The organism is Gordonia sp. AC31 (genome assembly GCF_031844505.1).
In the GTDB taxonomy this organism is placed as follows: domain Bacteria; phylum Actinomycetota; class Actinomycetes; order Mycobacteriales; family Mycobacteriaceae; genus Gordonia; species Gordonia hongkongensis.
In genome coordinates this window covers 1-50,119 of sequence record NZ_JAUZVK010000025.1, presented here as the reverse complement: position 1 = coordinate 50,119, position 50,119 = coordinate 1, and the positions used below count along the sequence as shown (strand labels likewise).

Here is a 50,119-nt window from a genome sequence, read left to right as displayed (position 1 = left end):
TGTTTAGGGGTATGCTGACGGTGCGGTTCCTGTCAAGGCCAGCCCAATAACCGCAGGTGACTGAGTTTTTCGCATTAATGTCTAGACAGGGGATAGACTCAGCTAAACGTAAGTACAAACGTAAGTGGGAGCTATGGCAGAGTTCAGCGTCGGAGATCGGGTACGTGTACTGCCCGGCAACATCTTTCGCCTCGGCGAAGACGGTGCCGCGGGGAAGGTCATGGAGTGGTCCCCCGAACGCAACGAGGGGACCGTGAAACTCACCCACGGCCCGGTGGTTGGTGTGTGGTGGGGATTCTGCGCCGAGGAGCTGGAGCACCTGGACTGATGCCCCCAAAGAAGCGCCGCAGGGCCAAAGGTGAAGGCGGACTGTACCAACGGGCCGACGGCATGTGGATGGCCCAAGTTCTGCTGCCCGACGGCACCTACTACCAACGTGGCCGGAAGAAATACGCCGACGCCGTCACCGAGCTCGCGAACATGCGCAAAGACCTCGCCAACGGCATCCTCCCCAACGCCGGCCAGATCACCGTCGAGAAGTGGCTCGCCTACTGGCTCGACACGATCGCCGCCCCACGGCTGAAACCCCGCACCCTGGCGACCTACCGCTCCACCATCAAGCACCAACTGATCCCGCACCTCGGGTCGAAGAAACTCGGCAAGCTCACCCCCACCGACATCCGTCGCATGGTCACTCAGGTGACCGACAAGCATTCGACCCGCACCGCCCAAGCCGCCTACTCGGTGCTGGCAAAAGCGTTGGGGGATGCGGTGAAAGACGGGAAGATCAGCACCAATCCATGTGACCGCATGGACCGACCACAAGCCCGCTCGGAGGAACGCCAACCCCTCACCGTCGACCAGGCCCGCGCCCTACTCCTCCACGTCGCCGGCCAGGATGCGCACGCCGCCGCACGCTGGTCCCTCGCACTCCTCACCGGGGCACGCCAGGCCGAAGCGTTGGGTCTCACCTGGGACCGCGTCGACCTCCAGCTCGGCGTCATCGACATCTCCTGGCAGCTCGCCCGCCTCAAGCTGAAGAAGGGTCCACGCCCCGACACCGACGTGTACCCGCGGGAAGCGTTCGACGTACCCGCCACGTTCACCTTCGTCCCGGTGCATTGGACCGCCTGCCTCGTCCCCACCAAGACAGCCGGGTCCCGCCGGCTCGTCCCCCTGTTGCCGCCTGTGGTCGCGGCCCTCACAGCACTCTGGGAGCAACGAGGGCGCCCCGCGACCGGGTTGGTGTTCACCCGCACCGATGGTGCCGCTGTCCTACCTCGCGACGACACCGACGCCTGGAAACACGTGTGCGTGGCTGCGGGGGTCGTGGCGACCGCGCAGGACGCCCCGGATCAACACGCCGCCCGCCACACCGTCGCCACCCTGCTCCAGGAGGCTGGTGTGGAGGAGGCCACCCGCATGGCCATCCTGGGCCACACCACCACTACGTCACACCGGCAGTACGCGCACACATCCACCGACCTCACCAGGGCCGCGCTCGGGCGGCTCGAGAAACTACTCGCTCTTCCCGTAGACGCCGCAACCGATTCACCGTGACCGGCGCGTAGGCCAAGCCCTCCTCAGTGTCACACAACTGACCGACCAGCTGCCAAAAACGGGTGGGGCTGATGCCGAACTCGTCCCGCACCGTCTGCTCGAGGTTGCCGGCATAGTTCCAGCGCTCGCCCGCGACGTCGAGCATGCGTCTTTCCTCTTCGGTCATGCGATCCGCCAATCCTCGGGACATAGATGTGTAATCTGCGCGCGCTCCTCATCGGTAACGTGCGCCAGCCGCAGACGGAACGTGTAGTCGTCCACCCACAGCTTGTGCGCCATGCAGTGATAGTCCGGCTCCGAGATCACCGCGTCGGCGAGATCTTCGATCGTGATGAGCCGGCGCGCGGCCACCAGGTGCACCTGTCGCTCGAGCTTCTGCAAATGCCACCGCGAACAGGCCACACCCTCATCTCCGCGCTCGTAGTGCACGATCTCGTGCGCCAACGTGGCCCTACGTTCACGCTGGGAGAGTCCCTGCCGGATCTGCACGAGACCGGCCGAGTACGTGCCTCGAGCCCGCAGATTCGGCACGAGCTCGATGGTCAGGTCAAGGTCTCGGGCGTGACGCCAAGGGTGGTACCGCATGCAAGTGAAGCTAGGTCACACCACCGACAACCCTTGTGGCAGCGATGAATTACGCTGGTGTGAGTTCCCCGTCGGCGGTGGGCTGAAGGGTGATCTTCTCCCAGCCTGGCGTTGGCCCCCCTGACGCATGAACTGCCGTACGGGCTGCAGCCAAGCCGCGGGCGAAAGCCTTCTCGTCCGACTCGTCCTCTAGCGACAGATGGATCGTCATCGTCCGTAGAGCGAAGTTCAAGCTGACGTCGCCGTCGATGCCGTCTTGAATGTCGGCAGTAGCTTCGGCGAGGGCGTCCAGCAGGGTGTCCAGAGTCTCGAACGTGGTGTCCTCAGGGAACACGAGGTCCAGTTCGATCATGTAGTGACTCAACTACGACTCCTCCTTCCAGCACGGTTGCCGCTCGAACCACTTTCGAGTGTTCGTCAGGTACATACTGCCCGACGGACTTAAGTGGATGGTCTTTAGGTGTTGATCGGCACACGGGCAATACGCCTTGAAGTACTGCTTCCCCTTCATTATGCGCCAACTATGGGCCTCGACGTCGCAAAGCAGTGCTTCCAGCTCCTTGTCCGGGTGTTTTGGCCGCACCTCGGGAACCTTCTTCTCCCCTGGTTTCTTCCCGGCTTCCCCCCTATCAGCGGAGGCTTTCGACTTACTCGACTTGCTCACGCCCCACCCTCCGGGCCTTCAGGATCGGGCTGGTCCGGTTCATCGAACTGCTCGTAGTCAGTCGGGGCGTCATCGGCCTCAAACGCCGCAGCATCACGTTCGACGATGGGGTTGGTAGTGAAGTCGCGGCCACGCCTGCGCCGCCGATCAAGCTCGTCGTCTTGATCTGTCTCGATCAAGCCTTCGACGTTGTTATCCCCGTTGCGGGCGCCACCCGCGCGAGAGTTCTCGTGCGGGTCCGCTTCGCCCTCGCTGCCCGTAGTCGACGGTTCCTGCGTGAGGTCATCAGGTTCTCCTTGAGTTCGTGCCGCAAGGGCGGGTTGGATACGAAGTTCGTTGCTGGGGGATAGGACGAGGTTGGCCGTCACCTGATCACCGACTCTGGAGATGGACACCCCAGGGCTGTGGGGCGCTTCCCCGATCCAGACGGCTGCACCGTGGGTGAGTGCGTCGATGAACGCAGACTGCGCTTCGGCCGTGGCGATCCGCCGGCGCATCTCCTCTATGAGGTCATCGACAGCAAGGTCACCCGTGCTCATCGCCACCTCAACGACCTCGCCCACCTCTTGGGAGTCGAGGTAGCCGGCGGCGATTAGTGCTTCAACTGGCGGCCGGTTGTAAGCCCTCGCAAATCGGACCAAAGCGTCCGCGTCTGGACGATTCTTCCCAGACTTCCACCGCGATACCTGAGGTTCGGAGACCTCAGCCGCTTCCGCGATGATCCGCCCGGTTTCGGTGCCAGCTATGCGCTTGAAGTAGCTCCACCAAGTCGGCTCTGTCATGCGGGGAACTGTACTGCGCTGACGCAAGCCCTAGCGGCCCAGGAATGAGGTTGCGGTCGCGCAAACAGCGAGTTCAGCGAATTACACGCTGCGCATTTCGCAGCTCAGACGGCAAAAGCGGTTGCGCAAGAGCCCTGTTATCAAATCGTTACAAGTCATACTTGCGCTCACGTAACTACGTACGTACAGTTCAGTACGTTCCCGCAAGACATCAGGTCAGGCGGCAGAATTAGAGAGGAGGGGAGATGGATTACTCAGGTGCTCTCGTCCCGATTCAGTTCCACGGAGACACGATCTACGCCATCGCGGTCAACGATCGGCCGCACGTGATCCTCAAGCCCGCATTCGAAGCCATCGGGGTCGACGCCAAGACTCAGATCGACAAGCTCCAGGCGCAGCCCTGGGCAACTACGGCCGTAACGCCCGTAGTTGCCGCCGACGGCAAAGTGCGCAACATGATCACCGCGGATCTGCGGTCGTTCCTCATGGCACTCGCCACCATCCCCGCGAGCCGCGTCGCCGAACACGTCCGACCCAAGCTGATCGACTACCAGCGCGAAGTGGCCGACGTCATCGAAGCCCACTTCACCGGAGCACGACACCACCAGACCGTCCCCAACACCGTCACCTGGGACGAACTCGCTGCACTCATGCGGCAGCGCTACGGCATCGACCTCGACGTCCCCGACATCACCCGCGCACTCCGCGACGGCGGGGTCCTCAAGCAGACCAACGCGCCTCGCAAAGCATTCCGAAGCTGGTTCTGGTTCACCGGGTCCTCGTGGACCATCCACCCCCACCTGCTCCCCGAGATCACCCGCAAGGTCGTTGAGACCCGCAAGGTACTTGGCGACGCAGCTGCCATCCAGATGGAACTGGCGATGGACAACGACATCTACCGCGACACGATTCAGGGGCGGTGAGCGGTGTTGGCCACTCTGAAACTCAACCCCACTGGTCTTGCCAAGATCCGACGTCTGACCGGCACCAGCCTGGACCGAGAGTTCGCCGAGAAGATTCACGTCGACCCCGGCACCGTCTCCCGCGTCCTCACCGGCAAGGCAGCACCCGGCCCCAAGTTCATCGCAGGATGCATCGAAGCCTTCGGCGGCGACTGCTTCACCGACCTGTTCGACGTTGTGCCCACCGACGAGGACACGGCCGCATGACCTCGGCGGTGTGGCGTCCGAACCGTCGCGAGTCGTACCCAGTGTTGGGCATCGAACGCTACTGCGGTGAGTACGCAGACGCGGTGGTTGATCTGCCCGCCACTGGCCCGCAACTGATCACGGTCCCTGTCGAGGACATTCGGGTCAGCCCCACCCGGTCGATCGTCCGTTCGTTGACGTCGACCTTCCATGACCACTCGCGCATCGATCGCTGTCGGTGTGCGGGTTCGCGCGGCAGGGGTTTCTCACAGGCCCAGGCGGTCGCGCAGACCGGGGTGGAGAGCGCCGCCCCGGTCACCAACTTCCCGCACGAGTGAAAACGGCCACCTCGGTGCGCGAACACCGGGTGGCCCAGAACATCTAACAAAGGAGAAGTTCGTGCCCCACAATATCACCCCGCACGACGGCGACGGTTCGCCGTTCGATGCCATCAGAAGAGTCACCCCGGAGGGCCGCGAGTACTGGTCCGCCCGCGACCTCATGCCCATGCTCGGCTACGACGAGTGGCGCAAGTTCGACGGCGCCATCGACCGCGCCCGCATCTCCGCCAGCAACGCCGGCTACATCGTCTCCGACCACTTTGTCGGCGCCGCCAAAGTTGCAGCTAGTGGACCCGCCGCCAAGGACCACCATCTGTCGCGGTACGCCTGCTACCTCATCGCCCTCAACGGCGACCCCCGCAAACCCGAGATCGCCTCCGCGCAAAACTACTTCGTCATCAAGACCCGCGAAGCCGAGACCGCAACTCACACACTGGGCGACCCGCTCGACGAGTTGGAGCTCGCCAACAATCGCGTCGCGAAGGCTGTCGAGATCGCCCGCGGGGAACGCATCCGCGCAGAGAAGGCCGAACGGAAACTCGCTGTCGAAGAGAAGCACCGCAAAGCCATCGAGGGCGGCGACGGGATCGACCCCACCACGTTCGGCAAGAAGTACTTCTCCGACGTCCGCAAGACCGACTTCGACGCCCACCTGTACGACCACGGCTACCTCATCAACCAACGCAACACCCGCGTCCGCCCGGATGGGGAGGTGCGCGACGGCTACGACCACCGCAAGCCGACAGCGAAGGGCCGCAGGTACTTCTACCCGCACGACAACGGCAACCACGGCGGCAGAAGACGGTTCACCCCGCGTGTGAGACCGCAGATGGAGATCGCACTGCGTGACGCTCTCGCCGCTGAGGGGTTGCCGGTCAACGAGCACAGCACGGGTTTGGTGCTGCTCACATCCGACGACATGAAGGAGCTGGGCGCATGACTGACGAGGATTTGAGACCGGCCGGGCATCCGCTGCAATACCCGTTGAAAGAGGCGGCGGCAATGTTGCGGGTGTCTGAGAAGACGTTGCGCCGCGAGTACAAGGCGGGTCGTATCTTGTTCCGCCAGTACGGGGGCCGCTACTTCGTTGATCACGAAGAACTGTTGCGGTGGCGGAATGAGTTGCCGCAGCCGGCTCCGGGCGAGTTGGCGTCATGACCTATTTCGATGTGGTGTTGACGGCTGGCGGCCTGGGTGGTTTGGCGGTGCTGTGTCTGATCGCGTTTCTGTTGCCGGGTGATTCGGGCGAGTTGGACGACCAGGATGTGGAGTTCACGCGGATCGTGCGGGGTGAGATCCGGTGAGTCACATGTTGTTGTGTGAGGCGCCGGCCATTCAGGTCGACACCTGCCACGGACCCACCTACCTGTCGATTGGCACCAACACCCACGGCCATCTGCGGGTGGTTGTGGTTGGGCCGGGGGATGAACGCACCGATCTGCATTTGACCGCCGACCAGGCACGCATGCTGGCGATGGGGTTGGACGACCAAGCACGCCGCATCGAAAAACACCACCGCCCAGCACTGTTCGAGAACAAGGCGGCGTCATGAGCAGGGCTAGCTACCGGGCATCCCGAATCGAAGAGGGCATGTGGGAGGTCTCCACGCCACACGGCCGGTGGTGGACCGTCGCCAAGATCGAGTCCAAATCCATGCAGGGGTGGTACATCACCAACGAGTCGGGGCGGACGGTCAAGTCCGATGGCGCGCTGGGCCGGCTGCTCATCGCTGCCGTGGAACGCAAGATCGGCGGACAGTCATGAGCGGGTCGTTTCATGCCGTGTACGCCGGCCGATGCGCCCGCTGCACTCACCTGTGGGATGTGGACGACGAGATCGCCTACGTCCGTGAATGCCTGCTACATCCGCCCGAGTCGCGTCGGTCGATGACGTCGACCCAGTTGGGTCGGACTGTGACGGTGTGTGTTCGGTGCGCTCGGGAGGTGTCGCGGTGACTGCCATCCATCCGGACGCCCTCCTCGCCGCGATGCCCAACCTCGACGCCCAGGTGGCATGCGAATACGACGACGACTGCGAGCACCCGGCGACTTGGCGTGTACGAGCACACGGTCGACGCCGGGAAACCGACCCGTTGTGCGGCGACCACCTACTGCTGATCTGCGACCCGCACCTCGCTGAGATGCGCGCGGAAGCCGAGGACGGATTGCCCTACGAGTGCGCCGACTGCGGTCTCGTCGCCGTCCACGTCTCTGACGTCGTCCAGTCGGTGGTGGCGCTATGACCAGCCACCCCAACCACATTCCCCCGAAAGGTTCATTGATGACTAGTGAAAAATGGCTCCCCATCGGTGGATATGAGGGTCTATACGAAGTGAGCGACACAGGACGAGTCCGCAGTCTCGACCGGACCATCGTTCGCTGTGACGGAATCACAATGCGACTCCGCGGCCAGGTTCTCGCCTGCTACAAGTCGCGGCACTATCTGAAGGTTGAGCTCTGCAAACGCGGAGTGCAGCGGACTGGCCTTATCCACCAACTGGTCTGCGCTGCATTTCATGGACCACGGCCAGAGGGCAACGTCGTCCGCCACTTGAACGGCGACTATCTGGACAATCGCGCCGAGAACCTCGCATGGGGAACGTACGCCGAGAACACCCAGGACATGATCGCCCATGGGAACGCGTACTGGTCGAATCAAACCCACTGCATCCGAGGCCACGAGTTCACGCCAGAGAACACACGAACTGGCGGCGGGCGGCGAACATGCCGAGCCTGCGAGCGGATACGAAGTGTCGCTAAGAACAGACAGCGCGACGAGTTGCGAAGAAGCTCCCAGCCCAGCAAGTCATGCCGGGTGTGTTCAGCACAGTTCAAGAGCCACCCGAGGTCGGTCTATTGCTCGCCTGACTGCAAACGCGTCTCGCGCACCGTCGCCTTCAAGGCGGGTGTTCCCGCATGAGCAACAACCAGTTCAAGACGTGGATCAGAGACAACACCGAACCATGGCACTGGAACGCTCTGTGCGCCAGCGTAGGTGGTGACTTCTGGCATCCCGAGAAGGGTGAATCGGCGGAGCCGGCGCGCCTGATCTGCAACCGATGCCCAGTGAAGGACCAGTGCTTGCAGTGGGCGTTGGACAACTACGAGAAAGACGGCATCTACGGCGGAGTTACCGCGAAGGAACGCCACCGCATGGTCAAGGAGCGTGCGGCATGAACATCGACGACTACAACGCCGAGTGGGAACGCCTCACCGCCAAAGGGCTCACCCCTGAGGAGATCACTCTTCGCCTCCACCAAGAGAAGGCAGTTTGCGACGCGGCCAAGAAGGCCCGCGAATCCTCGCATCCCACAGCACAACCCGGCACCATCATCCCCCTCCCGAAGCAATCCCACCAAGCCGTCGGGCAAGCAATGCGGGACGTCATGACACTCGCCTGCGACATCCGCGACGCAGACCCCGCCGAATCCTGGGCGCTCATCGAAACCTGGACCCCGACTCGAATCGTGTCCGCGCTCGTCGTCGCAGCCGCCGGCATCAACCCCGACACCCACACAGAAGAAGACCTGTGGGGATGGGCGAGAGGACTCGCATCATGATCGGCCACCTGGAAACCGACAGCGAACGCTACTGGCGCACACCGACCGCAACCCCCGACCCTGACCCGCTCGTGCAGGTGTACGTCACCACGCCGACCGCCGAGGACCCGTGGGGGACCGTCGAAACTGTTCCCCTCTCGCAGTCCATCAACCGCATCCGAGTCGGACAGGAGCTCGACCGATGACCCTCACCATCCACGAGAAGATTGAGCAGCGTTCGGAGGAGTGGTTTGAGCAGCGCCGCGGGATTGTGACCGCGAGTGTTGTCGGCCAACTCGTCACCTGCCGCAGATTGTCGGCGATCGACTTCGACTGTCCGAAGTGTGAGGCGCCGGCGGGCGACCAGTGCTGGAACGTGAAACGCACCGGCACCATCAAGACGATGCACCCCGAGCGTGCAGAAGCAGCACGCCGCAACAGTTCGGCACCCATCCTCGAGGTGGCGAGCAACGACGATTCTCGCAGCCTCACAGCGCTGTTGGTGTCGGAGCGCATCACTGGCTGGTCGTACCCGACGTACGTGTCCGACGACATGTACCGGGGCATCGAGATGGAGCCGATCGCCCGCAGCCTGTACGCCGCCGAGAACAAGGTCGCGGTGTCTGAGGTGGGGTTCATGGTCCGCACCCTCGGTGGCGCGAAGCTTGGGTACAGCCCCGATGGGCTGGTCGGGGAAGAGGGACTTTTGGAAGTGAAGTGTCCACGCCCGAAGTCGCACATGAACACCATCATCGCGAACGCGGTGCCGCCGGAGCACATGCCGCAGTTGCAGGCCGGGCTACTCGTGTCCGGGCGCAAGTGGATCGATTTTGTCAGCTTCTGCGCCGGCATGCCGCTGTTCATCCGCCGCGTGCATCCGAGCGTCGAATGGCAGCGCGTGATTGTTGAGGCGGTCCGCAGATTCGAGGACAACGCAATGGAATTGGCGCGCATTTACCACGAGAACGCCGCCGAACTGGCGGCCACCGAACGCATCATCGAGCAGGAGATCATCGTATGAGTCTCCCACTCGGACAGCCGAAGCGGCCAGCAATTGATCGGTGGAGCGAGAAGGTCGCAGCGGGCGAGAACGGCTGCATCGTCTGGACTGGCGGACTCAACGGTGCCGGCTACGGACAGTTCTACATCGGACGGACATCGCTCGACCAGACCGGCAAGGGGTACGCGCACCGGTGGGCGTATATGCACTTCATCGGACCGATACCCGAGGGTATGCACCTCGACCACCTTTGCCGGAATCGTCGGTGCGTCAATCCGTACCACCTGGAGCCCGTCACGCCTCGCGAGAACATTCTGCGCGGCCTCAGCCCATCTGCAGACCACTCCGTGAAGACCGAATGCCCGGCCGGCCATGAGTATGTCGGCGACAACCTCTACATCCACCCTCGGAAGGGCTACCGAGTGTGCCGAACCTGTGGACGCAACCGCGCCCGCGAACGATACCGCCGGATCGCCAACGCGAAAAAGGGAGCGTAACAATGGACCTCACCGACACAATTGTCCCTCGCAGTGACCAAATCAACAGTGAAGACCTCCTGACCGGCCCGCGCGTGGTCACCGTCACGGACGTTCGCCGCGGCACCGCAGAGCAGCCCGTCGAGATTGTGACCGCCGAGTTCGGTCCGGGCCGACCGTTCAAGCCGTCGAAGACTGTTCGTCGAATCCTGGTTGCGGCGTGGGGGAAGGAGGCGTCGGCGTACACGGGTCGGCGGATGATGTTGTACCGCGATCCGGAGGTGCGGTTCGGAGGCTCAGCTGTCGGGGGGATACGCGTCAGTGCTCTGTCGGATATCGACAAGCCGCTGTCGATCTCGCTCACCGTCACCCGCGGCAAGAGAGCCCCGTACGTGGTGGAGCCGCTGAAGGTGTCGTTTAAGCCGATCCCGGAGTCGTTTGTGGCGAAGGTGAAGGCGGGTGGGTTGAGTTCGGAGGATCAAGCGAAAGCCGTTGAGTGGCTGGATGAGAAGTCGGCGGGCTGTGATCCGGCTGAGGTTGCGGAGTTGCGGGCACTGCTCGAGGACGGGGGCGAGTCGTGATTGATCTCAACTCCACGCCGGCCCGGTATCGCGGCACCATCGAGGTGTACGACGTGCGAAGTCTTGGTTGGCCGTACGACCCCGAGACCCCCGAGTGGCGTTGGCGGTGTAAGTCCCGCAACGGTCAGATCCTCGCCAGCGGTGAAAAGTATCGGCGGAAGGGTGGGGCTCTCAACGCCATCGACGCCACGTTCGGATCGAAGTTGACCGGCCATGGCATCGACTGGGATCGAATGACCGCTGGCCCGCCACCGCGTCGTCAGTTCGTCGTTCCGTGGAGGTTGGTCATCGTCGACCGCCACCATGACACCACCACCGGGGCGGTGTACTGATGGCCTCCTGCGCAAACTGTGGACGGCACCTCTCAGAGACCCAGTCGTCACTGAATTGCCCGTGCAGGAGGCGACTCCGCACCGGATCACTCTTCAGCGGCTACGGCGGCCTAGATCTGGCTGTGAACGCCTTCTACGGCGCCGACACCGCTTGGCACGTCGAATACGAGGCCGCACCGTCGAAGATCCTCGCCCACCACTGGCCGGACGTGCCGAACCACGGCGACGTCACCCAAATCGACTGGAACGCTGTCGAACCCGTCGACATCCTCACCGGCGGCTACCCCTGCCAACCCTTCTCCGCTGCCGGCAGAAGACAAGGAACCAACGATGAACGCCACCTCTGGCCATACGTCCGCGACGCAATTCGCCACCTACGACCACGACTCACAGTCCTGGAAAACGTGGCCGGACATCGGTCTCTGGGGTTCGATCGAGTACTCGGCGACCTGGCCGAAGACGGGCTTGATGCGCAGTGGGTCAGCGTACGAGCTTCCGACATTGGCGCCTGTCACCGCAGAGAAAGGCTCTTCATCCTCGTCGCTCCTGCCGACTCCGGTCGTGACGGATGCGAAGGGTGCCCGGAATGCGACTGCGTGCCGTTCTGGCCACACCGGTACGGCACACCACTCGGGAACCACACTGACAGACGCGATCACGCTGCTGCCTACGCCCAGGGCTTCGGATGGGACGAAGGGTGGGCCGAATCAGCGGGGCTCGTCGGGGGACATGATGCTGCCCTCGGCGGTGTGTCACCTGACGGACTGAATCTCCTCCCGACTCCTGTTGCTTCTGATTGGAAGCGCAACGCCGAACCGTCCGAGCTGGAACGCAAGTCGCCGAGCCTCGGCGCGATCAAGGCGCTACTCCCCACACCGAAGGCATCAGACGGCGAGTTCGGCACACCGCGGACGAGTGGACGGCCACCCGAGAAGGCAACTCATCTCGGCACCCGCGTGGCCCTACTCCCGACCCCACGCGCAACAGACGGAGGCGGTCCGGGTCGAACCGCTGTGACGAACTGGGGACCCTACGACGCTGCAATTCACGCAGCCGAGTTAGCTTGCGGCCGTCCCGCACCTATTCCGACGGAGCCGAACACGAAAGGCAATCCACGTCTCTCGGCCGCGTTCGCGGAGTGGATGATGATGCTCCCCGCCGGCTGGGTCACCGACCCCGCAACCGGCCTATCTCGGAACGACCAACTCAAGGCCATTGGCAACGGCGTGTGCCCACCCCAGGCATACCGTGCTCTGGAGCTGTTGCACCACATCGCATTCCTGGCGGCGTCGTGACCCGCCTCTACGTGTGGTGGCTCGACAACAACATGTGGCGGCACACCGTATGCCACAACCCGACTACCGCCAACCTGCTGGACCGCATGTTGCAGGCAGCGGGCCACGAAACCCAAATCATCGAAGGAACACCATGAGCGACAAACACATTCTGCCTGAGCAATGGTCCGACCAGCGTGTCCACATCCTCGACGGCCACTCCTGCTGGTGTGGGCCGTGGGTGCGGACCGACGTTGACGAAGGCGTCCGGACTGTCCGCCATGTGGCCGAGGATGACGATGCGCTTCGGGGTGGTGGTCGGGGTGAGTAGCGATCCCGCCGAGGAAGCCGCCAAACGAGCATGTGAACCTCACGGAGTATCCCCCTACGTCGGCCCAGGGCGATACGCGATGCGTGGTGCCCGTGAAGCCCTCGAACCTCTGAAGCAGCTGCACCGGAAAGTCACCAAAGATGTGTGGTGGCACCGAGACCCCGGTTCTCCTACGACGTACGCAGCTTGCTCAGGATGTCCGGTCGACGTTCATTGGCCCTGCGCCACCGCCAAACTCGTTTACCCCGCCGAGGAGCTGACATGACGACAGTCGAACAACTCGCACAGTGGAGCGAACGGAGTCGGGCCAAGTTCTGGTCGCGTGTCGAGAAGTCGGATGGCTGCTGGCTGTGGCGTGGGAGTTCAACGATCTGGGGGTACGGGCAGTTCAATCACAGTCATCCAGGGCTAACGAAGCGCGCGCACAAGTTGTCCTGGGAGTCTTCCAACGGTCCAGTTCCCGATGGGCTAGTGCTTGACCATCTATGCCGCAACCGAATGTGCGTCCGCCCGGACCACCTAGAGCCCGTCACCAACCGTGAGAACGTCCTCCGGGGCGTCGGCATTACAGCACAGAATGCGCGCAGGGAGTTATGCGTGAACGGGCACCAACTTGACGATCGGCGGCTCTGCTCAACCTGCCAGAAGCGCAAGTACGACAGGCAGTTGGCGCGGAACAAAGAGCTTCGGGCTGCCACCCTCTGTGGGCACCTCACCCGAGCGGGCCACCCCTGCACGCGTCGTGTGTCGCTGGGAAAGCGGTGCCCGCTACATGATTCATGGAACACGAAGGGAACGCTTCGATGACCGCCCTCAACCTCGAACAGATCATCGCCGAGTTCATCGCCAGCCAAGCGGGCATCTCGGTCGAGGAAGCCATGCCGCAAGCCCGCGACCTGGTTGCCGCTATCCGTGACAGCGGCTACACCGTCATCGCACTACCCGAACCCCATGGGCGTTGGGCAGAAGGCCCCGAATGGGTACAGGGCGCAAACCTTGCCGATCGAAGCGGATGGGTGGCATGGACCGCCGAGGACGCTGGGATGGTGATGCTGCAACGCGTCGAACCCGGAGAACTCACACCCGCCGATGCCGCCGATCTCGGTGCCGCTCTCATCGCCGCCGCACAACACGCCACAGGAGACACGCAATGACCCGCTGCGACCAAGAAGAGTGCCCGATGTGGGATGGCGACGGATGCCCCTGCGCCACCTTCGGTCTCGACCGAGACAACCTGCCCACCGATGGGACCTTTCATGTGGAGGTGCCCGAATGACTGACGATGTGCGGGCCGACGCCCGCCGACTCCTGCAAGGCATCACCGAAGGTCCGTGGGCATGGCACCAGTACGGCGACCAGTACGAAGTGTTCACCCAGGACCCGAACACCGAACCCGGCGATGTAGCCGACAACGTGCAAATCCTCGCCGACGCCGAGTTCATCGCTGCATCACCGACTCTCGTCGCAGGACTCCTCGCCGAACTCGACCGGATGAAGGGTTACCTCGACACCGAGATCGTGATGCGCGACGAGGCAGAAGACGCTCTCCGTCACTACGAGGTCCAGCGTGACGCCGCCAATGCCACCCTCGCCCGCATTCAGGCTGTCGCCGCCGACGTCGACCAGGACGGCGGACACAGCGGACCATCCCTCGCCCGCCACATCCTCAACATCATCGGCGGTGACGCATGAGCGACTTCAGCATCACATCCGAAGATGCCCGCCACATCGCCACTGCACTCGACCACATCGTCAAGGCGCAAGAAGCGTTGGCCGAGATCGAATCAGGGTTCCAGTTCCCGATCCGCGTGTGGTCCGAGATCGTCGGCATGGATGGGCACATCGAGTACCTCGACAGTGGTGCGATCGTCTTCCGGCCGGGGGAGGCGAAGTCGTGATTGCCGCCGTCATCCTCTGCACCCTCCTCACCCTCGCCGGCGTGTGCGTCTGGCGATGGCAGGCACGCATGAACGCCCGCGAATGTGAGCACAACGCCCACACGGGAAAGGGGTACCCGACATGACTGATCTGATGCAGATCGTCGAGTTCGGCCACCAGACCGGGACTGACCCCATCCGCTGGGACGGCCACACCAGCCAATACCTCGTGCCCGCCACAAACCGGCGACGCATCCTCGACCGCGAACACGGCAACGGTGTCACACCCGGCAAGGATGGCTGGCTCACCTTCGGCCGCGACCTCGGACTGCTCTACAACATCCGCATCTGGCACTGGACCCGCATCCGCTGGGAGACGGTGCCGCATTTGGAAACCCAGGAGTTGACGTGACCACATGCTTACTCCGGGTGGCGCTCACCCCAACCATGTGGGTGGTCGGGCGGCTACTCCGACACTGGACACCGCTGCCGTACCCGTACCCGGAACCCGTTGCGGCACAACCAGAAAACAGCAGCACAAGGGGTAGAATGAGGGCGACCCCGACGGGTGCTGACACACCCAGCCGGGGCCTAACCACCCACCTTGAATAGGAAGGGGATGGCTTTGAGTCATTCTAACGCTCGAACAACTGTTCAGATCATGGACGAGTACGCCGCGCTGCGTCGTCTGGCCTACGAGAACCACGAGACGACCGGGTGCGCAAACCTGCTCGCCGAGGTGCTGGCCCTCGCAGTGGAAGCGCCAGACAACCCGCTCGCGCAGAGCATCATCGCCCTCATTGTCCCCGACGAAACATCCAATGGGTGACGGGGGATTCGTGCGCCTGCCATACGAACTCATCGACAGCGGTCGCCTCACCAACTCGGAGATGTGCGTGTACATCTCCTTGCTTCGGCATCGCGACCACCACACGGGGCGGTGTTGGCCGTCGTACGCCACCATCGCGCAGGAGGCGAGAGTGACCAGACGCACCGCGATCAGCGTCATCAAGAGACTCGAAGAGGTTGGGATCATCCGCATTTTCGCCGAGCACAACAAGCCGAATGTGTACGAAGTTGCCTTGTTCGATGGGTTCCCGACCGACCCTGAGGGTGGTGAAACTATTGCACCAGGTAGTGAAATGGTTTCACCCCGTAGTGAAATGATTTCACCAGAGGGGTGCAATGGTTTCACCTCAGGTGGTGAAAAAGAGCACCACGAACAAGAACCACTAAACAAGAACCAAGAACTAGCTCCATCGAACGAGAAACACGAACGAGCTCTAAGGTCCGACGACACGTCGGACGAGCACAATTTCTCATTCGACACCGAACCCGAGAAACCGATCAGCCCCAAGCAGTTCACCTACATGACGGATCTCTACATCCACATCATGGGTTCCACCCCGCCAGCCGCTCAGGCAGCGCAGTGGCGGGAATTCACCCAGGCGCAGGCAGACGCTCATATCAAGGCATGGAACCAGCGGGTTCCTCGCGGCGACGAATACGCCGGCCCGGAGTACGGCGAGGACGCCTACAACCGACTGTCCGCGAACGGCCAAGACGCAGCCGACAGAGGACTTATCCCGGACTGGAGGTCAGCATGACCATCGTCATCGAGCTTCCGTATCAGCGCCCACCACTCACCCCGAACCAGCGACTGCACTGGTCGGTCAGAGCCCGCCTGACACGTGAAATCAGGGAAACGGCGGGCATGTGTGCGAGAAGCGCAAAACTGCCCTCCCTGGGCCGCTCAGAGGTCACCACGGTGTGGTTCGTGCCCGACAGGCGACGCCGAGACGCCGGTTCGCTCTCCCTCACCACCAAAGCAGCTCTAGACGGGTTGGTGGATGCGGGGGTGTGGCCAGACGACAACACCACCTGGGTCGCTCAAGAGTCGTATCGCATCGAGATGGATAAATCCCGGCCCCGCATTGAGATCCACATCCAGGAGGCCCAGTGAGTGAGTTAGAGCAGATGCAGCAGCAGATCGATCGGCAGTCCGTTGCGCTGCGCCGGATCGGACGCCTCGTCGGGGTTTGTGACACCGAGGGTGTCGGAACGATCGTCGCCGCTGTAGAGCGGCTAGTTGCTGATCGGGGGGAGGCTCTGTGACCGGCCAGCTCGTGTTTCCGACCTCCCCACCCACCTACTGCTGGATTTGCCGACGCGCGCGTGAGATCAACCCGGCCGGTTGTGGACCCGAATGCGAGGAGGAACAGTGACCGAACTAGACCTAGCCGCCATCGAAACCCGAGCCACCGCGGGGGTTCGTCAGACGACAGCAGACACCGATGTTCTCGCTCTGGTGGCTCGTGTGCGCGAACTAGAGCAAAAGATCACCAGGGTTCGTGAAGTCCTGGCCGCCGAAGAAGCGGCCGTGACCGCAGCAGCCATCGACTACGGGGCGATGCTCCCACGCACCGTGGAGATCGACGACATCCTCACCGCCCTTGAGGACCCGTCGTGACCGACCCGTATGCGGCTGCCCGCGAATACCAGCACCACGCCGACCGACACCACACCGCGCTCGCGGGCCGCAACCACGCCGGCATGGTCGCTATCCGCTGCCAGTGCGGCACCACCTTCGACGTCGGCTACGAACGACTCCGCACCCCAGCCTTCACCCAACGCCCCTACTGCCACCCCTGCACCACCAAGGAAACCCCATGCGAATGATGTGCTTCATCAACCCTGACGGCTCCAAGCGGTACGTCAACCCGCTGCAGGTGTCAGTCATCGAGAAGACCGACGACGGCGGCGTGAGGATGATCTACCCCGGCGGCTACGTCCTGTTCCCCGACGGCGACATCGACCAACTGGCGAACCAGTGGTTCCACTCAGCCAACGCTGTGATCGACCCCAGCGAGCTGGAGAACCCATGAGCTCGGGACAGTTGCCCCGCTGGCCCGCCTTCTACCCGCACATGAAAGTCCGGGGGAAGTATCGGCGCCGCAAGGCCCGCGTCCTCGTGTACACGTCCAACTGGGAACCCGTCTGGCCGCCCACCATTGGAGGCCAAGACATCCGCCACGCCACCATCACCTTCACCACCGACGAAGGCACACGCAGCTTCAACGGCCGGGTTTGGACAGAGGAGACGCCCGCATGTCCCGCATTGTGAACCGGGTACCCACACTCCGGAAACCCCGCATCGACGGAACAGGCCGGCTCCTCGCCGACATCAAAGCCTGCGGCGGCTTCGACCAATGGCTCAACATCATGCTGCGCATCTACGGCGACACACTGCTCGACCACACCGCCCAGACGTACGGCAGCCCCGCAGCCGACCACATCATCAGGCCACTCCTGGAGCCCTTCAACCCATTCGACGCCACATCTTGGCTCACATCCGTCCACGGCGAGGAGACCTGGCAGTGACCGACCCACTAGCCCGAACCTGGAAACCGAGTGAACCGCCGAGGACGAACAGGAATCAAGGTATGAACGACGCACTCCACATCGCCCGCGACGGTGACCTACCCACCGCCCGCAAACACCTCGCCGACGCCATCCACACACTCGCCGGCAGAACCAGAACCAACATCGAACGAGACCCCAACCCCGAACTACTCGCCGAAATCGAAGAACGCTACAACCAGGATCGAGCCCGGATCAACGACCGCCACGACCTCGCGATCGAACGAGCCGACAGAGCTGGAGCAGCTGGGATCGCAACCCGCTCCATCAACCTCGAACGCGAACAACAACTCGACAACCTGCAACGCCGCCACGAAGAACGCCTCGTCGCCCTCACCGCCCAAGTCGACTGGAACGACTCACTCTACGAACAACTCGCAGCCATGATCGCCGGAGCCCAAGGCACCCAGCTGGGCGGCACAGCACGCTCCATGCCACCCCTCTGGGTCGACGCCGCCGACCTCATCACCACCATCGACCGCGACATCGCCGCCCTCGAACCAGAACCCGGCACCACCATCGAACGCCTACACCGCATCGCTGACCGAGGCTGGCGACCACAAGACGTCGACCACATCGACAACCTCACCGCCCAGATCACCCGCTGGGCACAGTCCATCCAAGACCTACTCGACCCACCCAAACGCAAAGCGCTCCCAAATCCGTGCCCGCACTGCAACACAGCCATCGTGTACCGCAAAGACTCGGCCGGGGAAGTGGTGCGGCAACCCGCCCTGCAGATCGGCCCTCACGGCTGCGAATGCCAGAACTGCTACACCAACTGGGGGCCTGGCTACTTCAGGCATCTAGCCGCGGTCTTGGGGTATCCACTACCCGAAGGTGTGCTCGAGTGACACACCGGTGGTGAGTATGTCACCCGTGAGACCGCAACAGCTGGTATTGTCGGCCCCACGGGTGACGTGTCTCCGAAACCCGAAACATCCCCGCCGTCCACATCTCGTGCACTGGCGGGGTTTTCGTACCCAGACTTCCCGCTACCGGGATGGTGCGGAGCGTGACCGCGCCGGCTCACAACGCCAGTGACACTCAAGCCGAAAACAAAACGCGTTAACCCACTGGTCTGTCGGGGGCCAACCTCGGATCGAGGACAGTCATGGCTGTACTGGAGATCGTCGCAACCCGGGTGATCATGATCGTCGTCATCCCCGCCACCTGGTGGCAGACCAAACAGATGCGGAAAGCCAACGCTCTGACCGCCGCCCAGGTAGCCCGACACGAATGCAGGTGCGGCATCTGCTCCGTCATGGACGTACTGTCCGCGCCCCTACCTCGAGGCGGCCATGACCACCCGCGAGCCCAGGAGAGGTAGCAATGGTCGACGCCAACCCCGCAGACGACGCACAAGCAGCCAGCCTCAAGCGCTGTGTCCTTCACCTCGGCAAGTACGTGCGAGACCCTGAAGGACTTTGCAACACCTACCAAGCAGCAGTCGGCGCACCACCCGGCAAGGGCCACTGAGTCATGGACGTTAACGACATCACAGCAAGGGCCGCACAGTACGTATCCACAGCAACCGGGGAATGCCGAACCGTTCAGGCACGCGATGTCTTAGTCCTGGCGCGAGTTCATCGTGAACACGAAGAGCTGATTGCCAAGCTGCTCGCAATGCGAGGGGCGGTCATGAAGGTAGATGACCTACTCGCCATTGTCGGTCTGGATCACTGATGGCCTGGTCGAACGCCAACCGAGCACGCACCAGCACAGCCGCCCACAAATCCCGAAGACTTCGAGTCTTCGCCCGCGACAAGCACCGATGCCAGATCCGCGGCCCAAGATGCAACGGACGAGCCGAACACCTCGACCACATCGACAACACCCGCGGACCCAACTACGAAACCGACGCCAACACCCAAGCATCCTGCGCCCCATGCAACCAATGGAAAGCCGCACACGAAGGCAACTCGGCGGCAGCAGCCAGGCGAGCACAGCTCGTGCTCCCTGAGGAACCCCACCCCGGTGGTTTCCAGAGATAACTAAAGACGGCCCAGGGCGGTGCTACCAACACCGCAACCCCCGGGCCTAACCGCTAACTAGGAGCGGCTAATGGCAAATCGTACCCTGAAGCACGGCAGGTCTGGATACCACCGCGGCTGTCGCTGTGACGAATGTCGGGCCGGCCATCGGGACTACATGAGGGACTACTCCCGCAGGCGGTACGCAGAGGGCAGGCCACCTGGCGCCGACGGTGAGTTCCGATGCCAGATGTGCGGCAGTGCGTTCGTAGGGAAGATCAGTCGCCAACCTAAGTACTGCACCAAGAGGTGCTCGGCACTCATCGCCAGCAGGGCATCTGCAGCGAGGGCAGAGAGCCTCCGGGATAGACTCCTCATTCAAAGGGAAGCGGCGCAGCGCAGGACGGCAGTCACTCGGCGTGCCGCCCTAGCCGCAGCGGGGTCCACGAGCACGACCGTCAAGGCCGACATCAAGTGCCTTGTATGTGGACGACGCTTTATCGCCACATGGTGGGGCCGATCGACCAACAGAGCGTGCGGCGACACATGCGCCTCGCTACTGAGGGCAACGAGGAAGCGTGAGGCGAAGCACAGGCGAAGAGCAAGGCAACGAGGCGCTTACGTCGAATCCGTATATCGCCACGAGATCTATGCCAGGGATAAATGGACTTGTGGAGTATGCGGGAGGAAAGTCCACAGGAATCGCGTAACCCCTCATCCGATGGCGCCCACAATCGACCACATCATCCCACTCTCACAGGGCGGCACACACGAACCCGCCAACGTGCGAACCGCACACTTCCTCTGCAACGCCATACGAGGCGATCGCGGCGGACCTGAACAACTAGCGCTCATCGGTTGAGCGGCCCCGGGTAGGGGGTGAACCCGGTTAAGCCCCCAATTACCGCCGGGGTACTTAGCAACTCTGGTCCTGCGTGCTCGATCCTGCCCGTTTCGGACCCTGGCGGTTCGTTGAAAGATGAATGACCCTGGAGGTCTGATGTCGAAGAAGCCTGTGGATGTGCCGGCGTCGTTGGGTGATGCTGGGGCGCGGTTGTATCGGGGGATTGCGGAGAAGTGGGATCTGCGGCCGGATGAGGATCGTGTGTTGTTGGATGCGTGTGCTGAGGCTGATCTGGTGGATGATTTGGCTGAGGCGATGCGGGGTCAGTCGCGGTTGGTGACGGGTTCGCAGGGTCAGTTGGTGATCAACCCGTTGATTTCGGAGCAGCGGCAGCATCGGATGGCGTTGGCGTCGTTGCTGAAGCAGTTGCGGTTGCCGGATGAGGCGGATTCTGCGGAGGCTCGGTCGACGAAGGCTCGGGCTGCGGCGAATGCGCGTTGGAGTAAGCGGGCCGGTTGATGGCGACCGCCCGTTCGGCGGTTGTGCATGACTTCGAGGCTGATTATCGGGAGATTGAGTCCTGGTATCGGTTGGAGTTGGCGCGGACGCCGCCTCCGACTGGTCTTGTGTGGGAGCCGATCCGGATTGGTCCGACGTGGCAGTGGGACGATGGCGGGTGGATTCTGCCGGAGGCATCTCTGGGCTGGCGGTTCCTCGCTTGGTGCGGAGTGTGGCTGAAGGATAAGAACGGCCAGGACTGGCAGTTCACGATGGAACAAGCCCGGTTCCTGCTGTGGTACTACGCGGTCACCGATTCGGGAAGGCATCCGTTCGAGTCGGCTGTGCTGCAACGGTTGAAGGGCCACGGTAAGGACCCGATCGGGGCGACGGTCTCTGCGGGTGCGTGCTTCGCACCGATCAAGTTCGACCACTGGGACGGAGATGTTCCGGTGGGGGTGGAGGACCCGGCGGCGTGGGTGCAGCTGATCGCGGTGTCGCAGCAGCAAACCCAGAACACGATGAAGCTGTTTCCGTCACTGTTCAAGCCGGAAACGATTGACCGGTACGGCATCCAGATCGGCCGGCTCAATGTGTGGGGTTTGGGCGACACGGTCCAGATCGAGGCGATCACGTCGAACTACCTGTCTGTTGAGGGTGGCCGGCCGACGCAGATCATCCGCAACGAGACGCAGAACTGGAACTCGAGTAACCAGGGCCATGAGATGGCTGGGGCGCTCGAGGGTAATGCGGCGAAGTCGGAGCGCGGTTCGGCGCGGATCTTGGATTTGTGCAACGCGTACCGGCCTGGTGAGGATTCGGTGGGGCAGCGGGCGCGTGAGGCGTGGGAGACCGCGAACTCGAACGGCATCGACATCGGTGTGCTGTACGACAGTCTCGAGGCGCCGCCGGATGCGCCGCTGACCCTGGAGGCGGCCCCGGATGTGGTGAAGTCCATTGCGGGGGACTCGTACTGGCTGGATACCGAGCCGGATGGTCGGATCGTGAAGTCGATCGCGAACCTGTCGAACCCTCCGAGTGAGTCTCGACGTAAGTGGTACAACCAGATCACGGCGACCGCGGATGCGTGGGTGTCGCCGCTGAAGTTTGACGCCCAGGCTGTGGAGGAAGACCCGGCCGAGGGTGAGCGGGTGGTGTTGTTCTTCGATGGCTCGAAGTCCGATGATGCGACCGGGCTGGTGGGGTGCAGGCTGTCGGACGGGTTCGTGTTCACCGTCGATGTGTGGGAACGTCCCCCACGCGCCGATAGGTGGGTGGTCGACCGCACCGAGGTGGATCGGGTGATGTCGGAAGCTCACGACTACTGGGATGTTCGAGGTTTGTGGGCGGACCCGTCGGGGGATGCCCGCGACGATGAGACCGGTGAACGGTTCTGGGACAACTTGATCGACACGTGGGCGTCCCGGTGGGGCAGTTCGTACGATCTGCCGGCGGTGAAGACCGGGGATAATGCGCACGCTGTGAAGTGGGAGATGCGCACCCCGTCGCATCAGAAGCTGTTTGTGGAGCACGCCGAACGGTATGTCACCGACGTCGCTGAAGGTCATCTGCCGCATGACAAAGATCGGCGCCTACAGCAGCATCACGCGAATGCACGTCGGGTGCCGTCGAAGTTTGGTGTGACGTTGGCGAAGGAGCATCGCGAGTCGCGCCGCAAGATCGACCTCGCGGTGTGCGCGGTGGGCGCCCGAATGATGTGGCGCATCTACACCGCAACGGTGAAGGTCAAGGAACGTACCGGTGAGGCCCAATTCTTTTCGATCTGATGGAGGTGGTGTGTGAGTAAAGCAGCGGCTGCTGTCGCCACCGTCCAGGAGTTGTTGCAGGTGCGGTCGTTTGAGGCTCAGCGTCTCGATGTGCTGGCTGGGGTTGTGCGTCCGTCGGTGCCGTTCACTGGTGGTGAGCCGGCGATGGCGGTGCAGGGGCCGTTCCAGTCGAATGTGACTGCGGTGCCGATCCCGCAGGACGCGACCGAGACGATGAAGCGTATCGCGGTGCGGTCTGAGACGAACATGCTGCCGCTGGTGTTGGACACGTTCTCGCAGGTGATGAAGGTCGACAACTATCTGTCCTCGATCGGTGAGGGTAGCGAGATTGACCGGGAGTCGGCGTCGGCGTGGAAGTGGTGGCAGCGCAATCAGATGAATGCCCGCCAGACCGGGTTGCATCGCGCGGCCCTGTTGTACGGGGTGGCGTATTCGGCGGTGCTGCCGGCGATGTCTCCCGGCGCGGACGGGTCGACGGTGTTCTGGCATCCGTCGTCGCCGCGGAACATGACCGCGGTGTACGGGGAACGCATGGTGTGGAACCCGCGCCATGGTGGGCCGATCGACGACGACTGGCCGATCCACGCTCTGGAGATTAACGGCAACATCATCCGTCTGTACGACGAGAAGGACGTCCACTTCATCGGTGTGAAGTCCCAGCCCCATTCGTCTCTCGGGTGGCGCGACCAAACGTATCTGCAGGCCGGGAATTTCGACTACATCGAGTCCCGCGCGCACGGAGTCGGGGTATGCCCGATCGTGCGGTACCGCGACAAGGTGATGCTCGACGGCGAGGAGCAACTGGGCATCATCGAACCGCTGCTGGTGTTGCAGTCCCGCATTAACGAGACGACGTGGGGGATGCTGGTCGCCCAGTACTTCGCGGCGTTCAAGCAGCGGTACATCATCGGGTGGGTTCCCAAATCCGAGCAGGACGCACTGAAGATGTCGGTCAACAACACGTGGACGTTCGCCGACGACACCGTGAAGGTCGGGGAGCTCAACGAGACCGACCTGACCCGCTACATCGATTCGAAGAAGTCCGCAGTGATGGACATGTCGGCGCTGTCGCAGCTGCCGCCGCACGCCATGGGGATGGATGGGATCTCGAACATCTCCGAATCCACGCTGGCGGCGTTGGAGACGGCGAAGGAACGCAAGTCCGGGGAGATCACCACTTCTCTGGGTGAGGCTCACGAGCAGGCGTTCCGGTTGGCGGCGCACATTTCGGGTGATGCCGAGGGTGCTGCGGACTTCGGTTCCGAGGTGAAGTGGCGTGAGATGTCCGCCAAAGCCTTCGCCGCCACGGTCGACGGTCTGGGGAAGCTCGGCGAAATGCTGGGTGTGCCGGATGAGTTGCTGTGGGAGGACATCCCAGGCAAGACGCGGACATGGGTGGAGCGGGCGAAGAAGCTTCGCGAGGAGACTGATCCGCTGAACCAGATGCCACCGGAGCTCCGCCCACGGATGAGCCCGGGCGATGACGAGCCCAACACCTGACCTGTCCCTCGCCGGCTACCTGTACGCGCAGGGGTTGATTACGCGACAGATGGCTCAGCTTGCCGCTCAAGTGATCCGCCGGATGGGTGTTCCGGCAACCCCGGCGGAGCGGAAAGCGGTGGCGCGGGTCATGTATCCGCGGCTTGACCGGGCACGGCGCCAGTCGTATGTGCTGGCGGCGCGGTCGATGCGGACGCAGCTACCCGATGTGGTGCCGGCCCCGTTGCGGCCGTACCCGATCGAAGCGCTCGAGCAGGCCATCGCCGACGTGATCGATGACGTACCCGACAGTGACGACCTGTTCGGAGATGACGACGTCCTCGACACTGTGGATCTCAGCGATCTGGATGAGCAGATCGACGAGGTTTCTGACGCGGTCGATGACCTGCCTGACGAGATCCCTGAGCCGGTGCGCGAGAAACCTCGGGTGAGGATCGTCGAAGGCGGCGCCCGGAAGACCCCGCGCGTGCGGGTGGTCGACACCATGGGTGCCCGGTTGGCGCGTCACGCGCATGCGGCCGGCCGGGACGCGGTCGTCGACACCGCCGAGAAGGAAGGCGCGGAGGTCGGGTGGGCGCGGGTGCTGTCCGGCGCCGAGAACTGCGCCTGGTGCACCATGCTGGCGTCGCGAGGCCCGGACTACCGCAGCGAGAACAGCGCCCTGTTCGCCTCAGGTAAACGAGGCAAGCGGCGGGCCGGTGAAACCTACCACGATCACTGCGACTGCAAAGCCGTTCTCGTCCGCAAGGGTGAGGACTGGCCGGGCCGCGAACAACACGAACTCCTCGAAGACCTGTGGCGTGAAGCCACGAAAGGCCACTCAGGTCGCCACGCCGTGAACGCCTTGCGCCGGCAACTGTATCGGGCAGACCGAGACGGCCTGACCCATCAAGAACTTCTCGACGCACTCCGCGAAGAGAACAAGTCTCGCCCTGGTGGCGGGAAACCCAAGCCCCGGAGGCGAAAGAAACGATGACTGCACCTGATCCTGTCGAGCAGCAGCCGGAACCCGCCGTGGAACCGGAACCGACCGAGGTCGATCCGCAGCAGCAGCAGCCCGAACCGGAGCCGTCCCCGGAGGACGAACTCCCCGAATGGGCTCGCAAGAAACTCGACAAGGCGAACCGCGAAGCGAAGAACCTGCGCGAACGACTCAAGGCCCAGGAGCCGAAAGTCCAGGCCGCAGACCAGGCGGCGCGGGAGAAGATGTCGGAGCTCGAACGTGAGCGCGCCGACAGGGAAGCTCTCGCACAGCAACTCGCTGTCCGGGACACCGAGCTACTTCAAGCCCGATACGGCATCACCGAGGACTATCTCGAGTTCATCGGCGACGGCACGTTCGAGGAGAAGGAAGCTCGCGCCGCGAAGATCGGGCTGATGGTGCAGTCAGCCAAGCATGAAGACCCCACCAAACCGCCGTCGCAGCGGCCGGTGGAGTCCCTGAGGCCCGGCGCCTCCCCAACACCGCCCCCCGTGGCGGATACCTCATATCCCGCGTCCTGGGGCTTCCAGCCCCCGACGCAGTAACCGAAAGGGAACATCATGGCGAATGAAGCCAAGCCGCTGTTCCGCCCGGGGGCAGACGTCACCGTCCTGACCACGGCTGCGGTCACCGGCAAGACCTTCGTCGGCGTCTCCGCGACCGTGGACGCGTCGACTGGAATGATCAAGGTGGCCACCGCCACCGGTGCCGCCAAGGCATTCGGCGTCGCATCGCGAGACATCGCATCCGGCGACATCGGCCACATCCTCCGCGGCGGCATCGTCAACGTCACCGCCGGCGGTGCGATCACCGCCGGAGCGCAGGTCGAGGTCGGGTCCGGCGGCAAGGCCGTCACACTCGCCTCCGGCGTGCCCGTCGGGACCGCCCTGTCGACCGGGTCCAACAACAACGACGTGCTCGTCGCACTGGATCTCTGAAAGAGGGCTGAACAATGGCAACCTACTACTCGCAGGAGTACCCGCTCGGCGCCCCTCAGGTGTCGGGCAACAACCTGACCGTCGACCTCATGCTCAAAGAGCCGACGCGCATCAATAACTACCTGTCGAACGTCGCGCTCAAGGGCTACTTCGCCGAGCGGATCTTCTCCAACGGTGGTGGCGTCTCCGGTGGTGCGCTGGTCTACACGCAGCTCACCGCCAACGACCTGTTTCCCGTTCGAGGTGGGCAGAAGGTCGCGCCGGGTGCTGAGTTCCCCGAGGTGACGTTCGATCGTCCCGAGCCGAAGACCGCTCAGGTTGAGAAGTTTGGTGGCAAGTTCCGTGTCACCGACGAGGCCCGCGACCGCAACGACATGTCCCTCATCCAGTCCGAGGGTGTCAAGCTGGGCAACGACATCCAGCGGTGGCTGCACGCCCGTGCGCTCACCGAACTCGAGGCCAGCATCACCGCCGTCGGTTCTGACGTGCAGATCACCGGCACCTCGTGGGCTGATGCAACCGCGCTCACGATCTCGACGGAGAACAAGGCGGCGCTGCCGGCGGCCGACCTCGCGACGATCCGCAAGCGCGGGCAGAAGCAGGAACTCGGCGCCGAGTACACGCTGCTGATCCTGAACCCCGACGAGTACGCGAATCTGTCGATCATCTACGGCGACGCCGATGCGTGGTTGCGGGCGCAGGGATTCAGCGTCGCGGTGTCGAACATCGTCACCCCGGGCACCGCCTATGCGGTCGCGGAGGGCCAGGTCGGACAGGTCCGCTACGAACAGGGCCTCAAGACGGTCACCTACCGGGACGACTCGACTGAGTCGACCGTGGTGCAGTCGTCCATCCGCCCGGTGTTCGCGGTCACCAACCCGTACAACGTGCTGAAGCTGACGGGTCTGGCGGCCTGATGGCTGCCACCCGCACCGTCCGTCTCGGGTCGATGGCTTACGTCGACCCGGACGGGCGGGTTCGTCGCGCCGATTGCGGGGCCGAGGTGCAGATCCACCCCGACCATGTGGAGCGGTTCGACCGACTCAACGTGCTGCAGGAGCCAGCAACTCCGGCGCCGCGCGAGGAGCCGGCCGAGCCTGTCGAAGACAAGCCGGTCGAGACGAAACGCCGTCCCGGTAGGCCCAGGAAGACGGAAACGGAGTCCTGATGTCTGCGTATGCCACCAGTACTGATCTCACTGCTCGTTGGCGAGTTCTGTCCAATGAGGAGGCATCCCAGGCGGATACCCTCCTCGGTGACGCTGCTGTGTGGCTACGAGTGTGGTTCCCCGACCTCGATGCACGCATTGAATCAGGGGACGTCGATGCACAGGCCGCGGTCATGCTGTCGTGCGCGATGGTGAAGCGGGCGATGCTTGCTTCCGGCCACGAAGGACAGTCGTCGGGGATGAGTGTGATGGGTCCGTTCACCACACAGGTCGCGTTCCGCAATCCGGAAGGCAATCTGTACATCACTGAGCAGGAGATGATCCTGCTGGACGGCCGCTCTGATGCGGTGTCGATGGAGTGCACGGGCCTGTGAACCTGCCATTCGGCCAGACGGTGACGATCATCCGGGTTCCCGCTCGGAACCGTCACGGAGATCCCATCGGGGACGACGCATCTCACACGATCGAGTCGTGCGGTGTCGACTGGAATGCCACAGCTTCCAACACCCAGTTCCAGGACGTGCAGACCACGGACGTGGACCTGTACGTCCCTCGCGGGGCTGATGTGGTGGCGTCGGACAAGGTCGAGTTGCCGGACGGGTCAACGTTTCGTGTGGTGGGCCGGCCGATGTGGGATCAAGTTCATCCGATGACCGGTGAGGATTTCGGGTACAAGCTGGTTCGTTTGCGGGAGGTGTCTGGTGCGTGATGTGAAGGTGGGTCGCGCGCACGGCTTCCGGGGGCTTGGTGAGGTGCTGGTCTCTCCGGAGATGCGGCGTCTCGTGGAGTCCCGAGCCAACACTGCTGCCTTGTTGTATCAGGCGTTGGTGGCGAAGCAGACGGGCGAGCTTGCCCGGGATGTGCAGGTTCGCACCAGGATCGGTGGACCCAACCGGGATAGGTGGGTGGCGTCGGTGCATGTCGGTGAGCATGTGGTGCAGGATCTGCCGCACGAGTTCGGCTACGACCGCAATGGCACTGAGGTTGATGGTGCGCACGACCTAGATCAGGTGTTGCGGATGCTGGCGAGGTTCACGTGACCTTCCAGTTCCCCGTCGACTACCGGCCGGCGTTCGACGACATCGGCGACCTGGCGTGCGACATGGTGCAGATCGAGTTGGACCGGTGCACCCCTGGAGGGTGGGCAGGCACGCGACGGCACCAGCACGCTGACAATCTCATCCGTCAGGGCGAGGTTGTGGTGGTGGTGCACATCATGCCGGGAACGGTGATGGATGACGTGTTCCGCTACACGCCAGTGCAGTTCGAGGTCACTGCGGAAGCGTACGACACGTCGGTGAAGGTGATGCAGTTCCTGGAGGACGAACTCACCCGCAAGTACGGCGACGGAGGCATTGTGGAACGCCCTGGTGGTGTCCGCTCCAATGTGCGGTCGTTCGGCATCGAGGAAACCCAGCAGCAGTTGGTGTTCCTCAACCCTGACCACCGCATGTTCCAGGCCACATTCCAGGTGGCCACCAAGAAACGCACACCCTAACAACAATTTTCACTACCGCGTGCTCACGCCCGAGTTCGCGGCATTTGTCATGCCCAACATCGGGCGGAAGGAGAAGGTCTGATGGCCTCACAGGTTGAGTTGTATCGGGAGGCGAACGAGCTCGGAATCGTTGTCGCCCAGAAGTTGCTGGTGATGGCGAAGCCGTGGGAGAAGGGCGTCGGCGCCCCCGACCCACTCTTCGACGAAGACGGTCTCGTCCCGGGTTCGCTGGCTGGTCTCAAGTCGCTCGGCGGCATCAAGAAGAAGACCGGCGCATCATTCACCCCCGAGATCGACATCACGCCGATCGAGACGTACGGCAACTCGTCGCCGTCGCGCCGGCTGATCCAGTCGGAGGGCGGAAAGCTCGAGATCGGTCCGCAGGAAGCACGCAAGATCGTGCACGAGCTGCAGACCAACCTTCAGGCCGGCGAGTTCCAGACGACCGCGACGGGCGGGTTCCGCGCGAAGAAGCGCGCCCTCAGCCCCATTCGGTACTGGACGTTCTTCGTTCTCGGTGAGGACGTCAACGACGAAACCCTCGAGCCGATCTGGCAGTGGTGGTGGTTCCGGAAGCTGTCGATCGAGTCCGGCGGCAAGATCTCCCTCGCCCAGGATGCGGAAGCAATGCCCGATCTTGAGCTGTCCCTCAACCAGGACGGCGAGGATCTGTACGAGTTCGGTATCGACGGCCCCGGCTTCGAACCCCTCCTCGCAGACATGGGCTTCACCAGCGGCCAGTTCGTTGTCGGCGTGGGTGCAGCTTCGGCCGGCACCTTCACCCTGTCGTACAAGGGCAACACCACCGCCGGCATCGCCTACAACGCCACCGCCGCCGCGGTGAAGTCGGCGCTCGTCGCTCTCGACGACGGTTACGACGCCGCGGACTGGACCGTCACCGGCACCGCCCCGAACTGGACGGTCGCGACCCCGGATGGTGCGTCGGTCACCGGTTCCGGTGCGGGTCTGACCGGCGGCACGTTCGCCGTCACCCCGGTCGAGGTCTGAGTTGTTCCCCGGCGCCGTGTTGGGTGACGCGGCGCCGGGGGACTTCACCCACTCATCACCCACCATCACCCAAGGAGATTGACCCATGTCTGCACCCACCGCACGTAAGTCGACGGCCCGGAAGTCGACGGCGAAGAAGGCCGCCCCGAAGGCTGCGGAGCGCACCGAAGACGAGCGCATCGAGGCGAACATCGAACAGTTCGAGGGATTCCGGGAACGCGCCCGCTCGATGAAGCTCGGCAAGAAGCGCGTTGAGCTCGAACCGTACGTCATCACCGCGGACACCTTCGGCGACGGTATCGATGAGGACGTCGTGTTCACAGCCCCCAAGGACCTTCGACGGAAGATCGACTTCAACCGCGCTGTTGCAGCGGGCGACTTTCCCGGTGTGCTCGAGATTCTGGGCGGCACCCTCGCGCTCAACCGTGTTATCAACGGGTTCGAGCGGTACGCGCAGTCGACCGGTGCAGACGCCGAAGAGATGTTCATCGGCCTCTGCTACACCCTGATCAACTACTTCCGCGGCCAGGGGGCTGCTGATGTACCGGGGGGTACGCCAGCCTCGTAGACCTCATCGGAGGCTACGGGGCACACATCCGGTGTGACCTTCAGGACTTCTACGGCATCGACCTGAACGACTGGTTCTGTCACGAACGGGACTGGCGTGACCTCCTCGACTTCATCGATGGGCTCGAGGAGGGGTCGAGATACATTGCGGCACTGCATGAGGACGAAGAGCTAGCGCGGGCTCGGGCGGCGAACTATCAGCCACCGGAGCCGGCGGAGGCTCCGTCGTTCCGCGGGTTCACGAAAGAGCGTTACGACTACGCCCGCATCATCGCGCTTCTTGAGCGCATCTTGGCCGGTATTTACCGCGTCAACAGCGACGCCCAACCCTACGTGCCAATCCCTGCGGTTGAACGATTCGCGGACGAGCTCGCTTTCGACCATCTGCTGAGTGTTGCTGCCCGCGGGCTCGGAGAGGAGATCTGACTTGGCCGTTTACAGTGCCGGTTCAGCGAAGATCGACATCTCCGCGAACATGTCGGGCTTGGCGAACGAGATCCGCCGAAACCTTGAGCGGATGCAGGTCGAGTTCGACATTGATGTCGGCGCTGACTTGGCACGTCTGCGCGCCCAACTCCGCGCTCTGCGGGATGAGTCGGTGGATGTGCGGGTTGACCTGTCGGGTGCGTCTTCCGCCCAGATCGAAGCTACGGCACGGTCATTGCGGGATCTGGCGCAGCAGATGGCCCGCATCCGGGCGATCGGCGATCTGAACGCCGTCACCCGGGTGACATTCTCGTCGAACCTGTCGACCGCGGAGCTGGAGACCACGTCGCGGGCGTTGCGGGACTTGGCTGCCGCGGTGGTACGTCTGCAAGCGGCTGGCGATGTGCGCACCGTCATCGACGTCGATGTTCGTGGCATCCAGAACATCTTGTTGCTGCAGCAACTGTTGGCCGGGCTGGATCGCAGGATCAACATCAACGTCAACACCAGCGGCCTCGACCGTGTCAGTGGGGGAGCGCAGAACGCCACCCGCTCGCTGACCACGATGCAGAAGGTCAAGTTCACTGCGTTGGCCGCGGGCATCACTGCGCTCGTTCCTGCGCTGTTGGGTGTTGCCGGCGCCGCGGGTGGTGCTGCATCTGCGCTGGGAGCTATGGGCGCGGTCGGCATCGTCGGCGGTGTCGGTATCGGGGATGCGTTCTCCGCGCTCACTGAGCAGACCGCGAATGCTGGTGCCGCAGCGCAGGATCTGGTGGACAAGCAGGACGCGGTCGCGGATGCGATGCGCGGGGTGGAGGACGCCCAAGACGGCGTGGCGGATGCACAACGCGCGGCAGTGCAGGCCCAACGGGATCTGAACGACTCGTACGAAGAAGCGTCCCGCTACCTGCGGGACATGAATGACCAGCTCGTGTCGGCGGAGATCGCGCAGGAACGGGCCGAGATCGGTTTGGCGCGTGCCCGCGAGCGCCGGATGGAGGTCAACGCAGACCCCCGCTCCACTCGGGTGGATCGTGCTGAGGCTGAAGTTGATGTGCGTGACGCGTTGCAGCGTCTACGGGAGGCGAAGTCGCGCACCGCCGACCAGCGCGCCGATACGACCCGCGCCAACCAGGCGGGGGTTGGTGGTTCCGACATTGTGCAGAACGCTGTCCAACGCCGAGACGACGCGAACAAGGCCGTCCAGGACGCGCAGCAGCAGCTGATTGTCGCTACCCGCGAGCTTGCCGCGGCGCAGAACGAAGCCACCACCGCCGCATCCGGTGGGGTGGACAAGTTCGCTCAGGCGATGGCGCGCCTCGCGCCGGCCGCCCAAGACTTCGTGCTGCAAATGCGTGCCCTCGGACCGGCGTGGACTGAGCTGCGGAAAGCCACCCAGCAAGCCATGTTCGACGGGCTCGGCGATTCGGTCACCGCTTTCGCGAACCAGAACATGGGTGGGTTCCGCACGGTGATGGTGGACATCGCCGGGTTCATCAACACCACCTTCAAAGACACCCTGTCGCAACTGTCGGATGTGTTCGCCCGACTGTCAGCGAACGGTGGGATGCAGGCATTCCTGTCGGGCACGCAGGCGATGATGTCCGGCCTCGCACCCATGATCGCCGGCATCACCGAGGGATTCATCCAGATGGGTGCCGCCGCCGGCCCCGGTATGGGAATCCTGTTCGAGTCGATCGGCCAACTCGTCGCCACGACAGGTCCGTTCCTCGGGCAACTCGGCAACATCCTCGCGCAGTCGCTGGCGAGCATCATGCCCACCCTCGGAGAGTTCATCAACGCCGTCGCGGTCGGCCTCGGACCTGTCCTGCCCGTACTCGCGGACCTAATCTCGGGTCTCGGCCAGGCACTCCTACCCGTCCTGCCGCCACTGGGTGAACTACTTTCCACCCTTGGGCAGGCGCTGACACCCTTGCTCGCACCACTCGGCGAAGCGCTCGCACAGCTAGGCCCGCCGCTGTCGGCACTCGTCGCCGCCGCGGGCGATCTACTCCTCGCGTTCGCCCCCATGTTGCCGCTCATGGCCAACCTGGTCGCGCAGATCCTGACCCCCCTGGCCAGTGCTCTAGGTGCCGCGTTCCAGGCGCTGCAGCCGTTCGTCGCGCAGTGGGCCGAACAGCTAGCACCATTGCTGCAGACACTCGCACCGGCTTTCACGGAGATCGGCACGATCTTGTCCGGCGCGCTTGTCGAGGCGGTGCAGGCGTTGATGCCGCACCTGGTGACCATCGCTCAGGCGCAGATGGATTGGTACATGGCGATGGCGCCGCTGCTGCCTGTGTTGGCGGAGCTGGCCATGTCGCTTCTGCCGATCATGATTCAGTTCCTCGAGATCGCGCTACCCGTGATCGCCACCGTCATCAACGTGTTCGCTCAGCTTGCGACGAATGTGGTGCCGAGGGTTGTCGACGCGCTCGGTTTCGTTGTCGGCGCCATTCAGCGGGTGACGGAGACGGCGCAGTGGTTCGTTGACCTCTGGGGCGACATCTGGGCGACCGTGACGAACACGCTGACGGATAAGAAAGACGTAATCGTCGGCCAGGCAGGCGAACTGGTCCGGTTCTTCCAGGACATGCCCGGGCGAATCCGCAACGCCATCGCCGGAATCTGGGACCCGCTCAAAGAGACCTTCAAGGGCGCTCTGAACTGGATGATCAGCGCGTGGAACAACTTCAGCTTTTCGATGAAGATTCCCGACAACGTGTGGGGGATCGGCGGTAAGGGATTCACGATCGACACCCCGAACATCGACCTCCTCGCGGCCGGTGGCCCGGTGTCGGGTCCCGGTGGTCCTCGGGACGACGTGATTCCGGCGATGCTGTCCAACGGCGAATACGTCGTCAACGCAGCATCGGTGGGTAAGTACGGCGTCGGGTTCATGGACCAGATCAACGCCGGCCGGTTCGCCAACGGAGGTTTGGTCGGCACTTACGGGCTGCCATCCGAGGCAGACCCGTTCCCGCAGTGGGTCACCGACCTCGGCGCCAAGTACAACGTGGAACCGTCCACCTACGCAGGCCATCAGTCGGATGATCGAGCAGAAGCCGGTTTTGCACCCAACCCGCAAGGTCTCAACCGCGGGATCGACTGGGGCGGCGCGGTCGACGCCCTGCAAGGGTTCGCCGAATATCTGTTCAGCATCGCCCCGTCATCCCCCGAGGTCGAGCAGATCATCTGGATGAACCCTGCGACTGGGCAGAAAATCGGTTGGGCTGGCAGGTCTGACGAGTCGAATACTGGCTACTATGCCGACGATTGGGGCGGTCACCAGGACCACGTGCACTCTCGGTTCAGCGGACCGGTTGGTGTGGCACCGATTCCTAACCCGTACGAAGCGAACCCGCTGGGGCAGCAAACCCCCGACACTGTGCCATCGTTCAACAACCAGGACGGTCGCAGCGACGCACCGAAGTACACACCCGAACCGGACACCACCACGACGAAGACGACGACGCCCGAAAAGGCGTACCCGACATCATTCTCGGGTTGGGCTGGGTTCGCGGCCGAGAACTTCGTCGGCGGGCAGGTCAAGTCGCTACTCGGTGTGCTCGGCGTCAACGACTCGCCGGGGTTCCTTAGTGCGGGTCAGGAGTTGATGCGGCAGCAGGAGGAGAGCCGGAAGAGGCAGCAGGAACTGCTGCAGCCGAACACCACGACTCCGCAGTCGACGGCGCCGCAAACCACTCCCGCCCCGCAGTCCAGCACCCCGGAGTATCTGCCGGTTCCGGCCGCGCCAGCAGCTCCGCCCGCACCCGCGATCATCCTGGACGTTCCCGAAGGTGGCATCGCCGCCGGGACGCCGGGCGCGAAGGAAGCTGTCTTCAAGGTGTGGAGCCAGCTCGGTTGGGTTGGCGATCAGTGGCTGGACACACTTCGGCTTGGGAACGGCGAGTCTGGGTGGGACGTCGAGGCCGAGAACCCTTCGTCCGGCGCATACGGACTCGGCCAGTTCCTCGGCGAAGACAAAAAGCAGCGGTGGCCGCAGTACTTCACCCCGGATGCGGCGGCGCAGGCTGGTCCGTGGTCTGAGTACATCAAGGAGAGGTACGGCTCCCCATCCGAGGCGTGGGCTTTCTGGCAGGCACAGTCTCCGCACTGGTACCACACAGGCGGCCAAGTCTCCGGTTCGGGCGACGTTCCCGCGTGGCTTGAGGGCGGCGAGTACGTGGTGAACCGTCATGCCGCACAGGCGAACATGCCGATCCTGGAAACGATCAACGCCCGCCGGCCCATGCCCACCGTCGCTCGCCGCCCCGCAGGTGCGGGGAGCGGCCGGAACGTCACCAACACCTGGAATGTGCAGGCATCCCCGATGGACGCGATTGAGGCAGGTATGCGAGAACAAGACCGTCGGGCCGCTGCACAAATGGCGGGTATCTGATGCAGGCGACGATCGAGCTGGAGAACGAGGCCGGCTACTTCAAGATCTCCGGTGCCGGCGGTGCTTTCGGTGATGAGGGGGTGGAACTCGCACCGGGGCCGAAGGGTATGTGGTCCACCGAGTTCACCACCTTGATCGTGTCGGGATCGATGCAGGTTGGTGGGTATGTGGCGGGCGAGGAGGTGCCGGTTCGGCGGATGACGTTGACGCTGCACCTCCACGACATGGGCGAGGGCGTGGAGGCGACGGTGTCGCGGTTCCGGCTCATGTGGGGTTCGCCGGTGTCGAAGCTGCGTCCGGTGACGTGGCGGTACACCTCCGTGTACTCGGGGGAGCGGTGGCTGACCCTCCTGTTGGAGAAGGAGATCCTGTTCTCTCAGGAGAAGGACTGGAACCTGCAGGGGTATGCGAAAGCTGTTGTGTCGGTAGTGGCGTTGGAACCCCGGTACGAGTCGCAGCAGCTGGAGGTGACGGTCACCAATCCGTCGAACGGGGAGCACACACTCTGGGCGCCGTGTTGGAATCCGACCGACCAGTACGCCTGGCCGGAATGGGGACTGAAGCCGAACGGAACTGCCACGTTCGCGTTGCCGGACTTCAGCTTCGACCAAGAGCAGGACATCGACCCGAAATGGGTTCCGGGGGACCAGGCAGATCGCATGGTCGTCACCCCTGCGATCAACAAGCTGTGGTCGGTGATGACTGAACGTTCCATGGACCCCTACGTTGCATCCGATCTGTCCAACGCTGGTGGCCAGATGGGTGGCGTCCGTCTGCTGTACCCGATCCCTCCGCACACGGGCACCGCGGATGATCCGGTCATGTTGCCGGTCATCATCAACGGCCCGGCCGGCGCGAAAGCGAAGCTCCTTCTGCGCCGGTTCTGGTCTGCCGAGTCGGGGCTTGAGGCGTGAGCGGAAAGTACGGGGTGATCCTCCCGTACGAAGGCGACGACCTCGACGAGTTCTGTTCGTGGGCGCGGCAGGTCCGCTACACCCGGATCGAGCGGGCTGCGAAACCAGCCACCGTCGAATTGTATGACGGCGATTGGGTGTTCCGCGGTGAGGCGGTCAACCGCCTTGAGGGCTCCCAGTTGGGGCAGAAGATGAACCAGATTGGTTCCATCACGCTCGATCTGCCGATCCAACACAGCCCGGTCACCCCCTACGCGGGTGACGACCTGGACGACTTCTGTCTGTGGGCGCGTGAGATGGAACCCCACCGCCGCACCTACCTGGCTCACTGGGCGATCGACCAGGATGCCCGGGACACCTCCAACATCCACGTGATCGTGGAGAAGGATGGCATCCGGGTTGGCGGGTTCTCTGACCCGGAGAAGGCGGTCACTCTCGACGAGTCGGCCAAGGGCGACAAGGTCACCATCGAGTTCCTAGACGACATCGCCGAACTCAAGCACGTGCACATGGCGGCCAACCCGTTCCTGCCCGTGAGTTTGATTCAGCAGCCCAAGGTGCAGTTCCTGTACATCCCCGTCGATGTCGGCGGGCTGATGACGCTGGGCATGAACGTGCTCCGCAATCAGGCCACCAACTTCAACATGGACTTCGAGCTCACCGACCCGTCCACATGGACGGAAGGGTTGTGGGATCAGGCGCAGATCGTGCCCATGCCGAAGCTGCTGGGGGAGACAACAGCACCAGCCACCATCATCACCGGCCAGATCAAGCAGCCGTGGCTGGACATCATGCAACCGATCCTTGAAGACGCCGAGATGATGATCAAGCCGAGGCGCTTCAAAACTGGCGATCCCGAACCGTTCCCGGGCGCGGGCACGGGCTGGCGCAACGGCACCCTGTTCGTCGACATCGTCGACAAGTCAGGGTTCCGGACTGGCACGTCATTGGGCGGCAACCTCGCCACGGGATTGGCCCGCACCATCGCGAACGTCACCTCCAACTATGTGGAGGACACCTACGACCTGTTGACCGGCGAACCGGTCGATGTCGAGGGGTACAAGCTGCCGGGGATTCTCGGCACCCAGCCGGAACGTCCACACGCGGTGTACATGCACGGCCGGGTGTCGGGGGTGGAGAACTTCAAACTCATCCAGGCGCCGGGCGGACCTTGTCGCATCACTGCCGGGGGCCAGTCGATGCCCGGTGTCAACCCCCTCCTAGAGGCTGTAATCGGCTATGCCGGGGACGTTCTGGGAGACAACCTCGTCATCAACGGTTACGGCGTCGGGTCGCTCGGAAACATCCTGAACGCGTTCCTGATGCCGATCCTGAAGGACAGCATCCTCGCCAACATGTCCGTCCCGCTGATCGGCCGCGCTGCACAACAGGGTTGGGGGCGTCGGCTCGAGACAGCAGCAACAGGCGTGACGCAGGCGTACACGCCGGCCGCGATCATGGACTTGCGGAAGCGGCGCCGCGAAACCGACCCCGACACAGCGTTCATGTTCGATGTGGTGAACGCGATGCCCTACCTGATCGGCGACAACGGGCAAGGCCACTGGGGGTTGGGTGACCGCGTGGGTGCTACCTCGAAGTACCTAGGCGCGAAGGTGTTTGTCGCGCGTTGCCGAGAACTCTCACTACCCCTGGGCACCGCTAAGCCGCAGAGCTTCAAAGCGAAGTTCGGCGACACCCGCACCCAGCAGGACGCAATCGACAAAATGGTGGCCCTCGTTTCCACGGCGATGGGCGCCTTCCAAGAGATCGGGTTGGGCTGATGAGCGAACAACTAGACGATGACCCGGAACGTACGGCACGCATCGACCGCCTAGCTTCGGCGCTGTTCATCGCTTTCGGAGCCACTGGCGGCACATCGTCGGTGCCGATCCTCCGCCCCGTCGCCGAGATGCTGGATGCGTTCGGGGTGGTGCAGACCGAACCCGACTCTGATGAGGTGCAGGCGCGGTTGGCGTCTGTGCCGGGGTGGGCGAAGGAACGTATCCGTGAGGAGGCTCAGCCGGTTCCGGTGGAGCCGAACCATCATGGCATTCAGGAGACGGCGCGGGTGCGGTCGGCGCCGAAGCGGCCGAAGCGTATCCCGAAGGCGGCGCGCGGTGTGATCGCCAACCCGGGCGTCTAACCCTCACATCTTTCACGACCCTGCACCCGCTCGGGTGTGGGGATCTCACCATGCCAGGAGGCACATCATGGCCGACTACGGAATCACCCACCGCATTCCCGCGGGCACCAACGGCCCACGCTCCCGCACCGACTACGTCGCCATCCACACCCAGGAGGGTGGCACCGGTGACGCAATCGGCCTCGCTCGGTACTGCTCAGGCGCCGGCGTCTCGTACAACGTCGCGTGCGACGACGTGAACACCGTGCAGATGGTCGCACCAGGCGGTGCGCCCTGGGCGGCCATGAACGCCAACGGTATCGGCTATCACATCTGCGGTGCTGGAACCTACGCCGGTTGGGGCCGCGGCCGGTGGCTGTCGAAGGACGCCGCGGACGGGCTCAACGAGGACGCCATGTTGTGGCGCATCGCCAAGGCCGCCGCGGCTGCGTGCAAGGACTTCGGCGTCCCGGTGCGCTACACCGGCAACGGCGGTGGGTACCGGGACAACAACTGGCCGAAGGGTCGCGGCGTGTGCGGGCACGTCGACTTCGGTTCCTCGGGCGGCGGCCACCATGACCCCGGCGTCGGCTTCCCGTTCGACGTCCTGCTCGAGCGGATCAACCACTTCAACGCCCCGCCGAAGCCGATCCCCAACCTCATCAACCTCGAAGCCGAGGTCGCGAAGGGCTGGATCGGCAAGCGCGTCACCAAGGGTGAGGTGAAGATCCCCGGCGGCGCGTTCGCCGAGTTCGAGTCTGGTCACATCTACTGGCGCAACGGCGCGCAGGCCGCGTACGCCATCCCGCACGGCGGCCTGTTCGAGGCGTTCGCCGCGCGCGGGTTCGAGAAGGGCGTCGGTTTCCCGCTGCTGCGCCATGACGTGCATGACGACGGTGGCGTCCAGTCGTTCGAGAAGGGCGTCCTCATGGTCGCCAAGGGCGGCGACACCCGCGGTGCTCTCGTTCACGGTGAGATCGGCAAGCGGTACGCCGCGATGGGCTGGGAGACAGGGCCACTCGGCTGGCCGACCAGTGACGAACATGCCATCGCTGGCACCGACAACATCATCCAGACCTTTCAGCACGGGAGTCTTCGCTGGTCGCCGACCGGCGTGATCGTTGACCTCGACAACAAGGAGAAGTGACATGACCATCGCCAGCTACAGGCCCTCCGAGATCCGCAAGTTCATCGTCGGCCTCGTCGGCGCGTTCACCGTCCTCGCTGTCAGCCTGACCGGAGAGTTCGCCGCCTTCCTCCCCGCCGAGGCCGCCACCTGGATCTCCACCGGCGTCGCCTTCGCCACCGCGGTCGGTGTGTTCCTCACTAAGAATGCCGCTGTCATTGACAGCCTGGACGACTACCGCGGCGAGTGAGCCTCCTGTCGCCGGCCGCCTGGAACGGCGTCGGCATCGTCACCTTCCTCATCATCGCGGTCACCGCCCTGGTGATCGCCCTGGTGCGGGGGTGGGTCGTGTTCGGCATACATCACCGCGAGATTGTGGCCCAGAAGGACCGCGAACTCGCTGCGCTGCAGGAGCGGTCAGTCGAGGACGGCAAGAGTATCGCCAAGTTCGCCGACGCTGCAGCCAGATCGACAGTCGCCGCGGAAGTACAGCAAGCCATGGTCACCGCCATCAGACAGCTCGCCGAGGAGCGTGCGACATGAAGCTGTGGTGGCAGAAAGAGATTCGAGATGCGCGAGCCCGGGCCGACGAGTCCGAGCGCAGTCTGCGCGAGTCAGCCATCCGTCGAGAAGAGGCGGAGCGGTTGAACTCGCGGGCACGACGAGTGGAGGGCACGTTGCACCGGGAACTACTGCAGAACGGATTTGCTGACGCATTGCGCGCCGCCTTCGGTGGTGTTCGGTGACCGTCAAACTGATCGCAGACATCGCGTTGTGCGTACTCGCGACCGGACAGTTCGCCTTCACCGCACAATACGTTCTGCGGTCGCCGTGGTGGTCGACGGAGATCGGCAAGATCTACGCACTGAAGTCGGTGCTGTGGACGCTGGTCGTGTTGCAGGTCGCCGCGTCGGCGCTCACTGAGTCGGAATACCCTGGCCGCCAGTACTTCCGCATCTCCATCTACATCGGCGGCGCCGTGTCCATCGCTGTGCTGTGGTGGCTGTTGCGGCGTATCCAGCAGCAGGGCCGCGACGCCCGCGCTGACCGCGGTGACACTCGTCCGCAGCGACGGGTGTGGGCGGATGCGTTGCGAGACTGGGCGGGCCGATGACCATCTCGGTTCTGATGCTCGACGGCACGTGGTCGCGGCCTGGCGCTCGCTCAGCGGCAGCTGAGGCGCTCCGTCGCTCGCTGCGTCCTGGCTACGAGTTCTCCTATGTCGACTATCCTGCAGCGTTCGGCCCGGCGACTGGGATCGGAGACATGCCGGCGGCAGAGTCGATCCGGATCGGCGCCGAGAATGTCGCGCGCGCAGTCGCCGAGACCCCGCACCCGGCGATCGTGGCCTGCTACTCGCAGGGCTGCATGGCCGCGTACAGGTTCGCCCGCAACATCCTGCCGAAGCGGCCGGAGCTCGACGTGCGGGCGGTGGCGGCGATGGGCAACCCGCACGAACCGACCCACCGCGGCGACCGGGGCGGTATCGCTGACCGGCTCACGCTGCCGCGCAAACTGTTGTCGGTGTGGGCGCCCGGCGATCCGATCGCCGACATCCACAAGGATGCGCCGCTGCGGTCGGCGTGGGATGTCGTCGAGTTCATGTCGGTGCGCGACCAGACGTCCGCGCTGCGGTGGCTCGACAGTGTCGCCGACGCGGTGACTGATGGCCCGCAGGATTGGTGGCGGCGGCCGGACTTCATCGCCTCCCTGATCGCCGCCCGCGACTACGTGTGGGGCACGCAGCACACCACCGACTACGCCCGCCACGGTCACGCCACACGGCTGGCCCGCATGATCGAGAGGGCGGCATGACGCTCCCAAATTGGCCGTTCCATGAGACTGATCCGGCGGATCTGCCGCAGGGTGTGGTTACCCCCGGGCAGCTTGGTGAGACGTTGCAGAATCCGTCGGCGGAGAAGTTCCGCAACCTCGCCGCGGGTAGGTTCCCCGGTCAGGTCGACGACGACTTGGCTGGTAATCCTGCGAATGTGAACGGCCCGCTGGGGACTGTGGTCAATCAGTTCGCCGCGTTCACCGAGGATGTGGCGACCGCCGACCCTGCCGACATTCAGAGTCCGGAGGATCTACGGACTCGGGTGAATGGGTTCTTCGGGTTGCGGCCTGTCCTGCAGATGCTGATCTTCACGCCACTGTCGTATCTGTTGGCGTGGATTGTGGATGGCAACCCGGACGACTACGACACGCTGGAGGAGATCCAGGACAACCTGATCCCGGCGTTGATCCGCCTGCCCCTTCGCATTCTGGCGCAGTTGATTGGCGGCATCCCCATCGTGGGTGACGCTGTTGAGGATGCGTTGGCTGGGTGGTTGAAGGACACCAACGAGACCGCGGTGGATGCTGCGGAGACCGTCGTATCCGTTGGTACTCAAGTGACTTACTTCCAGCAGGTCATCTCAGTCCGCAGCGGACGGCCGCTGCACGAGACCGGCCCGGACCGGACAGCCTGTGTGTCGTTCCCGTTCTCGGAGATGAACCTCAGCATGCCGACCATCTCCATCGGTGGTGGCTCGCACACGGTCGACATCACGGGCAACACCGGTTACGCGGACGGGCCGGACAACCACCGCCACAGCGGGTCGACGTTGAACGCCTCTGCACCGAACCACGTGCATACGACGACGCTGTCCACGAATCCGCCTGTCGTGAATGCGACGGCGTCGTACGCGCCGTGGGCGTCGGTCATTATCGACAGTGCCACCGAGCGGAAAGTGTTGGGCTGGATGGCGTACAAGTCCGGCACCGTCAGTACCTTCCACGTCGACGTCTTCCAGCAGGAGCCTGACGGTTCTGTCGGGCCGGTCATCTACTCGTCACCGGACCTCGCGGGCGAGCTCGTCACGTCGATCGCGTGGATGCAACACCTCATGGACGGTGCGTCGGTCATCGCCGACATCGACGACGTGGTCGATGTCCAGTTCCGCATGACGGGCACCGGCACCGTGCACATCGCGGGCGTCAACTTCCCCTACGCCACACCAATCACCGGGATGCGCCCGTACTCGCCCGGATCGGGCCGCAACCCGTCCACCACCCCCGTCCCGGAGGGCCTGACGACCGCGCAGCGTGACGACATGTACGGCGGCCCCACCCCGTTCGTCGGGATCGGCCTCGACGTCGGACAGACCAGCATCCCCGTCGTCATCGTCGACGACTTCAACCGGTCGAGCTTCGGCCCCGAGTACAAGACGTTCGGCAACATCAAGATCGAAAACGGCCGAGTCAAGCACACCACTAGCGGCCTATCCACCAACTCCGGCGCCGCGATGCGGGTGCAGTCGTTGAACTCCGACTACTTCGACGTCGGATTCGATCTGTGGCTCGACGGCGACGTCGACGAATATCAGATTGCGGGGGCTGGTGGTCGATGTACATCCAGCCTCAGCGCGGGGATCTGGCTGACCGCCAACAAGAACGGCGTCTACATCCAGACCGGGTCGTACAGTTCGCGCACCACCCAATCCACCGTCCCCGCACCAGGATCGGGCCGATACACGCTGCGGCCCAGGCGATCCGAAGATGACACCCACTACATCTACGAAGTGTTCTACGGCGACCCCAACACCACAGAACCCATCGCCGACTGGGCCGACACCACCGGGATCGTCCCGGACGGGATCGGCCACCGCCGCGTCGCTGTCGTCGTCAACGGCGCCGCGTTCTACCCCTCCGGCGAACTCGACAACTTCGTTGCCCGCGACATCACCGTCTAGAAGGAGCTTTGATGCCTACGATCACTTTCACTGTTGACGGCCCTGCAGGTAAGGGTGGGACGGCAAGGTTTGAGCCGCGCGCCATGTTCGAGGCCGACGGGAAACTGGTGACGTCGTGGGCGTCCCCGCGGTTGGTGAAGTACACCAACAACACCCCGGTGTCGGTGGTGCTACCGGAAGGACCGTGGAAGGTTGGCGGCCTCAGTGGGGGTCAACCACTACCCATCGATGTGGGTTCGGTGAACGCCGACCTGAAAGACCTCATCGTCTTCAACCTGCCCCCCTCAGCCCCAGCAACCACCCTGTCTCAGGCTGTCGCGGCGTGGATGGATTCCAACGTCAACACCGAGGTGACTGAACCGCTTGTGGAGGGCATCCTCGCCAACCCGGAATCCGGGGCCAGAGCAGTACTAGACGAAACATATGGGCGGGTGTGGAAGGCCAGCACTGCCTACGCCGCAGGCGATCTCGTCCTACTCCCGGCGCCGGTGAATGGGCCGGGTACCCGCAACAGCAACGGCACTTCACGCGGGTCGTTCGACGCAACAGAGCAAGGCCTATGGACGCCGAGCGCCACCGCGACCGTCGATGGCCTGACGGATGCGACGACCGTGGGCAAGGCGGTCGCCAAGGCCGCCAGCGCGGCAGCAGCCCGATCGGCGATCGGCGCAGTCGATTCCGCCGCCGCAGCGGCGACCGGCGTTCTGTCATTCGAGTCGTTCGGCGCGGTCGGCGACGGAGCAGCAGACGATACTCCTGCTTTGCTCGCGGCAGTGTCCGAGGGGGCGGCAACCGGGAAGCTTGTAGTCGGTTCGCCGAACGCCATCTATCGAGTGACCCAGCAGGGAACTAGGACGTTCCGCACCGGCACCGGAAGCACGTACACCGCGCCCTACTGCTTGTCGCTTCCAGCCAACGCCCAGATCGACATGCGGGGGGCTGTTATCTCAGTTCCCTCGTCGTTCCTGGGCATCGCTGTCTGCAATGACCACCCGACCGCACAGACCGACAAGATCGAATTTCGCGGTGCAGTTATCGATGGCGGGGGATTCAACGCATCCCGAGGCTACGCCCTTGTTATACTCTCAGGCCTCGCCGCAGGCTCCAAGATCGCCATGACCGTCCGTAACGTGTCGTACATCGGCGCGTCAATCTCTTGGTGCACTAAGACCGAGATCGAACGCTTGCACGCGACGAATATCAAGGGCCAGGGTTACATGCTCGGCAACGGCCTGTCGGACCTGAACGACCTCTGTACGTTCGGTCTTCTCACTGCGGACAACATTCAGGATTTCGGTAGCTTCAACCAACCTGGGAACGGCTACTGCATCGGCGCGACTCGCTCATCGATCAACCGAATCATTCAGCGAAACGCCGCTGGAGGTACGAAATACCTCAAGGGGTGCGACGAACTGCACACGGTTTATTCTGAGTTCGACGGCGCTGTCAGCACGGGCGAGACGGCGTACGGAACGGCGAACTCGGGGACCAAGATTCAGGGGGACGACGCGTCGAACAAGACCGGCCGCGTCACGTTCGGCAAGATCGTCTCCCGTAACTGTGTGGGCTCGGGTCTCTACGTGCGATTCGCGGGCGACACCCTCATCGACTCGTACGTGGGGGCGAAGAACGGTCGCAATGGTACCAACGATGACCTCGACCTTGGCGAGTTCGACGACTTGGAAATCGGGTCCGTAAAGTCGGACAGCGCCGGCCTCGGGGGCTTCACTGTCGGCCCCAACGCAGGGCTCGTGAAAGGCGGTCGCCTCACTGTCCGCAATGTCGGCGACGTCACCGCCGCTAACTCATACTGCTTCACCCAACTCACCGGCAAGCTGCGATTCAGTTTCGTGGAGTTGATGGACAACCGGCAAACGCCAATTACCAGCAAGGCGATACAAGCACCTAATGCGGTGTCTATGGTGTTCGACAACTATCGTTCCAACATCGGCAACAGGGTCGATATTCGGTCAAGCCTGGCCTGGCTGGGTAATCCGATCCTGTCGACAGGCAACGCAGGCCTCACGGGCACGGTGACCCTCGCGAATGGTGCCACGCAGACGGACGTGTCGAACGCGAACTCGGTGTCCCAGGCGGTGACGGGAGGCTTCGCCGAGCCGCTGTTTGAGATTACCCCGCTGAACGCCGCCGCGCAGGCCCTCGGGGTAGTGCGGTGCGCGGTGCCCACCAACTTCGCGTTTCGCATGTTCCACGCCACCGCCACCGGTACTGAGGTATTCAGTTACCGGATCGTCGCGTACGTCTTCCGGACGACGAAGCCCGCCTAGTCGACTATGCAGACCTGCTTGCCTGCGATGAACTGCTCATCGATTGGCGCGCCCCGGTATCGATCGCGGCGGGTGGCCGATTCCGGCACAGTAGCCGAGCAGAGCTGTTTGGTGAGAAGGTCTCGGCGCACAAAGAACGCTGTCCGGTCGACGGACACGGGAACATAGCGGGACCGAAAGACGCCCGACTGGTAGATTCCGGACACGCGCGACCAGGTACCGTGTGTCTCCACGACGTCGGGGCTCTCGCGGCTGACGTACGGATCAATCGACCCGTATCCATCTGCCGCGAGTCGACGGTTGGTTAGCAGTCCAAGGTCGAGAACGTTAATCCGTTGGCAGCACAGCGATACACCGCCGACGTCGGGAGTCAGCAAGGTTATTCGCGACATGCCAAGGCGCTCGGCAAGGTGCTCGGCGGCAATGCCAGTCAACCGGTACTCGGCTGGCGTTACGTCCATACTGGCGCTGGGGTGCAGGCTCGCCGCCAGCTTGGCTCGGTCAAGCTGAACCGCCCAGGTGGCGAGTAGGACCCCAACGAGCATGGCTGTCGCCACACGCCGTGTGCCGAGACGCTCGACTACGCCCGGGACCAGCCAAGCCGCGACGAGCACTGCCACCGGCAGGGCCGATAGCTCCATCCGCCCCAGGTAGCCCCAATTGCGGCCCAGTACGAGGTTCACCAGCACGAGTCCTACGAGATAGGCGACCGCCGATGCCATCAGTGGAGTGTTTCTCACCTGCCGGACGCGAGCGCCAAACCCACTGCGTTCCTCTTGGCTGGTCAATACGCCGAACGCCAGAAGTGCAGCGGCAGGGGCAAAGACGTAGACGAGCTCCTGGACAACTTGCAGTCGGGAGACCAGGTCCGCCTTTACCCCGACCGGCGAGTACGGCTCGGACCGTTTAGCAACGATCGTGTTCGGTATCAATGCGTCGAACACGCCGAGTCGGATGAGAGTCGTCGCCCCTGCCGAGGCAATGACGGTGGCCAAAACAACGCTGGCGTGGCGGCGCAGGGGCGGGCACAGCACGGTTGCGATGACCGCCCCGACGGCAACATAACCGGTGGCCTCTAACCGAATGAACGGCACCGCCGCAACGGCCGCGCCCACGACCCACAACCGGTTTCGTTGCACACCCAACAAGCCGACTAGTACGGCCGTCGTCAGGAGAGTCATCTCCATCCCATTAAAGGTCTCGTTGATGAACAGGCCGAAAACCAGGGTGACGCCTGCGATCACAGCGGCACGGTTCCGGGCGGGTGTGAAATCCGAGAGGAGTTGTGCCAATAGGACGGCGCACACACCAGCGAGAATGGCTGCTGAAACCTGACTGGCAGCAACCGCGCCGGCGAACCCGAGCGGCAGCACCCATAGGACAAGCGACAGCCAGCCGAACCACGCCAGGCTCGAGAACCCTTCGACTTGTTCGGAGCCTGGGGTCAATGCGATGTCACCCGTGTCGGCGAAGGTCTGGGCGAACGCCACCGTGATCGCGCCGTCGTCCCAACCGTTAGTGCGGACCACGGCGGCGGCAATGACATGTACAGCCACCACGGCAATGAACAGGGCCGCACGCGCGGAGTTCTGGGTCGCGGGAGGTGAAGTCGAAAGTTCGGTCGTCACCTGCGAATTGTTCGGGGGAATGAACATGCCGCGCAACTTGTGGAGACTGAATTGGCCCAATCAAACTACATCGCGTCGCAACTAGCCGCGCAGGGAGGCGATCAGTCGATCGGCGTAATACGAATGCCCGGCGGTTGTCGGGTGCGGATTCACCGTCGTCATGTAGTCGCCGACGTTCCGCGCGGTGAACCACCGCTCTTTGAGCGGCGAAATGTAGGGCACCTTCTGCTGATACGTCGCCCGCGTGAGGTTCGAGTCGATCTGCTGTAGCCCGGTGATCAGTTCGGGCGTCGCCGGGGCGGGGCCGACGATGACGATCTGGGCGTTCGGGAACTGCTCGGCCAGTTGGGCGATGAATGCGCGTGCCGCTCCGGTCAGGCTGCCGCGCTGGCCGAGATCGTTTTGGCTGCCCTCGACGACGACCAGATCGGGATTCGGGTTCGACACCTGGGTGCGCGCCCACCGCTGCGAGTAGGTGCCCCCACCGTCACGGCCAGCGTTGAGGTAGCCGACCGATCCGTAGCCGTGGACCTCGACGGGAATGCTCAGTCGTCGGCCGACTTCGTAGGCGAACCCATCGGTAACGGGTGTGGCGGCGGTGCCGAACGTCCACGAGTCGCCGATGAACAGCGCGTCGCGCACACGACTCATATCGGCGGCCGGCTCCGCCGCGGCGTCAGTGGTGCTGGTCGCGGGTGGTGGTGTGTACGGCGCAGCGCTCGACGACGGCGTTGGCCGGGTGGCGGCCACGGCCAGCAGCACACATGCCGCGACGATTCCGGCGGCAATGACCAGCCACCCCCACATCGGTGCGCCCCCGCGCTTCTGCTGCCACCACGACTTCTTCCTACGGCGTCGACCACTACTCCCCATACCGGACATCATCGGATAGCGAGATCCGGCTTGCGCTGTGAGGCTTGCCTATTCAACCGAACGGACTACAACCCGAACGGACTACAACCCGATCACCCGCCGATAACCCCGGATATGGGCGGTCTGCGGTGTCCTATTCAGGTTGGTGTCAAAGGAGTGGATCATGCCCGACGTCTGCCCGCGCTGCGGTGACCGCGTCCGCACCTCGCCACTCGGCTCCGAGCACGTGTCTCGCGAGTCGTGTCCGGGCGCCGGTCGGGGGCCGGTGCGGGTCGTCGAGCTGCCACCGCCGGACTCCGACCGGCACGGGAGAGATCAGGGTTCCCAGTCGTCGCCGAGCACCGCGGCCAGCCGGTCGGTGAGGTCGGGCTCCTCGGGCCGGCGGCTGTAGATCACGTCCTCGCACTCGACGACCAGATCGAGCAGGTCGGGGTCCGGCTCAACCCACCCACCATCCGTGCGCACCTGATGCTCGGCCTGTCGACGCCGCGTCACCGATGCGACAGCCTGGGCGGCGGCGCGCAGCGTCTCACGATCGGTCACCCGGCCATTGTCGCGCGAAGTCCATGTTGGCTTGAAATTGTCGGTGTCGATTTCAAGGTTGGGGCCGGAACCTTGAAATTGTCATCAAAGTCGGAACCGTTCGGCCGCCCACTACGTCCAAACTGCATGGTCCTCGACATCGCTCTCGCGGTCATCACCTGCGTCGCTGCCGGGTGGCTGCTGGTTATGACGAGTTATGGAACTCCACCGAGGTAGCGACCACGGAGCCATAACTTATGCATAACTCACTCATAACTCCGACACATGTTGCGCGACAACGGAATCCAATGCTACAGTAATCTCACAAGTTCAGAGCGGGTGAAGTTCAGGAACATCACCAGATCGCCGACGCACAGCGACCCGGCCACTGCGGAAACAATGAGAACTCACCCTCGGAGGCCCATGACGAGGCACCCGCTCTGAACCTGGACAACCACGAAGCGCCCCACCTCAACACGAGGTGGGGCGCTTTCGTTGTCTGTGGGGTGGGCGCGTCACCACCAACACAGGCCCAGAGCTGGGACAATGGGGTCATGTCGGTGAAGCATCAACGGGTCGTCGATTGGGCGTGGGATACGACGGTCGACGCGGTCGCCGGGTTCCCGATCGTGGCTGCAACGATGGCGGCGTGCGTGGCAGGGCCGTTCGCCGCGCCTCTGATGGTGTGGGCGGTGGAACTGTCGGCCGACCTGCGGAAGATGTTCGACGGGATACGGGAGGCCACTGATGCCTGAGTTCAACGTGGGGGACCGAGTGCGAGAGCGCCACGGAAATGTGGCAGGAAAGATTCTGTCCATCGGCGATACTGCCCAGATCCTCACCGATGACGGAGTGAGCAGGGTTCAACACGACAACGTGAAGGCGTTCATCGAGATCACCCACGGGCCGGGAGCTGGCAAGCCATACGGGTTCATGCACTACGACCTTGACGAGTTGGAGCACTTGGACTGATGCCTGAGTTCAAGGTGGGCGACCGGGTTGCTCATCGTCGAATCCGATGGGGCGGCCTCGTCGAACACGTGTCGGACGACGGGGAAAGCGTCCATGTGCGATGGCACCACACCAAACTCGCCGATGTCGCGGCACCATGCTCGCCGGCAGACCTGAGGCACATCGACTGACCTCTGGCTGCAACGAACCAACGCCCCGGCCGTAGTAGCTCGGGGCGTTGGCTGTATCTGTGGCTGTAGTCGGACCCTGGTGTGTGGTCTGACCTGGAGCGGGTGACGGGAATCGAACCCGCGTAGCTAGTTTGGAAGACTCGCGACGGAGGCGCTGGACCTCACTTTGCGCGATACACGTAAGGCTAAACGTAAGTGCCGGAGTGAAAATACCCTCTGACCTGGAGCCGATGACGGGAATCGAACCCGCGTATTCAGCTTGGGAAGCTG

At 63.6% G+C, this 50,119-nt stretch carries 71 protein-coding genes and 1 pseudogene; 65 read left to right on the top strand and 7 right to left on the bottom strand.

The annotated features are described in order from the left end of the window. The first annotated feature begins 133 nt into the window (after positions 1–133). Positions 134–328 carry a hypothetical protein gene (locus Q9R39_RS21330; protein ID WP_311278201.1) on the top strand — a complete coding sequence of 65 codons (195 nt, stop codon included), beginning with the start codon at positions 134–136 and terminating at the stop codon, positions 326–328. After that, entirely contained in the window at positions 328–1,560 is a 1,233-nt protein-coding gene (locus tag Q9R39_RS21325; protein ID WP_311278200.1) for a site-specific integrase, read from the top strand. Before Q9R39_RS21330 ends, Q9R39_RS21325 begins: the two co-directional genes overlap by 1 nt. On the opposite strand, the gene Q9R39_RS21320 is transcribed toward Q9R39_RS21325, so the two are convergent. The 4 genes from Q9R39_RS21320 to Q9R39_RS21305 all read right to left on the bottom strand — a co-directional run bounded on the left by Q9R39_RS21320 (position 1,487) and on the right by Q9R39_RS21305 (position 3,591). Beyond that, positions 1,487–1,705, bottom strand: coding sequence for a DUF3263 domain-containing protein (locus Q9R39_RS21320; RefSeq protein ID WP_311278202.1), 219 nt, complete (start codon positions 1,703–1,705; stop codon positions 1,487–1,489). The two genes, Q9R39_RS21325 and Q9R39_RS21320, sit on opposite strands and share 74 nt — an antisense overlap. A gap of 17 nt (positions 1,706–1,722) precedes the next feature. Beyond that, the gene (locus Q9R39_RS21315) at positions 1,723–2,145 is read right to left on the bottom strand and encodes an ImmA/IrrE family metallo-endopeptidase (RefSeq protein ID WP_311278199.1); all 423 of its coding nucleotides are present in this window, start codon (positions 2,143–2,145) and stop codon (positions 1,723–1,725) included. Positions 2,146–2,194: 49 nt separating this feature from the next. Further along, positions 2,195–2,497: a hypothetical protein gene (locus Q9R39_RS21310; protein WP_311278198.1), complete on the bottom strand. Its 303-nt coding sequence runs from the start codon at positions 2,495–2,497 to the stop codon at positions 2,195–2,197. A gap of 308 nt (positions 2,498–2,805) precedes the next feature. Continuing rightward, positions 2,806–3,591 carry a helix-turn-helix transcriptional regulator gene (locus tag Q9R39_RS21305; RefSeq protein WP_311278197.1) on the bottom strand — a complete coding sequence of 262 codons (786 nt, stop codon included), beginning with the start codon at positions 3,589–3,591 and terminating at the stop codon, positions 2,806–2,808. A 245-nt stretch (positions 3,592–3,836) separates the two neighbouring features. Here Q9R39_RS21305 and Q9R39_RS21300 point away from each other — a divergent pair, with 245 nt between their 5' ends. From Q9R39_RS21300 to Q9R39_RS21010, 61 genes and pseudogenes are all read left to right on the top strand, one after another. Beyond that, on the top strand, positions 3,837–4,514 hold the full coding sequence (locus Q9R39_RS21300; protein WP_311278196.1) for a phage antirepressor N-terminal domain-containing protein: 678 nt from the start codon (positions 3,837–3,839) through the stop codon (positions 4,512–4,514). 3 nt (positions 4,515–4,517) lie between these two features. After that, complete coding sequence (locus Q9R39_RS21295; RefSeq protein ID WP_311278195.1) at positions 4,518–4,760, top strand: helix-turn-helix transcriptional regulator; 243 nt, start codon at positions 4,518–4,520, stop codon at positions 4,758–4,760. Next, positions 4,757–5,077: a hypothetical protein gene (locus Q9R39_RS21290; protein ID WP_311278194.1), complete on the top strand. Its 321-nt coding sequence runs from the start codon at positions 4,757–4,759 to the stop codon at positions 5,075–5,077. The genes Q9R39_RS21295 and Q9R39_RS21290 overlap by 4 nt, the downstream gene beginning before the upstream one ends. A 61-nt stretch (positions 5,078–5,138) precedes the next feature. Continuing rightward, positions 5,139–6,020, top strand: a complete 882-nt coding sequence (locus Q9R39_RS21285; RefSeq protein ID WP_311278193.1) for a BRO family protein — start codon at positions 5,139–5,141, stop codon at positions 6,018–6,020. After that, positions 6,017–6,238 (top strand): helix-turn-helix domain-containing protein, encoded by a 222-nt coding sequence (locus Q9R39_RS21280; protein ID WP_311278192.1) that lies wholly within the window; start codon positions 6,017–6,019, stop codon positions 6,236–6,238. Before Q9R39_RS21285 ends, Q9R39_RS21280 begins: the two co-directional genes overlap by 4 nt. Further along, positions 6,235–6,384: a hypothetical protein gene (locus Q9R39_RS21275; RefSeq protein WP_175401109.1), complete on the top strand. Its 150-nt coding sequence runs from the start codon at positions 6,235–6,237 to the stop codon at positions 6,382–6,384. Before Q9R39_RS21280 ends, Q9R39_RS21275 begins: the two co-directional genes overlap by 4 nt. Beyond that, positions 6,381–6,632 (top strand): hypothetical protein, encoded by a 252-nt coding sequence (locus tag Q9R39_RS21270; protein ID WP_311278191.1) that lies wholly within the window; start codon positions 6,381–6,383, stop codon positions 6,630–6,632. The genes Q9R39_RS21275 and Q9R39_RS21270 overlap by 4 nt, the downstream gene beginning before the upstream one ends. Next, on the top strand, positions 6,629–6,844 hold the full coding sequence (locus Q9R39_RS21265; protein WP_311278190.1) for a hypothetical protein: 216 nt from the start codon (positions 6,629–6,631) through the stop codon (positions 6,842–6,844). Before Q9R39_RS21270 ends, Q9R39_RS21265 begins: the two co-directional genes overlap by 4 nt. A 187-nt stretch (positions 6,845–7,031) precedes the next feature. Then, positions 7,032–7,322, top strand: a complete 291-nt coding sequence (locus Q9R39_RS21260; RefSeq protein WP_311278189.1) for a hypothetical protein — start codon at positions 7,032–7,034, stop codon at positions 7,320–7,322. Further along, entirely contained in the window at positions 7,319–7,999 is a 681-nt protein-coding gene (locus tag Q9R39_RS24790; RefSeq protein WP_396275717.1) for an NUMOD4 motif-containing HNH endonuclease, read from the top strand. The genes Q9R39_RS21260 and Q9R39_RS24790 overlap by 4 nt, the downstream gene beginning before the upstream one ends. Continuing rightward, positions 7,996–8,256, top strand: coding sequence for a WhiB family transcriptional regulator (locus Q9R39_RS21255; RefSeq protein WP_311278188.1), 261 nt, complete (start codon positions 7,996–7,998; stop codon positions 8,254–8,256). Before Q9R39_RS24790 ends, Q9R39_RS21255 begins: the two co-directional genes overlap by 4 nt. After that, positions 8,253–8,639: a hypothetical protein gene (locus Q9R39_RS21250; RefSeq protein WP_311278187.1), complete on the top strand. Its 387-nt coding sequence runs from the start codon at positions 8,253–8,255 to the stop codon at positions 8,637–8,639. The genes Q9R39_RS21255 and Q9R39_RS21250 overlap by 4 nt, the downstream gene beginning before the upstream one ends. Beyond that, the gene (locus Q9R39_RS21245; protein WP_311278186.1) at positions 8,636–8,824 is read left to right on the top strand and encodes a hypothetical protein; all 189 of its coding nucleotides are present in this window, start codon (positions 8,636–8,638) and stop codon (positions 8,822–8,824) included. Before Q9R39_RS21250 ends, Q9R39_RS21245 begins: the two co-directional genes overlap by 4 nt. After that, entirely contained in the window at positions 8,821–9,639 is an 819-nt protein-coding gene (locus tag Q9R39_RS21240; RefSeq protein WP_311278185.1) for a YqaJ viral recombinase family protein, read from the top strand. Before Q9R39_RS21245 ends, Q9R39_RS21240 begins: the two co-directional genes overlap by 4 nt. Next, positions 9,636–10,115 carry an HNH endonuclease signature motif containing protein gene (locus Q9R39_RS21235; RefSeq protein WP_311278184.1) on the top strand — a complete coding sequence of 160 codons (480 nt, stop codon included), beginning with the start codon at positions 9,636–9,638 and terminating at the stop codon, positions 10,113–10,115. Before Q9R39_RS21240 ends, Q9R39_RS21235 begins: the two co-directional genes overlap by 4 nt. Before the next feature lie 2 nt (positions 10,116–10,117). Then, a complete protein-coding gene (locus Q9R39_RS21230; protein ID WP_311278183.1) occupies positions 10,118–10,675 on the top strand; it encodes a hypothetical protein in 558 nt (185 codons plus the stop codon). Next, positions 10,672–11,007, top strand: a complete 336-nt coding sequence (locus Q9R39_RS21225; protein WP_311278182.1) for a YegP family protein — start codon at positions 10,672–10,674, stop codon at positions 11,005–11,007. The genes Q9R39_RS21230 and Q9R39_RS21225 overlap by 4 nt, the downstream gene beginning before the upstream one ends. Continuing rightward, positions 11,007–11,537 (top strand): annotated as a pseudogene (locus Q9R39_RS21220) (DNA cytosine methyltransferase); the annotation flags it as partial. The gene Q9R39_RS21225 and the pseudogene Q9R39_RS21220, both read left to right, overlap by 1 nt. A gap of 612 nt (positions 11,538–12,149) precedes the next feature. After that, a complete protein-coding gene (locus Q9R39_RS21215) occupies positions 12,150–12,302 on the top strand; it encodes a hypothetical protein (RefSeq protein ID WP_311278203.1) in 153 nt (50 codons plus the stop codon). Further along, positions 12,299–12,439 carry a hypothetical protein gene (locus tag Q9R39_RS21210; protein WP_311278181.1) on the top strand — a complete coding sequence of 47 codons (141 nt, stop codon included), beginning with the start codon at positions 12,299–12,301 and terminating at the stop codon, positions 12,437–12,439. Before Q9R39_RS21215 ends, Q9R39_RS21210 begins: the two co-directional genes overlap by 4 nt. Before the next feature lie 368 nt (positions 12,440–12,807). Next, a complete protein-coding gene (locus Q9R39_RS21205) occupies positions 12,808–13,419 on the top strand; it encodes an HNH endonuclease signature motif containing protein (protein WP_311278180.1) in 612 nt (203 codons plus the stop codon). Beyond that, positions 13,416–13,766, top strand: a complete 351-nt coding sequence (locus tag Q9R39_RS21200; protein ID WP_311278179.1) for a hypothetical protein — start codon at positions 13,416–13,418, stop codon at positions 13,764–13,766. Before Q9R39_RS21205 ends, Q9R39_RS21200 begins: the two co-directional genes overlap by 4 nt. Positions 13,767–13,884: 118 nt before the next feature. Beyond that, complete coding sequence (locus Q9R39_RS21195) at positions 13,885–14,304, top strand: hypothetical protein (protein WP_311278178.1); 420 nt, start codon at positions 13,885–13,887, stop codon at positions 14,302–14,304. Further along, entirely contained in the window at positions 14,301–14,510 is a 210-nt protein-coding gene (locus Q9R39_RS21190) for a hypothetical protein (protein WP_311278177.1), read from the top strand. Before Q9R39_RS21195 ends, Q9R39_RS21190 begins: the two co-directional genes overlap by 4 nt. A 121-nt stretch (positions 14,511–14,631) precedes the next feature. After that, positions 14,632–14,901 (top strand): hypothetical protein, encoded by a 270-nt coding sequence (locus tag Q9R39_RS21185; protein WP_311278176.1) that lies wholly within the window; start codon positions 14,632–14,634, stop codon positions 14,899–14,901. A 249-nt stretch (positions 14,902–15,150) separates the two neighbouring features. After that, on the top strand, positions 15,151–15,318 hold the full coding sequence (locus Q9R39_RS21180) for a hypothetical protein (protein ID WP_311278175.1): 168 nt from the start codon (positions 15,151–15,153) through the stop codon (positions 15,316–15,318). Continuing rightward, a complete protein-coding gene (locus Q9R39_RS21175) occupies positions 15,311–16,096 on the top strand; it encodes a helix-turn-helix domain-containing protein (RefSeq protein WP_311278174.1) in 786 nt (261 codons plus the stop codon). The genes Q9R39_RS21180 and Q9R39_RS21175 overlap by 8 nt, the downstream gene beginning before the upstream one ends. Next, on the top strand, positions 16,093–16,452 hold the full coding sequence (locus Q9R39_RS21170) for a hypothetical protein (RefSeq protein ID WP_311278173.1): 360 nt from the start codon (positions 16,093–16,095) through the stop codon (positions 16,450–16,452). The genes Q9R39_RS21175 and Q9R39_RS21170 overlap by 4 nt, the downstream gene beginning before the upstream one ends. 258 nt (positions 16,453–16,710) lie before the next feature. After that, positions 16,711–16,959: a hypothetical protein gene (locus tag Q9R39_RS21165; RefSeq protein WP_311278172.1), complete on the top strand. Its 249-nt coding sequence runs from the start codon at positions 16,711–16,713 to the stop codon at positions 16,957–16,959. Beyond that, positions 16,956–17,168 carry a hypothetical protein gene (locus Q9R39_RS21160; RefSeq protein ID WP_311278171.1) on the top strand — a complete coding sequence of 71 codons (213 nt, stop codon included), beginning with the start codon at positions 16,956–16,958 and terminating at the stop codon, positions 17,166–17,168. Before Q9R39_RS21165 ends, Q9R39_RS21160 begins: the two co-directional genes overlap by 4 nt. Continuing rightward, on the top strand, positions 17,159–17,374 hold the full coding sequence (locus tag Q9R39_RS21155) for a hypothetical protein (protein WP_311278170.1): 216 nt from the start codon (positions 17,159–17,161) through the stop codon (positions 17,372–17,374). Before Q9R39_RS21160 ends, Q9R39_RS21155 begins: the two co-directional genes overlap by 10 nt. Then, positions 17,371–17,613, top strand: coding sequence for a hypothetical protein (locus tag Q9R39_RS21150; protein WP_311278169.1), 243 nt, complete (start codon positions 17,371–17,373; stop codon positions 17,611–17,613). The genes Q9R39_RS21155 and Q9R39_RS21150 overlap by 4 nt, the downstream gene beginning before the upstream one ends. Continuing rightward, positions 17,598–17,870 (top strand): hypothetical protein, encoded by a 273-nt coding sequence (locus Q9R39_RS21145; RefSeq protein WP_311278168.1) that lies wholly within the window; start codon positions 17,598–17,600, stop codon positions 17,868–17,870. Before Q9R39_RS21150 ends, Q9R39_RS21145 begins: the two co-directional genes overlap by 16 nt. 62 nt (positions 17,871–17,932) lie before the next feature. Then, positions 17,933–18,763, top strand: coding sequence for a hypothetical protein (locus Q9R39_RS21140; protein ID WP_311278167.1), 831 nt, complete (start codon positions 17,933–17,935; stop codon positions 18,761–18,763). Between the two features lie 1,210 nt (positions 18,764–19,973). Continuing rightward, positions 19,974–20,744: an HNH endonuclease gene (locus Q9R39_RS24785; RefSeq protein WP_396275713.1), complete on the top strand. Its 771-nt coding sequence runs from the start codon at positions 19,974–19,976 to the stop codon at positions 20,742–20,744. Positions 20,745–20,882: 138 nt separating this feature from the next. Beyond that, entirely contained in the window at positions 20,883–21,245 is a 363-nt protein-coding gene (locus Q9R39_RS21135; protein ID WP_311278166.1) for a hypothetical protein, read from the top strand. Then, a complete protein-coding gene (locus tag Q9R39_RS21130) occupies positions 21,245–23,011 on the top strand; it encodes a hypothetical protein (RefSeq protein WP_311278165.1) in 1,767 nt (588 codons plus the stop codon). The genes Q9R39_RS21135 and Q9R39_RS21130 overlap by 1 nt, the downstream gene beginning before the upstream one ends. 12 nt (positions 23,012–23,023) lie before the next feature. Continuing rightward, entirely contained in the window at positions 23,024–24,511 is a 1,488-nt protein-coding gene (locus Q9R39_RS21125; protein WP_311278164.1) for a phage portal protein, read from the top strand. Next, positions 24,492–25,487: a hypothetical protein gene (locus tag Q9R39_RS21120; protein ID WP_311278163.1), complete on the top strand. Its 996-nt coding sequence runs from the start codon at positions 24,492–24,494 to the stop codon at positions 25,485–25,487. Before Q9R39_RS21125 ends, Q9R39_RS21120 begins: the two co-directional genes overlap by 20 nt. Continuing rightward, a complete protein-coding gene (locus Q9R39_RS21115; protein WP_311278162.1) occupies positions 25,484–26,038 on the top strand; it encodes a hypothetical protein in 555 nt (184 codons plus the stop codon). Before Q9R39_RS21120 ends, Q9R39_RS21115 begins: the two co-directional genes overlap by 4 nt. 15 nt (positions 26,039–26,053) lie before the next feature. Next, positions 26,054–26,431, top strand: a complete 378-nt coding sequence (locus Q9R39_RS21110; RefSeq protein WP_311278161.1) for a capsid cement protein — start codon at positions 26,054–26,056, stop codon at positions 26,429–26,431. A 14-nt stretch (positions 26,432–26,445) separates the two neighbouring features. Further along, positions 26,446–27,348 (top strand): major capsid protein, encoded by a 903-nt coding sequence (locus Q9R39_RS21105; RefSeq protein WP_311278160.1) that lies wholly within the window; start codon positions 26,446–26,448, stop codon positions 27,346–27,348. Continuing rightward, entirely contained in the window at positions 27,348–27,599 is a 252-nt protein-coding gene (locus Q9R39_RS21100) for a hypothetical protein (protein WP_311278159.1), read from the top strand. Before Q9R39_RS21105 ends, Q9R39_RS21100 begins: the two co-directional genes overlap by 1 nt. Then, complete coding sequence (locus Q9R39_RS21095; RefSeq protein ID WP_311278158.1) at positions 27,599–27,973, top strand: Gp19/Gp15/Gp42 family protein; 375 nt, start codon at positions 27,599–27,601, stop codon at positions 27,971–27,973. The genes Q9R39_RS21100 and Q9R39_RS21095 overlap by 1 nt, the downstream gene beginning before the upstream one ends. A 20-nt stretch (positions 27,974–27,993) precedes the next feature. After that, positions 27,994–28,308, top strand: a complete 315-nt coding sequence (locus Q9R39_RS21090) for a hypothetical protein (protein WP_311278157.1) — start codon at positions 27,994–27,996, stop codon at positions 28,306–28,308. Beyond that, positions 28,301–28,639: a hypothetical protein gene (locus tag Q9R39_RS21085; RefSeq protein ID WP_311278156.1), complete on the top strand. Its 339-nt coding sequence runs from the start codon at positions 28,301–28,303 to the stop codon at positions 28,637–28,639. Before Q9R39_RS21090 ends, Q9R39_RS21085 begins: the two co-directional genes overlap by 8 nt. After that, entirely contained in the window at positions 28,636–29,097 is a 462-nt protein-coding gene (locus Q9R39_RS21080; protein WP_311278155.1) for a hypothetical protein, read from the top strand. Before Q9R39_RS21085 ends, Q9R39_RS21080 begins: the two co-directional genes overlap by 4 nt. 81 nt (positions 29,098–29,178) lie before the next feature. After that, on the top strand, positions 29,179–30,105 hold the full coding sequence (locus Q9R39_RS21075) for a hypothetical protein (protein WP_311278154.1): 927 nt from the start codon (positions 29,179–29,181) through the stop codon (positions 30,103–30,105). An 85-nt stretch (positions 30,106–30,190) separates the two neighbouring features. Then, on the top strand, positions 30,191–30,673 hold the full coding sequence (locus Q9R39_RS21070; RefSeq protein ID WP_311278153.1) for a hypothetical protein: 483 nt from the start codon (positions 30,191–30,193) through the stop codon (positions 30,671–30,673). A gap of 426 nt (positions 30,674–31,099) precedes the next feature. Further along, positions 31,100–35,500, top strand: a complete 4,401-nt coding sequence (locus tag Q9R39_RS21065) for a hypothetical protein (protein ID WP_311278152.1) — start codon at positions 31,100–31,102, stop codon at positions 35,498–35,500. Beyond that, entirely contained in the window at positions 35,500–36,414 is a 915-nt protein-coding gene (locus Q9R39_RS21060) for a hypothetical protein (protein WP_311278151.1), read from the top strand. Before Q9R39_RS21065 ends, Q9R39_RS21060 begins: the two co-directional genes overlap by 1 nt. Further along, complete coding sequence (locus Q9R39_RS21055; protein ID WP_311278150.1) at positions 36,411–38,195, top strand: hypothetical protein; 1,785 nt, start codon at positions 36,411–36,413, stop codon at positions 38,193–38,195. Before Q9R39_RS21060 ends, Q9R39_RS21055 begins: the two co-directional genes overlap by 4 nt. Further along, complete coding sequence (locus tag Q9R39_RS21050) at positions 38,195–38,557, top strand: hypothetical protein (RefSeq protein WP_311278149.1); 363 nt, start codon at positions 38,195–38,197, stop codon at positions 38,555–38,557. Before Q9R39_RS21055 ends, Q9R39_RS21050 begins: the two co-directional genes overlap by 1 nt. Positions 38,558–38,624: 67 nt before the next feature. Next, positions 38,625–39,683, top strand: coding sequence for an N-acetylmuramoyl-L-alanine amidase (locus Q9R39_RS21045; protein ID WP_311278148.1), 1,059 nt, complete (start codon positions 38,625–38,627; stop codon positions 39,681–39,683). Between the two features lies 1 nt (position 39,684). Next, complete coding sequence (locus tag Q9R39_RS21040) at positions 39,685–39,912, top strand: hypothetical protein (protein ID WP_311278147.1); 228 nt, start codon at positions 39,685–39,687, stop codon at positions 39,910–39,912. After that, positions 39,909–40,205 (top strand): hypothetical protein, encoded by a 297-nt coding sequence (locus Q9R39_RS21035; protein WP_311278146.1) that lies wholly within the window; start codon positions 39,909–39,911, stop codon positions 40,203–40,205. Before Q9R39_RS21040 ends, Q9R39_RS21035 begins: the two co-directional genes overlap by 4 nt. Then, on the top strand, positions 40,202–40,408 hold the full coding sequence (locus Q9R39_RS21030) for a hypothetical protein (protein ID WP_311278145.1): 207 nt from the start codon (positions 40,202–40,204) through the stop codon (positions 40,406–40,408). The genes Q9R39_RS21035 and Q9R39_RS21030 overlap by 4 nt, the downstream gene beginning before the upstream one ends. Beyond that, the gene (locus Q9R39_RS21025) at positions 40,405–40,776 is read left to right on the top strand and encodes a hypothetical protein (protein ID WP_311278144.1); all 372 of its coding nucleotides are present in this window, start codon (positions 40,405–40,407) and stop codon (positions 40,774–40,776) included. Before Q9R39_RS21030 ends, Q9R39_RS21025 begins: the two co-directional genes overlap by 4 nt. After that, positions 40,773–41,477, top strand: coding sequence for a PE-PPE domain-containing protein (locus tag Q9R39_RS21020; protein ID WP_311278143.1), 705 nt, complete (start codon positions 40,773–40,775; stop codon positions 41,475–41,477). Before Q9R39_RS21025 ends, Q9R39_RS21020 begins: the two co-directional genes overlap by 4 nt. After that, on the top strand, positions 41,474–43,396 hold the full coding sequence (locus Q9R39_RS21015; RefSeq protein WP_311278142.1) for a hypothetical protein: 1,923 nt from the start codon (positions 41,474–41,476) through the stop codon (positions 43,394–43,396). The genes Q9R39_RS21020 and Q9R39_RS21015 overlap by 4 nt, the downstream gene beginning before the upstream one ends. 11 nt (positions 43,397–43,407) lie before the next feature. After that, a complete protein-coding gene (locus Q9R39_RS21010) occupies positions 43,408–45,684 on the top strand; it encodes a hypothetical protein (protein ID WP_311278141.1) in 2,277 nt (758 codons plus the stop codon). On the opposite strand, the gene Q9R39_RS21005 is transcribed toward Q9R39_RS21010, so the two are convergent. From Q9R39_RS21005 to Q9R39_RS20995, 3 genes are all read right to left on the bottom strand, one after another. Next, positions 45,681–47,312 carry a hypothetical protein gene (locus Q9R39_RS21005; RefSeq protein ID WP_311278140.1) on the bottom strand — a complete coding sequence of 544 codons (1,632 nt, stop codon included), beginning with the start codon at positions 47,310–47,312 and terminating at the stop codon, positions 45,681–45,683. The genes Q9R39_RS21010 and Q9R39_RS21005 overlap by 4 nt on opposite strands. A gap of 81 nt (positions 47,313–47,393) precedes the next feature. Further along, positions 47,394–48,185, bottom strand: coding sequence for an SGNH/GDSL hydrolase family protein (locus Q9R39_RS21000; RefSeq protein WP_311278139.1), 792 nt, complete (start codon positions 48,183–48,185; stop codon positions 47,394–47,396). A 315-nt stretch (positions 48,186–48,500) separates the two neighbouring features. After that, positions 48,501–48,728 (bottom strand): hypothetical protein, encoded by a 228-nt coding sequence (locus Q9R39_RS20995; protein WP_311278138.1) that lies wholly within the window; start codon positions 48,726–48,728, stop codon positions 48,501–48,503. A gap of 533 nt (positions 48,729–49,261) precedes the next feature. On the opposite strand from Q9R39_RS20995, the gene Q9R39_RS20990 reads away from it, so the two are divergent. After that, the gene (locus Q9R39_RS20990) at positions 49,262–49,462 is read left to right on the top strand and encodes a hypothetical protein (RefSeq protein ID WP_311278137.1); all 201 of its coding nucleotides are present in this window, start codon (positions 49,262–49,264) and stop codon (positions 49,460–49,462) included. Next, positions 49,455–49,679, top strand: coding sequence for a hypothetical protein (locus tag Q9R39_RS20985; RefSeq protein ID WP_311278136.1), 225 nt, complete (start codon positions 49,455–49,457; stop codon positions 49,677–49,679). Before Q9R39_RS20990 ends, Q9R39_RS20985 begins: the two co-directional genes overlap by 8 nt. The last annotated feature ends 440 nt before the right edge of the window (positions 49,680–50,119 follow it).

Coding starts and splice junctions, on each gene's coding strand:
- Q9R39_RS21330 (WP_311278201.1), top strand. CDS start 134: ATGGCAGAGTTCAGCGTCGGAGATCGGGTACGTGTACTGCCCGGCAAC.
- Q9R39_RS21325 (WP_311278200.1), top strand. CDS start 328: ATGCCCCCAAAGAAGCGCCGCAGGGCCAAAGGTGAAGGCGGACTGTAC.
- Q9R39_RS21320 (WP_311278202.1), bottom strand. CDS start 1,705: ATGCTCGACGTCGCGGGCGAGCGCTGGAACTATGCCGGCAACCTCGAG.
- Q9R39_RS21315 (WP_311278199.1), bottom strand. CDS start 2,145: ATGCGGTACCACCCTTGGCGTCACGCCCGAGACCTTGACCTGACCATC.
- Q9R39_RS21310 (WP_311278198.1), bottom strand. CDS start 2,497: ATGATCGAACTGGACCTCGTGTTCCCTGAGGACACCACGTTCGAGACT.
- Q9R39_RS21305 (WP_311278197.1), bottom strand. CDS start 3,591: ATGACAGAGCCGACTTGGTGGAGCTACTTCAAGCGCATAGCTGGCACC.
- Q9R39_RS21300 (WP_311278196.1), top strand. CDS start 3,837: ATGGATTACTCAGGTGCTCTCGTCCCGATTCAGTTCCACGGAGACACG.
- Q9R39_RS21290 (WP_311278194.1), top strand. CDS start 4,757: ATGACCTCGGCGGTGTGGCGTCCGAACCGTCGCGAGTCGTACCCAGTG.
- Q9R39_RS21280 (WP_311278192.1), top strand. CDS start 6,017: ATGACTGACGAGGATTTGAGACCGGCCGGGCATCCGCTGCAATACCCG.
- Q9R39_RS21275 (WP_175401109.1), top strand. CDS start 6,235: ATGACCTATTTCGATGTGGTGTTGACGGCTGGCGGCCTGGGTGGTTTG.
- Q9R39_RS21265 (WP_311278190.1), top strand. CDS start 6,629: ATGAGCAGGGCTAGCTACCGGGCATCCCGAATCGAAGAGGGCATGTGG.
- Q9R39_RS24790 (WP_396275717.1), top strand. CDS start 7,319: ATGACCAGCCACCCCAACCACATTCCCCCGAAAGGTTCATTGATGACT.
- Q9R39_RS21255 (WP_311278188.1), top strand. CDS start 7,996: ATGAGCAACAACCAGTTCAAGACGTGGATCAGAGACAACACCGAACCA.
- Q9R39_RS21250 (WP_311278187.1), top strand. CDS start 8,253: ATGAACATCGACGACTACAACGCCGAGTGGGAACGCCTCACCGCCAAA.
- Q9R39_RS21245 (WP_311278186.1), top strand. CDS start 8,636: ATGATCGGCCACCTGGAAACCGACAGCGAACGCTACTGGCGCACACCG.
- Q9R39_RS21240 (WP_311278185.1), top strand. CDS start 8,821: ATGACCCTCACCATCCACGAGAAGATTGAGCAGCGTTCGGAGGAGTGG.
- Q9R39_RS21235 (WP_311278184.1), top strand. CDS start 9,636: ATGAGTCTCCCACTCGGACAGCCGAAGCGGCCAGCAATTGATCGGTGG.
- Q9R39_RS21230 (WP_311278183.1), top strand. CDS start 10,118: ATGGACCTCACCGACACAATTGTCCCTCGCAGTGACCAAATCAACAGT.
- Q9R39_RS21215 (WP_311278203.1), top strand. CDS start 12,150: ATGATGATGCTCCCCGCCGGCTGGGTCACCGACCCCGCAACCGGCCTA.
- Q9R39_RS21205 (WP_311278180.1), top strand. CDS start 12,808: ATGTCCGGTCGACGTTCATTGGCCCTGCGCCACCGCCAAACTCGTTTA.
- Q9R39_RS21200 (WP_311278179.1), top strand. CDS start 13,416: ATGACCGCCCTCAACCTCGAACAGATCATCGCCGAGTTCATCGCCAGC.
- Q9R39_RS21195 (WP_311278178.1), top strand. CDS start 13,885: ATGACTGACGATGTGCGGGCCGACGCCCGCCGACTCCTGCAAGGCATC.
- Q9R39_RS21190 (WP_311278177.1), top strand. CDS start 14,301: ATGAGCGACTTCAGCATCACATCCGAAGATGCCCGCCACATCGCCACT.
- Q9R39_RS21185 (WP_311278176.1), top strand. CDS start 14,632: ATGACTGATCTGATGCAGATCGTCGAGTTCGGCCACCAGACCGGGACT.
- Q9R39_RS21180 (WP_311278175.1), top strand. CDS start 15,151: ATGGACGAGTACGCCGCGCTGCGTCGTCTGGCCTACGAGAACCACGAG.
- Q9R39_RS21175 (WP_311278174.1), top strand. CDS start 15,311: ATGGGTGACGGGGGATTCGTGCGCCTGCCATACGAACTCATCGACAGC.
- Q9R39_RS21170 (WP_311278173.1), top strand. CDS start 16,093: ATGACCATCGTCATCGAGCTTCCGTATCAGCGCCCACCACTCACCCCG.
- Q9R39_RS21155 (WP_311278170.1), top strand. CDS start 17,159: ATGCGAATGATGTGCTTCATCAACCCTGACGGCTCCAAGCGGTACGTC.
- Q9R39_RS21150 (WP_311278169.1), top strand. CDS start 17,371: ATGAGCTCGGGACAGTTGCCCCGCTGGCCCGCCTTCTACCCGCACATG.
- Q9R39_RS21145 (WP_311278168.1), top strand. CDS start 17,598: ATGTCCCGCATTGTGAACCGGGTACCCACACTCCGGAAACCCCGCATC.
- Q9R39_RS21140 (WP_311278167.1), top strand. CDS start 17,933: ATGAACGACGCACTCCACATCGCCCGCGACGGTGACCTACCCACCGCC.
- Q9R39_RS24785 (WP_396275713.1), top strand. CDS start 19,974: ATGGCAAATCGTACCCTGAAGCACGGCAGGTCTGGATACCACCGCGGC.
- Q9R39_RS21135 (WP_311278166.1), top strand. CDS start 20,883: ATGTCGAAGAAGCCTGTGGATGTGCCGGCGTCGTTGGGTGATGCTGGG.
- Q9R39_RS21130 (WP_311278165.1), top strand. CDS start 21,245: ATGGCGACCGCCCGTTCGGCGGTTGTGCATGACTTCGAGGCTGATTAT.
- Q9R39_RS21120 (WP_311278163.1), top strand. CDS start 24,492: ATGACGAGCCCAACACCTGACCTGTCCCTCGCCGGCTACCTGTACGCG.
- Q9R39_RS21115 (WP_311278162.1), top strand. CDS start 25,484: ATGACTGCACCTGATCCTGTCGAGCAGCAGCCGGAACCCGCCGTGGAA.
- Q9R39_RS21110 (WP_311278161.1), top strand. CDS start 26,054: ATGGCGAATGAAGCCAAGCCGCTGTTCCGCCCGGGGGCAGACGTCACC.
- Q9R39_RS21105 (WP_311278160.1), top strand. CDS start 26,446: ATGGCAACCTACTACTCGCAGGAGTACCCGCTCGGCGCCCCTCAGGTG.
- Q9R39_RS21100 (WP_311278159.1), top strand. CDS start 27,348: ATGGCTGCCACCCGCACCGTCCGTCTCGGGTCGATGGCTTACGTCGAC.
- Q9R39_RS21095 (WP_311278158.1), top strand. CDS start 27,599: ATGTCTGCGTATGCCACCAGTACTGATCTCACTGCTCGTTGGCGAGTT.
- Q9R39_RS21075 (WP_311278154.1), top strand. CDS start 29,179: ATGGCCTCACAGGTTGAGTTGTATCGGGAGGCGAACGAGCTCGGAATC.
- Q9R39_RS21070 (WP_311278153.1), top strand. CDS start 30,191: ATGTCTGCACCCACCGCACGTAAGTCGACGGCCCGGAAGTCGACGGCG.
- Q9R39_RS21060 (WP_311278151.1), top strand. CDS start 35,500: ATGCAGGCGACGATCGAGCTGGAGAACGAGGCCGGCTACTTCAAGATC.
- Q9R39_RS21050 (WP_311278149.1), top strand. CDS start 38,195: ATGAGCGAACAACTAGACGATGACCCGGAACGTACGGCACGCATCGAC.
- Q9R39_RS21045 (WP_311278148.1), top strand. CDS start 38,625: ATGGCCGACTACGGAATCACCCACCGCATTCCCGCGGGCACCAACGGC.
- Q9R39_RS21040 (WP_311278147.1), top strand. CDS start 39,685: ATGACCATCGCCAGCTACAGGCCCTCCGAGATCCGCAAGTTCATCGTC.
- Q9R39_RS21030 (WP_311278145.1), top strand. CDS start 40,202: ATGAAGCTGTGGTGGCAGAAAGAGATTCGAGATGCGCGAGCCCGGGCC.
- Q9R39_RS21020 (WP_311278143.1), top strand. CDS start 40,773: ATGACCATCTCGGTTCTGATGCTCGACGGCACGTGGTCGCGGCCTGGC.
- Q9R39_RS21015 (WP_311278142.1), top strand. CDS start 41,474: ATGACGCTCCCAAATTGGCCGTTCCATGAGACTGATCCGGCGGATCTG.
- Q9R39_RS21010 (WP_311278141.1), top strand. CDS start 43,408: ATGCCTACGATCACTTTCACTGTTGACGGCCCTGCAGGTAAGGGTGGG.
- Q9R39_RS21000 (WP_311278139.1), bottom strand. CDS start 48,185: ATGGGGAGTAGTGGTCGACGCCGTAGGAAGAAGTCGTGGTGGCAGCAG.
- Q9R39_RS20990 (WP_311278137.1), top strand. CDS start 49,262: ATGTCGGTGAAGCATCAACGGGTCGTCGATTGGGCGTGGGATACGACG.
- Q9R39_RS20985 (WP_311278136.1), top strand. CDS start 49,455: ATGCCTGAGTTCAACGTGGGGGACCGAGTGCGAGAGCGCCACGGAAAT.